Raw genomic sequence first — 56,604 nt, 5'->3', positions numbered from 1 at the left:
CACCGAACGCAGCAGGTCTTCGACATCGACGATCAACACCACCGAGCCATCGTCGAGCAAGGCCCCGGAAGAAATGTCCTGGACCTTGCCCAGGCGTTCGTCCAAGGGCAAGACCACCAGGGTCCGCTCACCGATGAAGCGCTCCACCGCCACGCCGTAGATCGTCTCGCGCTCGCGGATCACCACGACCTTGAGGGTCTGGCCGTTGTTCTGCGTGGCCGGGCGATTGAGCAACTGGCTGGCGGCGACCAGCCCCACGTGCCGGCCTTCATGCCAGAAGTGCTGGCGGCCTTCGACCTGCACGATGTCTTCCGGCGCCAGGTCGCACATGCGTTCGATGTGGGCCAGGGGAAAGGCATACGCTTCATCGCCGACTTCCACCACCAGGCTGCGCACCACCGATAGCGTCAGCGGCACCTCGAGATGGAAACGACTGCCCTCGCCTGCCGCCTGCTCCAGCACCACCGCGCCGCGCAACTGCCGGACCATGTGCTGGACGGCGTCCAGGCCGACGCCACGCCCGGACACTTCGGTGACGGTGTCGCGCAGGCTGAACCCGGGCAGGAACAGGAAGGTCAGCAGCTCCTCTTCGCTCAGGCTGGCGGCGGTTTGCTCAGGAGAAAGACCGCGCTCGACGATGCTGCGGCGCACCCGCTCCAGGTCCACCCCGGCGCCGTCGTCCGCCAGCTCTAACACCAGCAGACCGGCCTGATGAGAGGCGCGCAGGCGGATCAGGCCTTCGGCGGGCTTGCCGGCCAACAGCCGTTGCTCCGGGGTTTCGATGCCATGGTCCACGGCGTTGCGCAACAAGTGGGTCAGCGGTGCTTCGAGCTTTTCCAGCACATCACGGTCGACCTGGGTTTTCTCGCCTTCAATCTCCAGGCGCACCTGTTTGCCCAGGCTGCGGCCCAGGTCACGGACCATTCGTGCCTGACCCGAAAGCACGTCGGCGAACGGCCGCATGCGACAGGCCAGTGCGGTGTCGTAGAGCACCTGCGCCCGCTGACTGGCCTGCCAGGCGAATTCATCCAGCTCGGCGGTTTTCTGCGCCAACAACTGCTGGGTTTCGGCGAGCAAGCGGCGGGCATCACCAAGGGCTTCCTGGGCTTGCAGGCTCAGGGGGTGAGCCTTGAGGTGCACGTTCAGCTCTTCAAGGGCGCGCAAGCCACTGCCTTGCTGGCGCTTGAGCCGTTGCAGCGTCGCCAGCCAGGGCTTGAGGCGCTGCGTCTCCACCAAGGACTTGCTCGACAGGTCGAGCAGACTGTTGAGGCGCTCAGCCGTGACCCGCAGGACCCGCTCGCCGCCTTCGGTGACCCGCTTGCGTTTCGGCGCCGGTTCCATTGCCTCGGGCGATGGCGCTTGCGACAGCTCGACGCGTACCGGCTCGACTGGCGTCTCGATGATCGGTGGCGCCACCGCCGGGACCTGTGGCGCATTGGGATCGAGAAGACGCCCCATCAACGCCACGTAGGCATCGATGTCCGGGGCGCCGACGCTGTTGCCCGGGGTGGCGATGCGTGTCAGCAGGTCAGTGCCTTGCAGCAAGGCGTCGATATGTTCGGCGCCCAGCACCAGGCGCCGCTCCTGGGCGCTGACCAGGCAATCTTCCATCACATGGGCCACGCTGACCCCGGCGTCCACCCCGACAATACGCGCCGCGCCCTTGAGGGAATGCGCCGCACGCATGCACGATTCAAGATGATCGGCCTGGGTCGGATCGCGCTCCAGGGCCAGCAGGCCGGCGCTCAGCACCTGGACCTGGGCTTCGGCTTCCAGGCTGAACAGCTCCAGCAACGAGGTGTCGCGCATCTGATCGGGGGTCATGACAGGCTCCGGGCCACAGCGGACAGCAACTGTTCTTCATCCAGCCAGCGCAGACTGCGGCCCTTATAGGGCAGCACGCCCCGGGTGTACTTGGCCGCCGATTGCGAAGCGCCCGCCAGGATGCGCTCATCGATGGCGTGGATGCCGTCCACCTCATCCACCGGCACCACCACTGGCCCGCCCTTGGCCGCGACAATCAACATGCGTGGCATCACCCGTGCGCCGGAAACTGCCGCCACGCCGGGTTCCAGGTCCAACAGTTCCACCAGCGACAAGCAAGCCACCAGCGCCCCGCGCACGTTCGCCACGCCCAGCAAGGCCCGTGAACGCTGGTGAGGCAAGGAATGGATCGGCTGCAACGGCGCCACTTCCACCAGGCTGCGCGTCGTCAGGCCCAGCCATTCCTCGCCGAGGCGGAACATCAGCAGCGAACGCGTGACCACATCGCTGTCTACCGGGGCAAGGGACAAATCCCGCTGATCGTGCGGCAAGGCATAACGGTCGAGCAGCCGGGTGGCGGCCGCCGAATACACTGAACAATTACGGCAGTGGATATGCTCGGCCAACAACGGACAGGATTTGTCGCCATGCACACCGATGCGATTCCAGCAGTCGTCGATTGCCTGGGCATCGTCATGGGTGACGGTGTAAGAAGCCGAACCACTCATCGTTTGTGCTCACTGTCTGCCGTGCGCCCGCTGCGGGCGGCACGTTCCTGCAATCGACGGGCTCCGGCCGCGTCTCCCTGGGAAGCCAGCAGCGCCGCCAGATGCACCAGGGCCTCGGCGTGTTGCGGTTCAAGATAAAGCGCCTTGCGATAAAAACCCTGGGCTTCCAGCGCGCTGCCGGCCATGTCGCTGAGCAGGCCCAACCAATAGAACACCTGGGCGTTTGGCGCGTGGCTGCGCAAGTATTCTTCGCAAGTCGCACGGGCCTCGGCGCTTTTGCCGCCGTTGGCCAGGGCGGCGATATTGGCCAGCAAGGTCGCGGCATCGCTGCCTTTGGGCTCGGCAATCGGCGTCACGCTCGCCGCAAACGGTCGCGGCCGAATCACCGGCGGGACAACGCGCGACGGTGGCTGCCGAACCGGCAACGGGGTCGGCATCAACGCCGGCACTGGTTGTGGCTCGGGAGCCCCCTGGCGGCTGAAAGCGAACGATTGAGCAATCCCGATCGAGCGCATGCCCAGTCGTCCCAGCAAGCTGCCCTCGGCAGGGCCGATAAACAGCACGCCGTCCTGATGGGTCAGGCGCTTGAGTACCTCGAACACTTGCTGTTGGGTCGGCTGGTCGAAATAGATCAGCAGGTTGCGACAGAACACAAAATCGTAAGGTGCCTCGTTCACCAGCAGGGCCGGATCCAGCAGGTTGCCCACTTGCAAGCGCACCTGTTCACGCACCCGTTCGCTGAGGCGGTAGCCCTCGTCTTCGGCGTCGAAATACCGCTCGCGAAAACCCAGCTCCGCACCACGAAAGGAATTCCTGCCGTAACGTGCCTCCTTGGCCCGCGCCACCGACAGCGGGCTGACGTCCAGGCCGTCCACCTTGAACTGATGTGGCCCCAGGCCGGCGTCGAGCAAGGCCATGGCAATAGAGTAAGGCTCTTCACCGGTGGAGCACGGCAAGCTGAGAATGCGCAGCGCCCGCAGGTGCTTGATCTCGGCCAGGCGCTTGACGGCCAGCCTGGCGAGGGTCGCGAAGGATTCGGGATAGCGGAAGAACCAGGTCTCCGGAACGATCACTGCTTCGATCAGCGCCTGCTGCTCCTGGGCCGAATGCTGCAGGCCCTGCCAATATTCATCGGCGGTACGCCCGGGCACGGCAATGATGCGCTGGCGCACGGCCCGCTCAATGATCGCGGTGCCGACGGAGGTCACATCCAGGCCGATGCGCTCCTTGAGAAAATCGAAAAACCGCTGGTCGTTGTTCATGGCAGAGCCTCGAGGTCATCGAGGTTCAGCGGCGACGCAGGAAACAGCAGCCCACGCACTGACTCATCGAGCAGGTCATTGACCCGTACCCATTGCAACAACCCATGGGCATCTTCGCGGACCGGACCGAGGTACGGCGCCTGCCGATTGTCCAGGCCGTAGGGTTTGAAATCGGTCGGGTCACAGCGCACGGTGTCGGTCGCCTGTTCCAGGATCAGGCCCAACACCTGTTCCGTTTGTTGTGCGTCGCCCTGATAGCGCACCAGCACCAGTCGCGTGCTGGTCCTGGCCTCGGCACTCTGGCCAAAGGTCAGGGCGCACAGGTCGATCACCGGCACCACCGTCCCGCGCCAGGCAAACACCCCCGCCACCCAGGACGGCGCCCGGGCGATCGGCTTGAGGGGCAGGCGCGGCAGCACTTCCACCACATCGATGGCCTGCAGGGCATAACGCTCGCTGCCGATGCGGAACTCCAGGAACAACGTCTGGCGGGCCGTCGGTGCGGCACCACGCCGGGTCTCGAACTCGCCCATCAGACTTTGAAACGCGAGACGCCGCTGCGCAGCCCCACGGCGACCTGGCTCAGCTCGTCGATGGCGGAACTGGCCTGGCGCAGGGACTCCACGGTCTGGCTGCTGGCATCGCCCAGTTGCACCAGGGCGTGGTTGATCTGCTCAGCCCCCGTGGCCTGGGCCTGCATGCCCTCGTTGACCATCAACACCCGCGGCGCCAAGGCCTGGACCTGATGGATGATCTGCGACAGTTGCTCGCCGACCTGCTGCACTTCGGCCATGCCCCGGCGCACTTCTTCGGAGAACTTGTCCATGCCCATCACGCCGGCCGATACAGCGGACTGGATCTCGCGCACCATCTGCTCGATGTCATAGGTCGCCACGGCGGTCTGGTCGGCCAAGCGTCGGACTTCAGTCGCCACCACGGCGAAACCGCGACCGTACTCACCGGCCTTCTCGGCCTCGATGGCCGCGTTGAGGGACAGCAGGTTGGTCTGGTCGGCCACTTTGACGATGGTCACCACCACCTGGTTGATGTTGCCCGCCTTCTCGTTGAGGATCGCCAGTTTGGCGTTCACCAGGTCGGCGGCGCCCATCACCGAATGCATGGTTTCTTCCATGCGCGCCAAGCCTTGCTGGCCGGAACCGGCGGCCACCGAGGCCTGGTCGGCGGCGGTGGAGACTTCGGTCATGGTGCGCACCAGGTCGCGAGAGGTGGCGGCGATTTCTCGGGACGTCGCGCCGATCTCGGTGGTGGTCGCGGCGGTTTCGGTGGCCGTGGCCTGTTGCTGGCGCGAGGTGGCGGCGATCTCGGTGACCGAGGTGGTGACCTGCACCGACGAGCGTTGGGCCTGGGACACCAGTGAGGTCAGCTCGGCCATCATGTCGTTGAAGCCGGTTTCCACGGCACCGAACTCGTCTTTGCGCGCCAGGTTCAGGCGCCCGCTCAGGTCACCGCTGCGCATGATCTCGAGGATTTCGACGATACGGTTCATCGGCGCCATGATCGCGCGCATCAGCAACAGGCCACACAGTACAGCGATAATCAGCGCGACCAGGAACGACAGGCCCATGGCGACCTTGGCCGCCGTCACCGCATCACCGATGGTCTGGGTGGCGTCTTCCGCCAGTTCACGATTGCGCTCGATAATGTGATTCAGATGCCCGCGACCGCCGATCCATGCCGGCGTCAGCTCTTTATCCAGCGCCAGCCGGGCACCTTCGTAGTCCTTGCGCTGGTACAAGTCCAGGACCTTTGCCATGGCCTGGTTGAATGCCAGGTGATTGGCCTCGAACTCATCGAAAGAGGCCTGGTCGGCGGGGTTCTGGATCAGCTTTTGATAGTTCTGTATTTCTTCGCGCAGGTGCTGCTCGAAGCCCTGGTAGCGGGCCTTGTCCTCGGCGGTGATTTCCCGGTTCCCCGAGAGACCGACAATTTGCTGGGTCAAGACGTAGCTGTCGACCCAGCCACCGCGAATCATGGAACTGTAATACACCCCCGGCACCGCATCGGCCCGCACCTTTTCTTCACTGTCCTGGATCTTCAACAACCGTGAATAAGAGACCACCACCATCAGCAACATAATGGCGATGATCACCGCAAAACTCGCCAGGATGCGTTGGCGCAATGTCCAATTCTTCACAGTAAAACCTCGGGCACTTGAAAATGCTGGGGAGTATAGCCGAGGGCGGCGTCGCATCTGTATGGCGCTGTGGGGTGATTTTGGCGAGGCCGAAGTTCACCGTTTTCTCAAAATGAGCAATGCCCCCTTGTGGGAGCGAGCTTGCTCGCGATAGCGGTGTATCAGCCAATGATGCTGTGACTGACCGGGCGCCATCGCGAGCAAGCTCGCTCCCACAGGAAAATGCGTTGGATACAAGACTGTCAAACGACACTAAACCAGTGTGGGAGCGAGCCCGCTCGCGATAGCGGTGTATCAGCCAATGATGCTGTGACTGACCAGGCGCCATCGCGAGCAGGCTCGCTCCCACAGGGAATAGCGTTGGGGCTGTTCTATACGGTCGCCTGGCGCACCTGTTTCTCCAGTTCCACCTTCAACCCCGGTTCCAGCTTGAGTTGGCGCGCCAGTTCATCGAGGTAGGACTTCTCCATGAAGTTTTCCTCGTCCACCAGCATCACGCTGGCGATGTACATTTCCGCGGCCATTTCCGGGGTGCTGGCGGCGCGGGCGACGTCAGTGGGGTCCAGGGGCTTGTTGAGTTCGGCGTGCAGCCAGTGTTGCAGTTCCTGGTCGTTGTCGAGCTTGGTGAACTCACCTTCGATCAACTGCCGCTCACGTTCGTCCACATGGCCGTCGGCCTTGGCCGCCGCCACCAGCGCCTTGAGGATCGCCTGGCTGTGCTGTTCGACCTGCGCCGGCGGAACGCGGTCGAGGGTCTGCGGTTCGGTTTTCGGTGCGCTGCCCTGCTGGGCCTGCCAGTTGCCGTAAGCCTTGTAGGCGATCACGCCCAAGGCCGCCAGGCCACCATAGGCCAGGGCCTTGCCGCCGAAGTTGCGGGCTTTCTTGTTGCCCAGCAACAGGCCCATGGCCCCGGCGGCCAATGCCCCGCCGCCCGCACCGGAAAGCATTCCGCCCAGGTTGCCGGAGCCGCCGAGCAATCCGCCCAGGCCGCCGGACGATTTGCCCTGGGAGCCGCCCGCCTTGTTCTGCAACATTTCCTGGCCGGACTTGAGAAGCTGATCGAGCAATCCACGAGTGTTCATTTGCTGCCTCCACGCATTCGGAGTAACCGGATCATTAAGGCCATCAGCCTAGATCGAAAGTGCCCCGCCGCCTTCGGCGAGATTGCTTCGAGATGTTGCCTGTCGACTCGCTACCCATTGAAAAAAACGATATACACTGGAGCTCATCGATAAAACCGCTCAGCGGGTAATCCCCATGATGACGTTGCGTCAGATTCGCCATTTCATCGCCGTGGCCGAAACCGGCTCCATCTCTGCCGCTGCGCAAACGGCCTTCATTTCCCAGTCGACCTTGACCCTGGCCATCCAGCAATTGGAGCAGGAGATCGGCGTCAACCTGTTCAATCGCCACGCCAAGGGCATGACCCTGACGCACCAGGGCCACCAATTCCTGCGCCAGGCCCACTTGATCCTGGCCACCGTCGACAACGCCAAGCGCAGCCTGCAACAAAGCACCGACCAGGTTGCCGGCCAAGTCACCATCGGCGTCACCAGCCTGGTCGCCGGGTATTACCTGGCGGACCTGCTGACCCGTTTCCAGCGCGCCTATCCCAACGTGGAAATCCGCGTCATGGAGGACGAGCGGCCCTACATCGAGCATCTGCTGGTCAGCGGCGAAATCGATGTCGGGGTGCTGATCCTGTCCAACCTGGAAGACCGCCACGCCTTGCAGACCGAAGTCCTGACCCATTCGCCCCATCGCTTGTGGCTGCCGGCGCAGCATCCGCTGCTGGAACACGACAGCATCAACCTGGCCGACGTCGCCCGCGAACCGCTGATCCAGTTGAACGTCGATGAAATGGACCGCAACGCCCAGCGCCTGTGGCGCGGTGCCGGCCTGCAACCGAAGGTCACCCTGCGCACCGCCTCGACCGAAGCGGTGCGCAGCCTGGTGGCGGCGGGATTGGGCGTGTCGATCCAACCGGACATGACGTACCGCCCATGGTCGCTGGAAGGCGACATCATCGAAGCGCGACCGATTGCCGACCTCAACCAGACCCTCGACGTCGGCCTGGCCTGGCGCCGGGGCACGGCGCGACCGGCGTCGGTCGACCCGTTCCTGGCCGTCGCCCGGGAACAGCCCCATGGCGGACGCAAGCCATCTATTTAATCGAACGAAGCCTTGAGTATTTCGAATTTGTCGGCCTTGAGGCTGAGCACTAGTCTTGCTGCATCACCACATTCCATTGTGGGAGTGAGCAGGCTCGCCCCCACAGGTTCTTTGTTTCCACTGAGACCTATAAAAAATGGCAGGCACGCAAACCCCGTTATGCACCGCGTTGCTGATAGACGGGGAACTCGCTCCTGGTGAGGGCATTGTCGAGCCGATCCTCAACCCGGCCACCGGCGAAGTGTTGGCTCACATCGCCGAGGCCAGCACCGAGCAGGTCGAAGCCGCGATTCTCGCCGCCCATCACGCCTTCGATGGTTGGTCGCGCACCACGCCACAACAGCGTTCGAACCTGCTGCTGGAGATTGCCAGTGCCATCGAGAAAAACGCCGACGAGCTGGCCCGCCTCGAATCCCTGAACTGCGGCAAGCCACTGCACCTGGCGCGCCAGGATGACCTGAGCGCCACGGTGGATGTATTTCGTTTCTTCGCTGGTGCCGTGCGCTGCCAGACCGGCCAGCTCAGCGGCGAATACCTGCCCGGCTACACCAGCATGGTGCGCCGCGACCCAATCGGTGTAGTGGCGTCCATTGCGCCATGGAATTACCCGATCATGATGGCCGCGTGGAAAATCGCCCCGGCCCTGGCCGCTGGCAATACGCTGGTGTTCAAACCCTCGGAACACACGCCGCTGTCGATCCTGGCCTTGGCCCCAACGCTGGCCGAGATCCTGCCACGGGGCGTGATCAACATCGTCTGCGGGGGTGGCGAAGGTGTGGGCAGCCATCTGGTCAGCCATCCGAAAGTGCGCATGGTCTCGCTGACCGGCGATATCGTCACCGGGCAGAAGATCCTCCAGGCCGCAGCGAAAACCCTCAAGCGCACGCACCTGGAGCTCGGTGGCAAGGCGCCGGTGATCGTGTGCAACGACGCCGACCTCCAGGCGGTGATCGAAGGCGTGCGTACCTACGGTTATTACAACGCTGGGCAGGATTGCACCGCGGCGTGCCGGATTTACGCCCAAGGGGCGATTCATGACCGGCTGGTGGCCGAACTCGGCGCGGCAGTCAGCAGCCTGCGCTTTGCCGGCAAGCGCGATGCCGACAATGAAATCGGCCCGCTGATCAGCACCCGCCAGCGCGACCGGGTTGCCAGTTTTGTCGAGCGCGCCCTCGGCCAGCCGCACATCGAACGCATCACTGGCGCGGCGGTGCATTCCGGTGCCGGTTTCTATTACCAGCCCACGCTGCTGGCCGGCTGCAAGCAAAGCGATGAAATCGTCCAGCGCGAGGTGTTCGGCCCGGTGGTCACCGTGACCCGCTTCGACGAACTCAGCCAGGCGGTGGACTGGGCCAACGATTCCGAATACGGCCTGGCATCCTCGGTATGGACCCAGAACCTGGACAAGGCCATGCAGGTAGCGGCGCGGCTGCAATACGGCTGCACCTGGATCAACAGCCACTTCATGCTGGTCAGCGAAATGCCCCACGGCGGCCTGAAACGGTCCGGTTATGGCAAAGACCTGTCCAGCGATTCGCTCCAGGACTACAGCGTGGTGCGCCACATCATGGCCCGCCACGGCCAGCATCTGTAGATAACAGCACTACTCTAATAACAGGCCTTCAATGGCGCTTCACCCCGTTGAAACACTGCCCCGACCATAATTAAAGCAAGAGGGATTTCCATGTACGCGCACAAGACCGTATTGCTCAGTGCAATCACCACGGCGCTGCTGACCAGCGTCAGCCTCCAGGCCGCCGAACCGCTCAAGGCCATCGGCGCCGGCGAGGGCCAACTGGATATCGTCGCCTGGCCGGGTTACATCGAACGCGGCGAAAGCGACAAGGCCTACGACTGGGTGACCGGTTTCGAGAAGGAAACCGGCTGCAAGGTCAATGTGAAAACCGCCGCGACGTCCGACGAAATGGTCAGCCTGATGACCAAGGGCGGCTACGACCTGGTCACCGCGTCGGGCGACGCCTCGCTGCGGCTGATTGCCGGCAAGCGCGTGCAACCGATCAACACCGCGCTGATCGCCAACTGGAAAAACCTCGACCCGCGCCTCAAGGATGCGCCGTGGTACGTGGTCAACCAGCAGACCTACGGAACCCCGTATCAGTGGGGCCCGAACGTGTTGATGTACAACACCGAAGTATTCAAGCAGGCGCCCACCAGTTGGGGCGTGCTGTTCAACACCCAGAACCTGCCCGACGGCAAGCCGAACAAGGGACGCGTGCAAGCCTACGATGGCCCGATCTACATCGCCGACGCGGCGCTGTACCTCAAGACCGCCAAGCCTGAGCTGGGCATCAAGGACCCCTACCAACTCGACGAAGCGCAGTACAAGGCCGTGCTGGAATTGTTGCGGGCCCAGCAACCGTTGATCCATCGCTACTGGCACGACACCACCGTGCAGATGAGCGATTTCAAGAACGAAGGCGTGGTGGCGTCCGGCGCCTGGCCGTATCAGGTCAACGGCCTGATGAACGAAAAACAACCGATCGCCTCGACCATTCCAAAAGAAGGTGCCACCGGTTGGGCCGACACCACGATGCTGCACGCCGAGGCCAAGCACCCCAACTGCGCGTACAAATGGATGGACTGGTCGCTGCAACCGAAAGTCCAGGGTGACGTGGCCGCATGGTTCGGCTCGTTGCCAGCGGTACCGGCGGCGTGCAAGGACAGCGAACTGCTCGGTGCCGAAGGCTGCAAGACCAACGGCTTCGACCAGTTCGACAAGATCGCCTTCTGGAAAACCCCGCAGGCCGAGGGCGGCAAGTTCGTGCCGTACAGCCGCTGGACCCAGGACTACATTGCGATCATGGGTGGGCGGTAAGCCTCAGTCGGCTTAGGAAACTGAACACCGCTCTTGTGTGGGAGCAAGGCTTGCCCGCGATGAAGATGATGCGGTCTTTCGGGGAACCGAGGTGCCTGTATCGCGAGCAAGCTTTGCTCCCACAGCGCTGTTCCCACAGGTCCAGTGTCCGGCCCACCACCAACAATCCAACGGAAGTCGCGCTTTTTGGAGCCCCGCACCATGACGCTTGCAGTCCAATTCACCCAGGTATCCCGTCAGTTTGGCGAAGTGAAGGCCGTTGACCGGGTTTCCATCGACATTCAGGACGGCGAGTTCTTTTCCATGCTGGGCCCCTCCGGCTCGGGCAAGACCACCTGCCTGCGCTTGATCGCCGGGTTCGAACAACCCAGTGCCGGCTCGATCCGCATCCACGGCGAAGAAGCCGCCGGACTCCCGCCCTATCAACGGGACGTCAACACGGTGTTCCAGGATTACGCGCTTTTCCCGCACATGAATGTGCGCGACAACGTCGCCTACGGCTTGAAAGTCAAAGGCGTCGCCAAGGCCGAGCGCATCAAGCGCGCCGACGAAGCACTGGAGATGGTGGCCCTGGACGGTTATGGCGAACGCAAGCCCGTGCAACTCTCCGGCGGCCAGCGTCAACGCGTGGCCCTCGCCCGTGCACTGGTCAATCGCCCGCGGGTGTTGCTGCTGGACGAACCCTTGGGCGCCTTGGACCTGAAGCTGCGCGAGCAGATGCAAGGCGAGTTGAAGAAACTGCAACGCCAGCTGGGCATCACCTTCATTTTCGTCACCCACGACCAGACCGAAGCCTTGTCGATGTCCGATCGCGTGGCAGTGTTCAACAAGGGCCGGATCGAACAGGTCGACACGCCGCGCAACCTGTACATGAAACCGGCGACCACCTTCGTCGCCGAGTTCGTCGGTACTTCCAATGTGATTCGCGGCGAACTGGCCCGGGAACTGAGCGGTTATCCACAGCCGTTCTCGATCCGTCCGGAACACGTGCGCTTCGCCGAAGGTCCGTTGGCCGCCCATGAAATCGAAGTCCACGGCCTGCTGCACGACATCCAGTACCAGGGCAGCGCCACGCGCTACGAGTTGAAACTTGCCAACGGCCAGACCCTGAACCTCAGCCAGGCCAACACCCAGTGGCTCGACAACACCGCCCAGCACCAGACTGGCCAGCCCCTCAGCGTACGCTGGGCGCGGGAGGCGATGGTCGTGCTGCATGACACTGTCGGCGGTGAGGTGTGAGATGAACACCCTGACCATCAACCAAACGCCTGCGTCCGGTTCACCGTTGCGGCGTTTTTCCAACCTGCTGTATCGGCGGCCCAACCTGTACCTGTCGATGTTGCTGGTGCCGCCGCTGATCTGGTTCGGCGCGATCTACCTGGGCTCGCTGCTGACCTTGCTGTGGCAGGGCTTCTACACCTTCGATGACTTCACCATGGCGGTCACCCCCGACCTGACCCTGGCGAATTTCACCGCACTGTTCCAGCCCTCGAACTTCGACATCATCCTGCGCACCTTGAGCATGGCCATTGTCGTGTCCATCGCCAGCGCCATCGTCGCGTTCCCGATTGCCTACTACATGGCGCGCTACACCAGCGGCAAGACCAAGGCGTTTTTCTACATCGCAGTGATGTTGCCAATGTGGGCCAGCTACATCGTCAAGGCCTATGCCTGGACGCTGCTGCTGGCCAAGGGTGGCGTAGCGCAGTGGTTCGTCCAGCACCTGGGGCTGGAACCGCTGTTGCAGTTCGTACTGGGGATCCCCGGAGTGGGCGGCAGCACCTTGTCCACCTCACACCTGGGACGTTTCCTGGTGTTCGTCTACATCTGGCTGCCGTTCATGATCCTGCCGATCCAGGCCTCACTGGAGCGCCTGCCGCCATCGCTGCTGCAAGCCTCGGCGGACCTGGGCGCCAGACCACGCCAGACGTTCATGCAGGTGATCTTGCCGCTGTCGATCCCGGGCATTGCCGCCGGCTCGATCTTCACCTTCTCGCTGACCCTGGGGGATTTCATCGTGCCGCAACTGGTGGGCCCGCCGGGCTACTTCGTCGGCAGCATGGTCTACGCCCAGCAAGGCGCCATCGGCAACATGCCCATGGCTGCGGCGTTCACGCTGGTACCCATCGTGCTGATTGCCATCTACCTGTCTATCGTCAAGCGCCTGGGGGCTTTCGATGCACTCTGAAAAATCCTCCTGGGGCCTGAAGATCGCCGCGTGGGGCGGGCTGGTGTTCCTGCATTTCCCGATCCTGATCATCTTCCTCTACGCCTTCAACACCGAGGACGCAGCCTTCAGCTTTCCGCCCAAGGGCCTGACCCTGAAGTGGTTCAGCGTCGCCTTCGCGCGCCCGGATGTGCTCGAAGCTATCAAGCTGTCGTTGCAGATCGCGGCCATCGCCACGCTCATCGCCATGGTGCTCGGTACGCTGGCCTCGGCAGCGCTGTACCGCCGGGATTTCTTCGGCAAGCAGGGCATTTCGCTGATGCTGATCCTGCCGATTGCCCTGCCAGGGATCATCACCGGCATTGCCCTGTTGGCGACCTTCAAGACCCTGGGCATCGAACCGGGCATGTTCACCATCATCGTCGGCCACGCGACCTTTTGCGTGGTGATCGTCTACAACAACGTCATCGCCCGCCTGCGCCGCACCTCCCACAGCCTGATCGAAGCCTCGATGGACCTGGGCGCCGACGGTTGGCAAACCTTCCGCTACATCATCCTGCCCAACCTCGGCTCGGCACTGCTGGCCGGAGGGATGCTGGCGTTTGCGCTGTCGTTCGACGAAATCATCGTTACCACCTTCACCGCCGGCCACGAACGCACGCTGCCGCTGTGGCTGCTCAACCAGCTCAGCCGCCCCCGCGACGTGCCGGTGACCAACGTGGTGGCGATGCTGGTGATGATCGTGACGATGCTACCGATACTCGGCGCTTATTACCTGACCCGCGGGGGTGAGAGCGTGGCGGGGAGTGGCGGGAAATGAATCTGATACTAACGATGACCACCCAATGTGGGAGCGAGCCTGCTCGCGATGGCGTTTCTGATGGCGCCAAAAGCTTCGCGAGCAGGCTCGCTCCCACAGAAAAACGGCGACAGACGAGGATATGCACATGCAAACCAAACTGCTGATCAACGGCCACTTGGTAAACGGCGAAGGCCCCGGCCAGGCTGTGTTCAACCCCGCGCTGGGGCGGGTGCTGGTGGAAATCAACGAAGCCAGCGAAGCCCAGGTCGATGCCGCCGTGCGCGCCGCCGACACCGCCTTCGAGTCTTGGTCGCAAGTCTCGCCCAAGGACCGTTCCCTGCTCCTGCTAAAACTGGCCGATGCCATCGAAGCCCACGGCGAAGAACTGGCAAAGCTCGAATCGGACAATTGCGGTAAACCCTTGAGCGCCGCGCTGAACGACGAGATCCCGGCAATCGCCGACGTGTTCCGCTTCTTTGCCGGCGCCAGCCGCTGCATGAACGGCTCGGCGGGCGGCGAATACCTGCCGGGGCACACCTCGATGATCCGCCGCGACCCGGTGGGGGTCATCGCCTCCATCGCGCCATGGAACTACCCGTTGATGATGGTTGCCTGGAAAATCGCCCCGGCCCTGGCCGCTGGTAATACCGTGGTGCTCAAGCCATCGGAACAGACCCCGCTGACCGCGTTGCGCCTGGCGGAACTGGCGTCGGAAATTTTCCCAGCGGGTGTGCTCAACGTGGTGTTCGGTCGTGGGCAAACCGTCGGCCAGCCGCTGGTGACTCATCCGAAAGTGCGCATGGTGTCGCTGACCGGCTCCATCGCCACCGGTTCGAACATCATTTCCAGCACCGCCGACAGCGTCAAGCGCACGCACATGGAACTGGGCGGCAAGGCCCCGGTGATCATTTTCGACGACGCCGACATCGACGCGGCGGTGGAAGGCATCCGCACCTTCGGGTTCTACAACGCCGGCCAGGATTGCACGGCCGCATGCCGCATCTATGCCCAGCAAGGCATCTACGACCGCTTCGTCGAGAAGCTCGGCGCCGCGGTGGGCAGTATCAAGTACGGCCTGCAAACCGCGCCAGACACCGAGATGGGCCCGCTGATCACCGCCCAGCACCGCGACCGCGTCGCCGGCTTCGTCGAACGCGCCATCGCCCAGCCGCATATCCGCCTGGTCACCGGCGGCAAGGCCGTGGACGGCAACGGGTTCTTCTTCGAACCAACGGTGCTGGCCGACGCGCAGCAGGATGACGAAATCGTCCGCCGCGAAGTCTTCGGGCCGGTGGTGTCCGTCACGCCGTTCCTCGACGAAGCGCAAGTGCTGGCCTGGGCCAACGATTCGGACTACGGCCTGGCTTCATCGGTGTGGACCGCCGACGTCGGCCGCGCCCATCGCCTGTCGGCACGCCTGCAATACGGCTGCACCTGGGTCAACACGCACTTCATGCTCGTCAGCGAAATGCCCCATGGCGGTCAGAAACGTTCCGGCTATGGCAAGGACATGTCCATGTATGGGCTGGAGGATTACACGGTGGTGCGGCATGTGATGTTCAAGCATTGAAGCCAAGACAACGTTAGCAACACATGCTCGCGCCCGCCCTACTTGCACGCTGCTAAGGTTTTCGTCGACGGGCGCACGCTCGCCGGTTGACGGAAATCCTGGCAGGACCTAGGGTGTCTACAACGTATACAGCTTGGAGATTAGCCATGGCCTCGCCCGTTTTGTCCTTTCGTGTGGAAGAAGGTCTGGCCCAACAGCTGGATTTGCTGGCTGCCGCCACCGACCGCGACCGTCAATATCACCTCAAGCGTGCACTGGTTCGATATGTAGAGGCCGAGTCCTGGCATCTGCAAGCCATCAGCGAAGGCATAGCAGACGCCGATGCTGGAAATCTGACCGATCTGGATGCCGTGAAGGCTAAGTGGGCAAAACGTGCCGAGCATCGTACTGACCGATAAAGCACAGAGTGACCTCGACTCGATTCATGAACATTACCAAAGCGCTATCGGCACACAAGGCGCTGACGATGTCATCATCGCCATCCTGGAGACGCTGCGACAATTGCAGCGTTTTCCCGGTTCAGGCCGTCCTTCAGTCGTTCCCGATATTCGAGAGCTGGTGCTGACACGCTATCCATTCGTTGCGCCTTACCGACTCGTACAGGGGCAATTGCAAATCCTGCGGATATTGCACCAGCGCGGCGAACGGCCCCGGGACTGGTCGATGGAGTAACTTTGGCCGGTGCTCTCCTGGCCCGGCCATCATCACCGCGCTTGATCAGAATCTGGAAACACTGCGCATCGCATCCACCAGGTAACGCATGGCGATGCGGTCGTTTTCCGACAGTTCCCGATAGCGCTCCACCAGCCTTAACTCTTCCAGGCTGAGCCGTCGTGTCCTGCGTCCATTGGTCAGGCCTGGAAAGATCCCCAGCATTTCGGTAATGCCCTGTATTTTTGTCATGAACTGTCCTTCTTTACGTCGAGTTGACCTGATAGCGCCGTCTGAATCCGGGTTGAATCGTCTATCACGCTAAAGAATAGGGAGGATTCAAAGCGTGAAAAGGGAGTTTTAGAGTAATTAGTCAAAAAAAGTTGGAATCGACATAAAAAAAGAAATAACTGTAAGAAAATTTGACCAAGCCACGCTTTCCCTTTCTCTCCAAGCCTGCATTTCCCCTATGATTTTGCGCCTCGGTGAACCGATCCAGCTCTCAGGCATCTGTTCTAACGTTCGTCGCGTTTGGCCAAAGGCATGTCCGAACTCCTTTACCAATCTCTGTTGCCAGGATCGGCTCGGGATTGTTCGAGAAAGGTTGTATTTATGCACCGCAGGAATCTGCTCAAGGCCTCCATGGCTTTCGCCGCCTACACTGGGCTATCGGCCTCCGGGCTCATGGCCGCCCGTGCCTGGGCCGCCGATCAGACTGCCGACGGCGAAGCCCGTCCCTTCGATTTCAACGGTTTGAAGGATCAGGCCCGGCGGCTGGCCGAGAGCCGCTACGTCGACACCAAGCAAGTCCTGCCACCGACCCTGGCCCAAATGTCGCCGCTGCAGTTCAACGCCATCCGTTATGACGCCAATCATTCGCTGTGGAATGAGCTGGACGGGCAACTGGACGCACAATTCTTCCACGTCGGCATGGGTTTCAAGCAGCCGGTGCGCATGTACAGCGTCGACCCGAAGACGCGTATGGCCCGTGAGGTGCACTTTCGTCCGGAACTGTTCAACTATGAGAAAACCACGGTCAACACCTCGCAGTTGACGGGTGACCTGGGCTTCGCCGGCTTCCGTGTCTTCAAGGCGCCGGAACTGGACCGGCACGACATCGTTTCTTTCCTGGGGGCCAGCTATTTCCGCGCCGTGGACGCCAGCGGCCAGTACGGGCTGTCGGCACGCGGCCTGGCCATCGACACCTATGCCAAGAAGCGTGAGGAATTCCCGGACTTCACCAAGTTCTGGTTCGAAACCCCGGAGAAGAACAGCACCCGGTTCGTGGTCTACGCCCTGCTCGACTCCCCCAGCGCCACCGGTGCCTATCGGTTTGATATCGATTGCCAGCCGACCCGGGTGGTGATGGAGATCGACGCGCACATCAATGCCCGTACCGCCATCGAGCAACTGGGCATTGCGCCCATGACCAGCATGTTCAGCTGCGGCACCGTCGAGCGGCGCATGTGCGACACCATCCATCCGCAAATCCACGATTCCGACCGGCTGGCCATGTGGCGCGGCAACGGCGAGTGGGTCTGCCGCCCGTTGAACAACCCCGCCAACCTGCAGTTCAATGCCTACGCCGACAAGGACCCGAAAGGCTTCGGCCTGGTGCAGACCGACCATGACTTTGCCAGCTACCAGGACACCGTGGACTGGTACAGCAAGCGCCCGAGCCTGTGGGTCGAGCCTACGACGGCCTGGGGCGAAGGCTCGGTTGACCTGCTGGAGATCCCTACCACCGGCGAAACCCTGGATAACATCGTTGCGTTCTGGACACCGAAAAAACCGGTGGCTGCCGGCGACTCGCTGAACTATGGCTACAAGCTCTACTGGAGCGCGCTGCCACCCGTGAGCACGGACCTGGCCCACGTCGACGCCACCCGCTCAGGCATGGGCGGTTTCATCGAGGGCTGGGCGCCGGGCGAGCATTACCCGACCGTCTGGGCCCGTCGCTTTGCCGTGGACTTCAGCGGCGGCGGCCTCGACCAATTGCCGCCGGGCACCGGCATCGAACCGGTGGTGACCTGCTCCCACGGCGAGGTGAAGGACTTCAACGTGCTGGTGCTGGATGCGATCAAGGGCTACCGCATCACCTTCGACTGGTACCCGACCGACGACCGTGTGGACCCGGTGCAGATGCGCCTGTTCATTCGCACCAAGGACCGGACCTTGAGCGAGACCTGGTTGTACCAGTACTTCCCGCCGGCACCGGATAAGCGCAAGTATCCCTGAGCCCTGCTGCGTCAGGAATGACGCCTTCGCGAGCAAGCCCGCTCCCACATTGAGCCTTGTTGTGAACGCTATCCGCGCCACACAACAGATCCACTGAGGGAGCGAGCCTGCTCGCGATGAGGCCGGTACAAGCACCAATTTTTTTCAAACAAACAAAAAGCCCCGGCCAATAACGACCGGGGCTTTTGGTTTTACCAAGCACTCAATCGCGCAAATCCGACTCATGGATCGGCTGGTCCCGATGCGTGGCCCGCTGGTACTGCGCCGGCCATGTAGCCTTGCGTCCACCCAAGTCATCATCGGCATGCAGGGCCCAGTACGGATCACGCAACAATTCCCGGGCGAGGAAAATGATGTCGGCCTGGCAGGTGCGCAGGATGTGTTCGGCCTGGGCCGGTTCGGTAATCATGCCGACAGTGCCGGTGGCGATTTCCGACTCCTTGCGTACCCGTTCGGCAAAGCGTGTCTGGTAGCCCGGGCCGGTGGGAATTTCCGCATTCGCGGCGGTGCCGCCCGATGACACATCGATCAAGTCCACTCCCAGGGCCCTGAAGCGTCGCGCCAGCTCCACGGTTTCATCCGGGTTCCAACCGTCCTCGACCCAGTCGGTGGCGGAGACGCGCACGAACACCGGCAACTCTTCAGGCCATACGGCCCGCACCGCCTCGGTCACTTGCAACACCAGGCGGATGCGGTTCTCGAACGAGCCGCCGTATTGATCGCGTCGCTGATTGCTCAAGGGCGACAGGAATTGATGCAGCAGATAGCCATGGGCCGCGTGGACCTCGACCACCTTGAAGCCGGCCGCGAGCGCACGCTTGGCCGCATCGACGAAGGCCTGGATCACGCCGGCGATCTGCCCTTCGTCCAACTGCACCGGCTGGGTGTGTTGAGGGTCGAAGGCTATCGGCGACGGACCGACCGGCACCCAACCGCCGTCCGCTGGTTTGACGCTGCCATGCTTGCCCAGCCAGGGCCGCCAAGTGCTGGCCTTGCGCCCGGCATGGGCCAGCTGTATGCCCGGCACGGCCCCTTGGGCGGTGATGAACCGGGTGATGCGTTGCAAGGGTTCGATCTGTTCGTCGTTCCACAGCCCCAGGTCCTGGGCGGTGATGCGGCCGTCGGCGGTCACGGCGGTGGCTTCGGTGAACACCAGGCCGGCACCGCCCACGGCGCGGCTGCCCAAGTGCACCAGGTGCCAATCGTTGGCCAGGCCATCGGTGCTCGAATACTGGCACATCGGCGATACCGCGATGCGATTGGGCAGGGTCAATTGGCGAAGAGTATAGGGTTCCAGCAGCAGACTCATGGGGCACCTCTCGAATCAGTGGGCAGGCTCCAGGGTTCTGTTTGAAAAGTCGACGAGTGACAAAAGGTGCAACACCCGCCCCCGCGGGCAACGAAAATCGACAAGACGTCACAACGGCTATCAAGCAGTGCTTAGAGCCTAGTCGACAACCCGGGAGGCGGGAGGGTTCAGAACTTAAAAACCGACGGTGTGACGAGAGGGCTTGCTCCCGCTTGGGTCGGTCACTGTGTAGCGAGGGGATTTATCCCCGCTGGGCTGCGCAGCAGCCCCTAAATATTCCTGCACCGCATTTCCTCAGCCAAACGGCGCTGGCCGGTTCCACGACTGCTTCGCAGCCGAGCGGGGATAAATCCCCTCGCCACAAGTGCTATCACCTGATAGATAACACTTGTATCTACCGCGGCTCGATATGGGCAATCATCAACTGCACCGTTTCCTGGCCGCGGAACTCGTTGAGGTCGAGCTTATAGGCCAGTTCCACCCAGCGCACGGTGGGGTTCGGCCAGATCTCGCGGTCGATGCCGAAGGCGATGCCATCAAGCTTCACCGAACCGCATTCGCTCTTGAGCACCACCTTCAGGTGCCGCTCGCCCACCACCCGCTGTTCGACCAACTGGAACACGCCGTGGAACATCGGCTCCGGGAAATGCTGGCCCCAGGGCCCGGCGTGACGCAGCGCCCGGGCCAGTTCCAAGTGGAATTCCTCCACCGCCAGGGTGCCGTCCGACAACAGCCGACCGGTCAGGTCTTCTTCGCGCAATTGCCGGCGCACTTCCGCGTCGAACGCCTCGGCGAACAATGGGAAATTCGCTTCTGGCAAGGTCAGGCCCGCCGCCATGGCGTGACCGCCGTACTTGCTGATCAGGGTCGGATGCTGCGCCGCCACCACGCTCAGCGCATCGCGGATGTGAAAGCCCGGCACCGAGCGACCCGAGCCCTTGAGCAAACCGTCGCCGGCATCGGCAAAGGCGATGGTCGGGCGGAAATAGCGCTCTTTCATCCGCGAGGCAAGGATACCGATCACGCCCTGGTGCCACTGCGGATCGAACAGGCACAAGCCGAATGGCATCGACTCCACCGGCAGGTCCTTGAGCTGGGCCAGGGCTTCGCGCTGCATGCCCTGCTCGATGGATTTGCGGTCCTGGTTCATGCCGTCCAGTTGCGCCGCCATCTCCCGCGCCAGGGCGGCATCGTCGGTGAGCAGGCACTCGATACCCAGGCTCATGTCGTCCAGGCGCCCCGCCGCATTCAGACGCGGACCGAGGATAAACCCGAGGTCCGTGGAGGTAATGCGCGAATGGTCACGCTTGGCCACTTCGAGAATGGCCTTGATCCCGGGACGGGCACGCCCAGCACGAATCCGCTCCAGGCCCTGGTGCACCAGAATGCGATTATTGGCGTCCAGGGGCACCACGTCAGCCACGCTGCCCAGGGCCACCAGGTCCAACAGCTCACCAATGTTCGGCTGGGGTTTGCTGGTGTACCAACCCAGGCTGCGCAGACGGGCACGCAACGCCATCAGCACGTAAAAAATAACCCCGACACCCGCCAGCGCCTTGCTCGGGAATTCGCAGCCCGGCTGGTTCGGATTGACGATCGCATCGGCCAGCGGCAGTTCGAGGCCCGGCAAGTGGTGGTCGGTGACCAGCACCTTGAGCCCCGCCGCTTTCGCCGCCGCCACACCTTCCACGCTGGAGATGCCGTTGTCCACGGTGATCAGCAACTGCGGCTCGCGAGTCAGCGCGACTTCGACGATTTCCGGGGTCAGCCCGTAGCCGTATTCGAAGCGGTTGGGCACCAGATAGTCGACATGGGCCGCGCCGAGCAGACGCAGCCCCAGCATGCCGACGGTGCTGGCGGTCGCGCCATCGGCATCGAAGTCACCGACGATCAGGATGCGCTGGCGTTCTTCCAGCGCCGTCACCAGCAGATCCACCGCGGCGTCGATCCCCTTGAGCTGCTGATAAGGAATCAAGCGCGCCAGGCTCTTGTCCAGTTCAGCCTCGGACTGCACGCCACGCGCTGCGTACAGGCGGGTCAACAGCGGCGGCAGGTCACCGAGAAATGGCAGGGTGTCGGGTAACTGGCGGGGTTCTATGCGCATGGGGGAACGGACATTTCTCTATTTTTTGGAATCCTGGACTGTGGCGAGGGAGCTTGCTCCCGCTGGGCTGCGTAGCGGCCCCCTTTTGTGGGTGCTGCGCACCCAAGCGGGAGCAAGCTCCCTCGCCACAATGAGTTCACTCAATACCGGGTCAATGGCTCAACCACGCTCGCCCAGCAGCCATTGCAGTTGGACTTCATGCTGACCGCGGTCGTCGGTCACGAAAATCGTACCCTCGCTGATCATCACGTCCCACTTGATCACGCGAGGCATGTCCTGGGCCAGGGTTTCCAGCACTTCCTGAGGCACGGCGGCGATGTTGACGTTCTTCAGGTTTTTGACGGCCGGGATCACCTTGCCTTCCCACACTCGCAGGCTGCCGTAGGCCAGCAGGCTGGTACGCTCGGTGCGACGCGAACACCAGGTCAGGCGATCGGCGTCAGGCTGGCCGACTTCGATCCAGTGTAAAACACGGTCATCCAGGCTTTTTTCCCACAGCGCGGGTTCATCGACGTCTGACAGACCACGACCAAACGCCAGCAGCTCGTTGTACCAGAACGCGTAAGCCAACAGGCGCACGGTCATGCGCTCTTCGGTCTCAGAAGGATGGCGGGCGATGGTCTGCTTCACATTCTCATACACACTGCGGTCGAGGTCGGTGAGGTTCAGTTCAAACTTATAAGTCGTGGACGGCTGGGCCATGAACGGGCTTCTTGATACGAGGAAAGGCGGCAAGTCTAACCGATGACACGGGCAATCCACGAATTGCCGACCATCAACCTGCGGCGACCAGCCTTGGCCTATGATAAAACGCTCTATTCGTTCTGCCTTTGTCCTACAGGATCTGTCATGTCGCTTACTGCCAAACCCCTTGCCGGCGTCAAAGTCATCGAACTTGGCACCTTGATCGCCGGTCCCTTCGCCTCGCGCATCTGCGGCGAATTCGGCGCCGAGATCATCAAGGTCGAATCGCCCGACGGCGGTGATCCGCTGCGCAAGTGGCGCAAGCTGTACGAGGGCACCTCACTGTGGTGGTTCGTCCAGGCACGCAACAAGAAGTCCCTGACCTTGAACCTCAAACACCCCGAAGGCCTGGCGATCCTGAAAAAACTGCTCGGCGAAGCCGACATCCTGATCGAGAATTTCCGCCCAGGGGTGTTGGAAAAGCTCGGCCTGGGCTGGGATGTCCTGCATGCACTGAACCCGAAACTGGTGATGGTGCGGCTTTCGGGCTTCGGCCAGACCGGGCCGATGAAAGATCAGCCAGGATTTGGCGCGGTGGGCGAATCCATGGGCGGCCTGCGCTACATCACCGGCTTCGAGGATCGCCCGCCCGTGCGCACCGGGATTTCCATCGGCGACTCCATCGCCGCCCTCTGGGGCGTGATTGGCGCATTGATGGCCCTGCGTCACCGCGAGATCAACGGCGGAACCGGGCAAGTGGTGGACGTGGCCTTGTACGAGGCAATTTTCGCCATGATGGAAAGCATGGTGCCGGAATTCGACGTGTTCGGATTCATCCGCGAACGCACCGGCAACATCATGCCCGGCATCACCCCCTCGTCCATCCACACCAGCGCCGACGGCAAGCACGTGCAAATTGGCGCCAATGGCGACGCGATCTTCAAGCGTTTCATGCAAATCATCGGCCGCGACGACTTGGCCAACGACCCGCAACTGGCCAGCAATGATGGCCGTGACGAGCGCCGTGATGAGCTGTACGGGGTCATTGATCGCTGGGTCAACTCATTGCCGCTCGATACTGTCATCGACCAATTGAACCAGGCCGAGGTCCCGGCCAGCCGGATCTTCAGTGCCGAGGATATGTTCAGCGACCCGCAATTCCTGGCCCGTGAAATGTTCCTGCAGGCCAAGCTGCCGGACGGCAAGGCGTTCAAGATGCCGGGAATCGTACCGAAGCTTTCCGACACCCCGGGCACCTCCGAATGGGTCGGACCAGCGCTGGGGGAACACAACGCCCTGGTGCTCGGCGAGCTGGGCTACGACGCGCAGCAGATCGCCAAGCTGCGCAGCGACGGCGCCATTTGATGCACCATGCTGCGAGCGAAAACCGGCGGTCCACTGAAAATCAACTGTGGGAGGCGAGCTTGCTCGCGATAGCGTCGGTTCAGCCGACTTGATGTTGACTGGCACACCGCAATCGCGAGCAGGCTCGCTCCCACAATGGGATTGGTGTACGACCGGGAGAACCAGGCCGGCTGTCAGGCCGCCTTCGCGAGCAAGCTCGCTCCCACAAAGACTCCAGCACCTGCCCCAACACGCTAAAACGTAAACGCCAGGCAAAAAGAAACCCCGAGAAGTGGGGAGACAACTCGGGGTTAAACGTGACCATTCAAGGTCCGTACAACAAGCGACAAGCACCGGAGCACAATGCTCGCTCTTGTTGGTAAAGAGTCTGACTCATTAGGCAGTAGGAAGGTTCCCACAAAATCCCGGTCAATTCGCCGCGCCCATGACCTTGTCGCGCGCCAGATTACGCAGCGCCGCAATCACACAAGGCTCCAGGCGGCCCTCGGCAATCAGCACATCGCGATGCAGGCCATCGACCACATCCGTCAACTGACGCTTGTCGGTCAATTGGGCCTGATTGAACACTCGCTCGACCATAATGGCCCCGGAGGCATTCTTCAGCGTTACCAGGCATTCGCCCTTGGCGCCGGAGGGAGTCAGCGTGACCTGATACGGGCTCAAAGCCTCACCCAGCAATAGGCTGATACTTTCCATTCGCTCACCCTTCAATAGTCCGAAAACAACTGCATGTTCACAGTAAGTGACCGTGGGCCGCAGCAGAAAGTTCGTCAGCGCACCGAACCGGCACGCCTTCAACCTGTTCAACCGAGCATGCGCGTCCAATATGACAGGCAAACAACAGCTTTCTCTAGCAGCCTTTGCGTGGTGACGGTCGGCATCAAGCCATGAACCTGTCGCAACGGCGCAAACGCCGCCCGACATCGGACCAGCCCCCCAGGATGCCGCGCAATTGCCCATCGGCCCCATAGAAAGGCACCGACCAATGATAGATTTCCCGCAATTGGCCGCTGAACATCAATTGCCGGTCGAAGAACCGAGACTGGCCAGTGCGCAATTGCTCCATCACCTCCCCATGCAGCAACTGCGCGGTGGCTGGCGGGAATGCTGCCGAATCCGTCAGCCGCGTGCCCCGAAGCTTTTCGAAGCGGGTCGCAAACTGGTCCTCGTAGCTTTTGTTGCACATGATCAGGCGCCCCTCCAGATCACGGATGAAAATCGGGTCGGGAATGGCATCCATCAAGGCCCGCTGGAGCATCAACTGGTCCTTGAGAACCGCTTCGGCCTTGAGGCGTTGATCGATCTGAATCTGCAGGCGGCGGTTCCACAGCAGGGACAAGAGGCCAAAGACCACGACCACGGTCACACACCAGTAACCCCATCGAGACAGCCGCTCCCAGATCGATGGCGCCTGGACCGGCGTAATGCCGGCCATCCACTTGGTGCGCAGCGCGCGCATGTCCTCGGCCGGAAAAGCTTCCAAGGCTTTATTCAAGATGCTCAACAGCGCGGACAGGTCCTGGCGTACCGCCAGGTAGTCCGGTTCCCACTTGCCCTCGAGGCCGCTGCCTACCTGCAATTGCCCGGCTGGATAGAGATGCACCCCGGTTTCATTTTCGATGGTGGCATAGGCTTCCCGGCTCTCTACCAGCGCCCGCGCCTCACCATAGGTCTTGGTCGTACGCAATTTGATCGCCGGGTAATCGCGCCTGATTTCCGCTTCCAATGCATGCCGTGCCGGCAATGCCAGGACCTTCCCTTCAAGCTGCTCCAGCGAATGAAGAGACGATTCCCCGTCACGGCCGACGAATACCCAGCCGGAACCGCCGAATGCATGACTGAAACTCAGAAAATCCCTACGTTCTTCATTCATCGCCAGCAGGGTCGTCATGTCGGCCTCGCCATTCTCCAGCATCGTCAGCAACTCGCCGGGGGAGAACGACTCCCGATGCACGAACTCAAGGCCGGTCATTTGCGCGATGCGCTGGAGAATGTCGTGGTTCAGTCCGTTCCACTGCCCCTGTTCATTCTTGAACAGGTACAACGGAAACTGCATCGTCGCCACGATGACCCTGGGGTTCTCCTTGATCCACTTCAATTCCTGCGCATCCAGCATCAGGCGCTCGCCAGGATTGAACGGCGGCGTTTCGAAAGCCGCCAACTGCGCCGCGTTCCCCCCCTGCACCGAGTACATCAGCGCCAGGCCCATTACCCAGCCCAAGGCGGGCTTGCCTTTGATAAAAAACGACATCTGCATTTCCTTCGAGATGACTCGCCCGTTCCTCCAAGGGCGAAACCCGACCAGTTTGGCATGCAGAAACAAGAAAGCCCGTCAGGAGACGGGCTTCAAAATGTGACAGATTTACGCGGTCAGAGCGGCTTGCCGCGGTTGCCATGCTGGCTGACAAAGGCCTGCACGGCCTTCAAGTCGTTAGGCAACACGGTGCAACGCTCATCTCGTTCAAACAAATCAGAAAGATGCGCAGGTAGTTCGAGCGCTTTTCCTACACCTGCTTTCTCCACCGCTTCCGGGAACTTGACCGGGTGAGCCGTGCCCAGGATTACCATCGGGATGTCCAGGCTGCGACGGCACTCCCGGGCGGCCCTGACGCCGATGGCCGTGTGCGGATCGAGCAGTTCACCGCTCTGACCGAACACCTCGGCGATGGTTTCGCAGGTCTGTTCATCGTCCACGGCCAGGGAATCGAACAGCTTGCGGGCTTCGGTCCAGCGCTCAGGCTCGACGCTGAAACCACCACCCTGGCGGAAGCTGTCCATCAGGCCGGCAATGGCCGCACCATTGCGACCGTGCAGGTCGAACAGCAGGCGCTCGAAGTTCGACGACACCATGATGTCCATCGAAGGCGACAGCGTGGCGTGCAGGGTTTCCTTGACGTACTGGTTGCCGCTCATGAAGCGGTGCAGGATGTCGTTGCGGTTGGTGGCGACGATCAATTGATTGATCGGCAGGCCCATGTTGCGCGCCAGATAGCCGGCGAAGATATCGCCGAAGTTGCCGGTCGGCACCGAGAACGACACCGAGCGGGCCGGGCCGCCCAATTGCAGGGCCGCGTGGAAGTAATAAACGATCTGGGCCATGATCCGCGCCCAGTTGATCGAGTTCACCGCCACCAACCGCGTGCCCTTGAGGAAGCTCTGGTCGGCGAAACTGGCCTTGACCATTTCCTGGCAGTCATCGAAGTTGCCTTCGATGGCGATGTTGTGGATGTTATCGCCAAAAATCGTCGTCATCTGCCGACGCTGCACTTCCGAGACCCGGTTGTGCGGGTGCAGGATGAAAATGTCGACGTTCTCGCAATGCTTGCAGCCTTCGATGGCCGCCGAGCCGGTGTCGCCAGAGGTGGCACCGACGATCACCACACGCTCGCCACGCTTTTGCAGCACGTAGTCCAGCAGGCGACCGAGCAATTGCAGAGCGAAGTCCTTGAACGCCAGGGTCGGGCCGTGGAACAGCTCCATGACCCATTCGTTACCGTTGAGCTGACGCAGCGGCGCGATGGCGTTGTGGGAAAAGACGCCATAGGTCTCTTCCAGGATCTTTTTGAAATCGGCGTCCGGGATGCTGCCGGTGACGAACGGGCGCATGACCCGGAACGCCAGCTCGTGATACGGCAGGCCGGCCCAGGAAGCGATTTCTTCCTGGGTGAAACGCGGCAGGTTTTCCGGCACATAGAGGCCGCCGTCGGTAGCCAGGCCGGCCAACAGGACATCTTCGAAATTCAGGGCCGGTGCCTGGCCGCGGGTGCTGATATAGCGCATGGGGCAAACCTTCGGTTTGGGCTTCAAGCGTTAGAAGTTGCAAGCTACACATCAAAGGCACGTTTGCCTTCGTTCGCGGCCTGCAACTTATCCGCTTGCCGCTAAATTAATTCAAATGTTCAACGCGGATACGGACCACCGGGCCAACGACCCCCTGGAGCGCTTCCAGCGCCGCAATCGCATCGTTGATGCGCTGCTCGACCACACGGTGGGTCAGCAGGATCATCGGCACCAGGCCGTCGTGTTCCTCGACTTCCTTCTGCATGATCGACTCGATGTTGATACCGCGTTCCGAGAGGATACTCGCCACTTGGGCCAGCACGCCCGGATGGTCCTTGGCCTGGATACGCAGGTAGTAGGAGCTTTCGCACGCTTCGATCGGAAGAATCGGGTGAGCCGACAGCGAGTCTGGCTGGAAGGCCAGGTGCGGCACACGGTTTTCCGGGTCCGAAGTCATGGCGCGAACCACGTCCACCAGGTCGGCAATCACCGAAGAGGCCGTCGGTTCCATGCCCGCACCAGCGCCGTAGAACAACGTCGAGCCGGAGGCATCACCGTTGACCATCACCGCGTTCATCACGCCGTTGACGTTGGCGATCAGGCGATCGGCCGGGATCAAGGTCGGGTGCACACGCAGCTCGATGCCGTTGGCGGTGCTGCGCGCCACGCCCAAGTGCTTGATGCGATAGCCCAGGGCTTCGGCGTAGTTCACGTCAGCGGTGGTCAGCTTGGTAATGCCTTCGGTGTACGCCTTGTCGAACTGCAATGGAATGCCAAACGCAATGGAGGCCAGGATCGTCAGCTTGTGCGCTGCGTCGATGCCTTCCACGTCGAATGTCGGATCCGCCTCGGCGTAGCCCAAGGCCTGAGCTTCGGCTAGCACATCCTCGAAGGTGCGACCCTTTTCGCGCATCTCGGTGAGGATGAAGTTGCCGGTGCCGTTGATGATCCCCGCGACCCAGTTGATACGGTTGGCCGACAGGCCTTCGCGGATCGCCTTGATCACCGGGATGCCCCCGGCCACGGCGGCTTCGAAAGCCACGATCACGCCCTTCTCCCGGGCCTTGGCGAAAATTTCATTACCGTGAACAGCGATAAGCGCCTTGTTCGCGGTGACCACATGCTTGCCATTCTCGATGGCCTTGAGTACCAACTCGCGGGCAACGGTATAGCCGCCCACCAGCTCTATGACGATGTCGATCTCAGGGTTCGTGGCCACTTCGAAGACATCGTTGGTAATCGCAATACCGGTCGTCTGGAACTGAGGCTTTGGCGTGCGCATGGCAATTTGTGCCACTTCGATCCCACGCCCGGCACGACGAGCAATTTCCTCGGCGTTGCGCTGAAGTACGTTGAAGGTGCCGCCACCGACGGTACCTAACCCACAGATGCCTACTTTGACCGGATTCACTCTTGACTCCCCATGAAACGGCCGACGCAAGGTCGGCCGTGAAATACAGCCGCGCAGCAACGCGACTTTTTGTTTAACGGCCCGACGAAGGTTTTCGCCGAGCCGTGATCTTCAGAAGCGAATCGCCCATGATCATTTCGCGCCCAATGCCAGTTTGGCGACTTGTGGCGCCGGCTGGTAGCCCGGAATCACCTGGCCGTCGGCCAAAACGATGGCCGGCGTACCGTTCACGCCAATGGACTGGCCCAAGGCGAACTGCTTGGAGACCGGGTTCTCGCACTTGGCGGCCTTGATTTCCTTGCCATCGACCATCTTGTCCATGGCCGCTTTCTTGTCCTTGGAGCACCAGACCGCCTGCAACTGCTCATCGCCCGGCGAGCCCAGGCCCTGACGCGGGAACGCGACATAGCGCACTTCGATGCCGCGCTTGTTCAGCTCGGGCACTTCGGCGTGCAGTTTGTGGCAATACGGGCAGGTGGTGTCAGTGAACACCGTGATGTGGGACTTGGTTTCGCCAATCGCCGGATAAACCACGGTTTCTGCGACTGGAATGCCGTTGATCAACTTGGAAATGCCCTGGCGCTCGGTCATTTCGGTGAGATTGACCGGCTTGCCATCCTTGAGCTCGAACAGGTTGCCCTGGACGATGTACTGACCGTCGGCGCTGGCGTAAAGCACGCGGCTGCCCTTGAGCTTGACCTCATACAGGCCGGCCATGGGGCTGGCCGAAATGGTTTCGATCGGCACTTCGAGCTGAAGGTTTTCCAGGCTCTTGCGGATAGCCTTGTCGGCCGCGTCGTCGGCGATGGCAAAGGTACTGGCCAACGCAATGGCGGCGGCGGTGAACATCTGGATCAAACGCATGGGGACTCCTGAGGCGAACAAATGAGACGGGAAACGCCGACCCGCAGATTCGGGTTCCAACCGCCCACTGTGCAAACCGACAAAGCCTACCACATAAGGCTCGCGTGACCGAATGCCGCTGACGCAAGACATTGGTGGCGGCTTTTCCGTGGGAGCGGGCGTGTGGGAGCAAGGCTTGCCCACGATGGCCGCGCCGCGGTGTAACAACGGAGCCGCGTTATCGTTCATCGCGGACAAGCCTTGCTCCCACAGGGGATTTTATTCAGCCACGCGGGTGATGCCTGGCATGCAGATCCTGCAACCGCGCCCGGGCAACGTGAGTGTAGATCTGGGTAGTGGACAGGTCGCTATGGCCGAGCAACATCTGCACCACTCGCAGGTCGGCGCCGTGGTTGAGCAGGTGCGTGGCGAAGGCGTGGCGCAAGGTGTGGGGCGAGAGGGACTTGTTGATCCCGGCCACCTTGGCCTGGTGCTTGATACGGTGCCAGAAGGTCTGGCGGGTCATCTGCTCGCCGCGCAGGCTGGGAAACAGCACGTCGCTGGGACGCCCGCCCAGCAGTTCATGGCGGGCATCGCGCATGTAGCGCTCGACCCAGACAATCGCTTCCTCCCCCATCGGCACCAGGCGTTCCTTGCTACCTTTGCCCATCACCCGCAGCACACCCTGGCGCAAATTGACCTGCTCCAGCGTCAAGCTGATCAACTCGGTGACACGCAGGCCGCAGGCATACAGGACTTCCAACATGGCCCGGTCGCGCTGACCGATGGCTTCGCTGAGGTCGGGCGCCGCCAGCAACGCTTCCACATCGGCTTCCGACAGGGATTTGGGCAACGGGCGCCCCAATTGCGGCATTTCCACGCGCAAGGTCGGGTCCACCGCAATCAGCTTTTCCCGCAGCAAGTAGCGATAAAACCCACGCAAACCGGAGAGAAACCGCGCGGTCGAGCGTGGTTTGTAGTTCTGCTCCAGGCGCCAGGCCAAGTGATCGAGGATCAACTCCCGGCCGGCATTGACCAGCTCCAGGTGGTTTTCCTGCAACCAGCCGTTGAACAGCGCCAGGTCGCTGCGATAGGCATCGCGGGTGTTATCGGACAGCCCCTTCTCCAGCCACAGGGCGTCGAGAAACTGGTCTATCAGCGGATGATCGATGGCTGGCATAAAGACTCTTGAAGGATGCGGGCACACGGCATCGAAAGGGGAAATGAAGCCATGCAGGGTGCTCAAAGCGCAAATCGCAGGCAACAAAAAAGCAGCCCGCAGGCTGCTTTTTTTTGCATCGGAAGCTGGACTTAAGCCAGTTTTTCCTTGATGCGAGCTGCTTTACCGGACAGGTCACGCAGGTAGTACAGCTTGGCTTTACGCACGTCGCCGCGACGTTTCACAGCCATGCTGTCGATTTGCGGGCTGTAGGTCTGGAAAGTACGCTCTACGCCGACACCGTTGGAGATTTTACGAACGGTGAATGCACTGTTCACGCCACGGTTACGCTTGGCGATAACGACGCCTTCGAACGCTTGCAGACGGGAACGGTCGCCTTCCTTCACTTTCACCTGAACGACAATGGTGTCGCCCGGGGCAAAGGTAGGGATTTCTTTGGTCATCTGCTCTGCTTCGAGTGCAAGGATGATTTTGTTAGTCATGCTGTGCTCCTAAGGCAAGTCGTCGGACTCACCATCGATACGTTGTTAACTATCGTCCCGCTCGCGGATGTATTCCTCGAGCAGCTTCTTCTCTTCTCCAGAAAGCGAGCGGCTTTCCAGAAGATCGGCGCGTCGTTCATAGGTCCGACCAAGGGACTGCTGTAAACGCCAACGCCGGATGTGCGCGTGGTTGCCACTTAGCAACACGTCGGGAACACGCTGATCCGCATACACCTCCGGTCGGGTGTAGTGCGGGCAATCCAGCAGACCATCCGTAAAGGAATCTTCCTCAGCGGAATCTGCATGCCCTAAAGCTCCAGGCAGCAGTCGTGTAACCGCATCGATCAGGACCATCGCCGGCAGCTCGCCGCCAGACAGTACATAGTCGCCAATCGACCACTCTTCATCGACATGAGCTTCAATGAAACGCTCGTCAATGCCTTCGTAACGGCCGGCAATCAGGATCAATGCATCCGAATTCGCCAGCTCGCGTACCGCCGACTGAGTCAGCTGGCGGCCTTGGGGCGACAGGTAGATCACCTTCGCGCCCTCCCCGGCTGCGGTTCTGGCCTGAACCAGAGCGTCTTCCAGGGGCTTGATCTTCATCACCATGCCCGGACCACCGCCAAACGGGCGATCGTCCACAGTGTGATGTCGATCCGTGGTGTAGTCCCGCGGATTCCAACAAGTGAGCTGCAACAGCTCCTGTTTCACCGCGCGGCTGGTTATGCCGTACTCGCTGATGGCGGAAAACATCTCGGGAAACAATGTGATGACTTCAACGCGCAAATTAGCCACGTTTAGAAATCCGCATCCCATTCCACCTTCATCTCGCCTGCGGCAAGGTCGACGGCCAACACGCATTGCTCGGTATAGGGCAACAGGCGTTCGCGATCATCCAGGCTGCCGACGCAAGGCTTGACCACCATGACATCGTTCGAACCGGTCTCGAGCAGGTGATCGATTTTCCCGAGCAATTGCCCGAGGTGGTCGATGACCTTCAGACCCACCAGCTGGTACCAGTAGTACTCGCCGTCGGTCAGTTCAGGGAACAGGTTGCGCGGCACGCAGATCTCATAACCGGCCAGAAGACGCGCTTCTTCACGATCATCGAGACCCTTGAGCTTTGCGACCAGGAACTTGTCGTTCCCACGTCCGCTGACCAGCTCCACCTGTTTCACGCTACCTTCGCGCTTGAGCGTCCAGGTTTTGTAGTCCAACAGGTTCTTGATCGGATCAGTAAAGGAATACACCTTCACTTCGCCGCGAACGCCATGTACAGAATAGATCTTGCCGACAACGATCAAATCACCGGCATCTTTTGGCGTCGCGTTCATATTGCTCAGGCCGCAGCCTTAGCCGATTCCTTCAACAACTGAGCAACGCGCTCAGAAGGTTGTGCACCAACGCTCAGCCAGTAGGCTACGCGCTCTTGGTTCACGGACAGACGAACTTCCTGACCACGGGCAACAGGGTTGAAGAAACCAACCTGCTCCTTGTGGGAACCGTCACGCGGGTTGCGGCTGTCGGTTACGGTCAGGTGGTAAAACGGGCGCTTTTTGGAGCCGCCAAGGGCAAGACGGATTGTTAGCATGTGAACATCGTTCCTGTAGTCGGTGCTGCAAATCTAAATGCACAGCGGGCATAGGTGCCCGAAAGGCCGCATATTCTAAGGAATATCCGGCCTTTTGCAAATGTCTTTTTCCGGCGCCTGGGCCGTGCGATCAAGATTTGCCATGGAGCCGTCATGAAAAACGGCAGGTCAGCTCCCGTGCAGCACGGGTTTGCTGGAGATCCCCGCATCCGTGCGGGGCAACGCCGACATGACAGCCGGCGCAGATTCTTTACATTTTCGGCATGCCGCCGCCGGGCAACATACCGCCCATGCCGCGCATCATCTTGGCCATCCCGCCCTTGGCGGAGAATTTCTTCATCATCTTCTGCATCTGCTTGTGTTGCTTGATCAAGCGACCGATGTCCTGCACCTGGGTGCCGGAACCCATGGCGATACGACGCTTGCGCGAACCGCTGATCAGCTCAGGGTCGCGGCGCTCGGCCGGGGTCATGGAGTTGATGATGGCTTCCATCTGCTTGAACTGCTTTTCAGCCGCGCCCTGGGCATTGCCCATCTGCGCCAGGTTCACGCCACCGATGTTCGGCAGTTTGTCCATGAGCCCGCCAAGACCGCCCATGTTCTTCATTTGTTGCAGTTGGTCGCGGAAGTCCTCGAGATCGAAGCCCTTACCCTTCTTCAGCTTCTTGGCCAGTTTGTCGGCCTTGTCCTTGTCGAGGGTCTGCTCGGCCTGCTCGATCAGGCTGAGCACGTCGCCCATGCCCAGGATCCGCGAAGCGATACGCTCAGGGTGGAACGGCTCGAGCGCTTCGCTCTTCTCGCCCATACCGATGAACTTGATCGGCTTGCCGGTGATGGCGCGCACCGACAGCGCGGCACCGCCACGGGCATCGCCGTCGACCTTGGTCAGGATCACGCCGGTCAACGGCAGTGCGTCACCGAACGCCTTGGCGGTGTTGGCCGCGTCCTGGCCGGTCATGGCATCGACCACGAACAGGGTTTCCACCGGGTTGATCGCGGCATGCAACGCCTTGATCTCGCCCATCATCTCTTCATCGATGTGCAGGCGACCGGCGGTATCGACGATGACCACGTCGATGAATTTCAGTTTTGCTTCTTTAATAGCCGCCTGGGCGATGTCCACCGGCTTCTGGCTCAGGTCGGACGGGAAGAACGTCACGCCGATATCGTTGGCCAGGGTTTCCAGCTGCTTGATGGCCGCCGGACGATAGATGTCCGCGGACACCACCATCACCGACTTTTTCTTGCGCTCTTTAAGGAAGCGCGCCAGCTTGCCGGCCGTCGTGGTCTTGCCCGCGCCTTGCAGACCTGCCATCAGCACCACCGCTGGCGGTACGGCGGCGAGGTTCAGGTCTTCGTTGGCGGCGCCCATGAGGCTTTCGAGTTCGGCCTGGACGATCTTCACGAACGCCTGGCCCGGCGTCAGGCTGCGCGACACTTCGGTGCCGACGGCGCGTTCCTTGACCGAATTGACGAAGTCCTTGACCACCGGCAGGGCGACGTCGGCTTCGAGCAACGCCATGCGCACTTCGCGCAGGGTGTCTTTGATGTTGTCCTCGGTCAGTTTCGCCTTGCCGGTGACATGGCGCAGCGTCTGCGAGAGACGGTCGGTTAGGTTTTCAAACATGCGCGATCCTTTCAGGCCCAGATGAGACCGGGATAATGGCGGCCCAGACCGTGAAAAATGTGCTCGGCGAGCCTGCGGCGTGGGCAGGTCGCGGATTATAGCGAAGAAGCGGGCGACGTACACCTTACTGTCAGTTGCGGTGGTCTTTCGTGCGGAGGGGGTTCTATGCCAAACTCAGCGCCTTTCGGGCTTGCCTAACAGGATTTATGCTCCCCTTGTCACCCAGCTTGTTTGCCACGCTCGCCGCCGCTTGCCTTTATGCCGCTGCGACCCTCTATCAAGGCTCACGCCTGGCCACCGGTGCCAAGGCGAACAAACGCCTGCTGGTCACGCTTGGCGTGCTGGCGGTGCTCGGCCATGCGGCCAGCCTTTATACCCACCTGATGACGCCGATCGGCCTGGGCCTGGACTTTTTCAACGCCGCCAGCCTGATCGCCGTCGCCGTGATCGCCCTGACACTAGTGGCCTGCTCGCGCATCCCGGTGGAAAACCTGCTGGTGCTGCTGTTCCCACTGGGGCTGGCCACGGTGCTACTGGCGCAGTTCGCGCCGTCGGGTACAGTGCAGATCATTGATGAAGAGCCGGGCATCCTCGCCCACATCCTGCTGTCGATCCTGGCCTATGGCCTGTTCACCATCGCGGTGTTCCAGGCCCTGCTGCTACTGGTGCAGGACCATCAGCTCAAGAACAAGCACCCGTCCGGGCTGATCCGCAATTTCCCGCCGCTGCAAACCATGGAGAGCCTGCTGTTCGGCTTCCTCTGGGCCGGTTGGGGCTTGCTGTCACTGTCGCTGATCTCCGGCTGGTTGTTCGTCGAGAACCTGTTCGCCCAGCACCTGGTGCACAAGACCCTGCTCGCCTGCCTGGCATGGATAGTCTTCAGCGTGCTGCTGTGGGGCCGCAACCGCCTCGGCTGGCGCGGGCACAAGGCGATTCGCTGGACCCTGGCCGGTTTCTGCCTGCTGATGCTCGCGTACTTCGGCAGCAAGCTGGTCCGCGAATACATCCTGCATGTGTGACGGACGGCCCTGATGGATACGTTGCCCGTGGCGCCGCTGTTTGCCGTGCTGGTGGTGCTGATCCTCTGGTCGGCCCTGTTCACCGCGATCGAAGCCGCCCAGCAACACCTGCTGGCCCAGCGTACGGCCTCGCGCGCCACTGACAAACCGCTGGCGACGCTGACATTCCCGCTGGCCAGCCTGATCCTGTGCAACACCCTCTGCCGTACCCTGGCCGTGGTCATCGGCACCTTGCTGGCGATTTTTACCTGGCTGGAAAACGGCCCCTGGGTGGCCTGGCTCGGCACCAGCGCCGCCCTGCTGGTGTTTGCCGACTACCTGCCGCGCACCTTGGCCACTCGCCAGCCCGAAGCGGTGCTGGCACTGGGCAACACCTTGCTGGGCATACCGTTGAAGATCCTCTATCCGTTTGCCTGGCTGTTGAATGGCGCCAGCCAATTGCTGCTGCGCCCATTTGCCCGCAAGGCCAGCATGGTGCAACAGAGCGACGACGAAATGCCCGCGCCACCGCGTAGCGAGCATGAACCGGAGCACAACAGCGGCCGACTGCACCCGATTTCCGGCATCCACGCCCTGGACAACATCACCGTCAACGATATCCTCGTGCCCCGCAGCGAGGTCGATGGCATCAACCTCGACGACCCCATCGGCGAGATCATCGAACAGCTACGCCTGAACCGTCGTACCCGCCTGCCGGTGTTCCACAGCGACATCAACCAGGTCGAAGCGGTGCTCAACACCCGCCAGATCCGCCACCTGCTGGCGGACGCGAGCCTGACCAAGGAAGCGCTGCTGACCGCCTCTCACGAGCCCTACTTCGTGCCCGAGAGCACACCACTGCAGCTGCAATTGCTGAATTTCCACAAGCAGCAGCGGCGCCTGGGCATGGTGGTGGACGAATACGGCGAAGTGCTGGGCATCGTCACCCTGGAAGACATCCTCGAAGAAATCGTCGGCGAATTCGAAAGCGAGCACAGCCTCGACAATCCCCATGTCCATCCCCAGCCCGATGGCCGCCTGATGATCGATGGCGCGGCGTCGATTCGTGAGTTGAACAGGACCCTGGGCTGGCACCTGCCTTGCGACGGCCCCAAAACCCTCAACGGGCTGGTGACCGAAGCCCTGGAAACCATTCCCGAAAGCCCGGTATGCCTGAAGATCGGGCGGTATCGACTGGAAATCATCGAGACCGTGGACAACCGTGTGAGCCAGGTGCTGGCGTGGCATAACAGCTCGGTGCCGGTGGTGCTCTAAACACCGTCTTCGTGGCGAGGGAGCTTGCTCCCGCCGGGCTGCGCAGCAGCCCCAAAGCAGCAATCCAACCCGCCTGACACACCGAGCTGTCAGGTCTCAGGGCCGCTTCGCAGCCCAGCGGGAGCAAGCTCCCTCGCCACAAAAGCTCAGCGCACGCTTCAATATTGTGTGCGGGCTCTCTTGTTGATTCGTTAGCCCCCTTCCTATACTCAAGCCGCTTACCGAACCCTGCGTCTACCCTGCACTCAGCCGGTTCCGGCCCGACCATCGGCGAAATCCGCATCAGCCCTGCGACTGTTCCTACCCGAAACAGCGAAAGGGTACCCGCCCACATCCCTGGGCGTTCGACCATAATAATTCGCTCCAACGGAGCACATGACTGTCAGGGATAACCGCATGACGACCACTACCTGCAACGAGGCTGTGCCTGTCCAGCCGACAAATTCCGCCACCCGCGTGGCGACCGCAAGCTTCATCGGCACCGCCATCGAGTTCTACGATTTCTACGTCTATGCCACGGCGGCGGCCCTGGTGATCGGGCCGGTGTTCTTCCCGCAAACTTCTGGCACGGCACAGATGCTGTCGTCTTTCCTGACGTTCGGCATCGCCTTCCTCGCCCGGCCGCTGGGCTCGGCGCTGTTCGGCCACTTCGGCGACCGGATCGGGCGCAAGTCCACGCTGGTGGCGTCCCTGCTGCTGATGGGGGTGTGCACCACGCTCATCGGCGTGCTGCCCGGTTATGCCAGCATTGGCGCCTGGGCACCGGTCCTGCTGTGCCTGCTACGTTTCGGCCAGGGCCTGGGCTTGGGCGGTGAATGGGGCGGGGCGGCGCTGCTTGCCACCGAGAACGCACCCAAAGGCAAGCGTGCCTGGTTCGGCATGTTCCCCCAGTTGGGGCCGTCCATCGGCTTCCTGGCGGCCAACGGGCTGTTCCTGACCCTGGCCATGAGCCTGGACGATGAGCAATTCCGCTCCTGGGGCTGGCGGATTCCGTTCCTGCTCAGCGCCGTGCTGGTGATCGTCGGCCTCTATGTGCGGCTCAAGCTCCATGAAACCCCGGTATTCGCCAATGCCATGGCCCGCCAGGAGCGGGTCAAGGTGCCGTTGGTCGAGCTGTTCAGCCAATACTGGGCGCCGACGCTGCTGGGCGCGGCGGCGATGGTGGTGTGTTACGCGCTGTTCTATATCTCGACGGTGTTTTCCCTGAGCTACGGCGTGTCCACCCTCGGCTACAGCCGCGAGACCTTCCTGGGCCTGCTGTGCTTCGCCGTGCTGTTCATGGCCGCCGCTACCCCCCTGTCGGCCTGGGCCAGCGACCGCTACGGCCGCAAACCGATATTGATCCTCGGCGGTGTGCTGGCAATTGCCTCGGGTTTCCTCATGGAACCCTTGCTGACCCACGGGTCGACCGGGGGCGTGGCACTGTTCCTGTGCATCGAGCTGTTCCTGATGGGTGTGACCTTTGCCCCCATGGGCGCCTTGCTCCCGGAGCTGTTTCCGACCCACGTGCGTTACACCGGCGCCTCGGCAGCCTACAACCTGGGCGGTATCGTCGGTGCCTCGGCCGCGCCGTTCTTCGCCCAGAAACTGGTGGCGATGGGCGGTTTGAGCTATGTCGGAGGCTATGTTTCAGCAGCCGCGCTGCTCAGCGTGATCGCCGTGCTGTGCCTGAAGGAGACGCGCCACAACGACTTGAACCGGGTCGCCTAGGTTGAGGCCCGTGGCGAGCGCTGCATGCCTCGCCACGGGAAGCTGTCGCAAGCCTGAACACCCGCCAATGAAATAACCGCTAACAGTCGCTTACCATTGAAACCACCCCCCACCTGCCCCATCTAAGACCCATACCCCATTGCGCAGGTGCCCCATGAGCGACCAGCACTCTACTGAAGCCACTCACGATTACGACGCTGACTCCGAACACATCGAACACACCTCGTCCGGTACCGGCCTGGCCCTGCCTGGCCAGAACCTGCCGGACAAGGTCTATATCATCCCCATCCACAATCGCCCCTTCTTCCCGGCCCAGGTGTTGCCGGTCATCGTCAACGAAGAACCGTGGGCCGAGACCCTGGAGCTGGTGGCCAAGTCCGAACATCACTCCCTGGCACTGTTCTTCATGGACACGCCCCAGGAAGACCCGCGCCATTTCGACACCTCGAAACTGCCGCTGTACGGCACGCTGGTAAAGGTGCACCACGCCAGCCGGGAAGGCGGCAAACTGCAATTCGTCGCCCAGGGACTGACCCGCGTGCGTATCCGCACCTGGCTCAAGCACCATCGCCCACCGTATCTGGTGGAAGTCGAATACCCGCACCAGCCGAGCGAGCCGACCGACGAGGTCAAGGCCTACGGCATGGCGCTGATCAACGCGATCAAGGAACTGCTGCCACTCAACCCGCTGTATAGCGAAGAGCTGAAGAACTACCTCAACCGCTTCAGCCCCAACGACCCATCGCCACTGACCGACTTTGCCGCCGCGCTCACCTCCGCCACCGGCAGCGAACTGCAGGAAGTGCTCGACTGCGTGCCCATGCTCAAGCGCATGGAAAAAGTGCTGCCGATGCTGCGCAAGGAAGTCGAAGTGGCGCGGCTGCAGAAAGAGATTTCCGCCGAGGTCAACAACAAGATCGGCGAGCATCAGCGCGAGTTCTTCCTCAAGGAACAGCTCAAGGTCATCCAGCAGGAACTGGGGCTGACCAAGGACGACCGCAGCGCCGATATCGAACAGTTCGAGCAACGGCTGGAAGGCAAGGTGCTGTCGGCCCAGGCGCAGAAGCGCATCGAAGAGGAGATGAACAAACTCTCCATCCTGGAAACCGGCTCGCCGGAATACGCCGTTACCCGCAATTACCTGGATTGGGCAACCTCGGTGCCGTGGGGCGTGTACGGCCAGGACAAACTTGACCTCAAGCATGCCCGCAAGGTTCTCGACCAGCACCACGCCGGCCTGGACGACATCAAGGACCGTATCCTGGAATTCCTCGCCGTCGGTGCCTACAAAGGCGAGATCAGCGGCTCTATCGTGTTGCTGGTGGGCCCGCCGGGCGTGGGCAAGACCAGCGTCGGCAAGTCCATCGCCGAGTCCCTGGGGCGGCCGTTCTACCGTTTCAGCGTTGGCGGCATGCGCGACGAAGCCGAGATCAAGGGCCATCGGCGCACCTACATCGGAGCCCAGCCGGGCAAGCTGGTACAGGCGCTAAAAGACGTCGAGGTGATGAACCCGGTGATCATGCTCGATGAGATCGACAAGATGGGCCAGAGCTACCAGGGCGACCCGGCGTCGGCCCTGCTCGAGACCCTCGACCCGGAACAGAACGTCGAATTTCTCGATCACTACCTGGACCTGCGCCTGGATCTGTCGAAAGTGCTCTTCATCTGCACCGCCAACACCCTGGACTCGATCCCCGGCCCCTTGCTGGACCGGATGGAAGTGATCCGCCTGTCGGGTTACATCACCGAAGAAAAAGTCGCCATCGCCAAGCGCCACTTGTGGCCCAAGCAGTTGGCCAAGGCCGGCGTGTCCAAGGGCAGCCTGAGCATCAACGACAGCGCCCTCAAAGCCCTGATCGACGGCTACGCCCGTGAAGCCGGGGTGCGGCAGTTGGAGAAACAACTGGGCAAACTGGTGCGCAAGGCGGTGATGAAGCTGATCGACGACCCCAAAGCGGTGATCAAGCTCGGGCCGAAAGACTTGGAGGCCTCCCTGGGCAAACCGGTGTTCCGCAACGAGCAGGTGTTGTCCGGCGTCGGAGTGATTACCGGCCTGGCCTGGACCAGCATGGGCGGCGCGACCTTACCCATCGAGGCAACGCGCATCCACACCCTCAATCGCGGTTTCAAGCTGACCGGGCAACTGGGGGACGTGATGAAAGAGTCGGCGGAAATCGCCCACAGCTACGTCAGTTCGCACCTGAAGCAATTCGGCGGCGATCCGAAATTCTTCGACGAGGCCTTCGTTCACCTGCACGTACCGGAAGGCGCCACGCCCAAGGACGGCCCGAGCGCCGGGGTCACCATGGCCAGCGCCCTACTGTCCCTGGCCCGTAACCAGCCACCGAAAAAAGGCGTGGCCATGACCGGCGAACTGACCCTTACCGGGCATGTACTGCCGATCGGCGGCGTGCGCGAAAAAGTGATCGCGGCGCGGCGGCAGAAAATCAATGAACTGATCCTGCCGGAAGCCAACCGGGGCAATTTCGAAGAATTGCCGGACTACCTCAAGGAAGGCGTCACGGTGCACTTTGCCAAGCGGTTTGCGGATGTGGCCAAGGTGCTGTTCTGATAGAACTGTAGCGCTTATGCGGGCCCCATCGCGGGCAAGCCTTGCTCCCACAGGGTTTAATGCCGCTCACAGAGTCAGTGTGCGACAAAGATCCATTGTGGGAGCAAGGCTTGCCCGCGATAGCATCATCAGCGACAGCACTTCCTCAGCTGACACACCTAGTAGCATCTTCGGTTATGCTCGCCGTTCGTCGTGAATGCCGGAGTCATCACCCTTATGTCCATCACCCGCCTGCTCATCCCCTTGAGCCTCGCCCTGCTGAGCGCCTGCGCCACGCAAAGTGGACGCAACGTGACCGTGGAAAAACTGAGCCAGTGCCCGGTGCGGCTCAATAACGGGCAGAACCTGATTTTGAGCTTGCCGAGCAACCCCACCACCGGTTATCGCTGGGCGATCCAGGATTCGGCCGGCGGCGTGCTCAAAGGCCTGGGCCCCGAGGTTTATCGCAACCCGGAAGACGCCGGCATCGTCGGCGCCGCCGGGGTCTCGACCTGGCGCTTCCAGGCGTTCAACGCCGGCACTGGGCGTCTGCGCCTGACTTATCAACAGCCCTGGGCTCCGGAAGTACCGCCCGTGGAAACCTTCGACTGCGCCATTGCGGTGAATTGACCGTGGGTTGGCTGATCCTTGCACTGATGGGCGCAGCCACTTACCTGTACGGCCTGGCCATGCACGCCACGCTGCTGTGTCTGCTGGTCAAGCCTATGCCGGTGCTGGCCCTGCTCGGTTGGCTGCACGATGCGCCGCCAGGCGAGTATCGGCGCTGGATCAGCCTCGGGCTGATTTTTTCGCTGGTGGGCGATGTGCTGCTGGCCTGGCCGGGGGATCTGTTCGTGTTCGGCCTTGGCGCGTTTCTGCTGGCGCACCTGGCTTACCTGAAAGCTTACCTGAGCGACTGTCACCGCCCGGCGCTGCTGCCATTGGCCCTGGCCTTGGGCATCGGCGCAGTGCTGTTGGGGATACTGCTGTCGAGCGGTCTCGGGCCGTTGCTGGTGCCGGTGATTGTCTACGGCCTGGCTATCAGCGCCATGCTCTGGCGAGCCCTGGCACGGTTGGGTACCGAGGTGCCGAAACGCTCGGCCTGGCTGGCCGCCGCCGGGGCGCTGGCCTTTGTGTTTTCCGACAGCCTGATCGGCATCAACCGGTTCATACAGCCCTTCCATGCCGCGCCTTATCTGATCATCATCAGTTATTGGCTGGGCCAATGGGGCATCACGGCGTCAGCGTTCCCGCAAAAGCAGCGCTGAACAAAGATCAATGTGGGAGCGAGCAAGCTCGCTCCCACCGGTTTTTTGGTTAAAATGCCGGCCTTTTCACCACCCATGCCGCTGGAACCGCCGTGAGCAAAGAACCCGATCGCCTATTCGCCCAACCCCTGGCCCAAGTGCCGGACTTCGCCTTCAACGAGGACGTGGTGCGGGTGTTTCCGGACATGATCAAGCGTTCGGTGCCGGGTTACCCGACCATCGTCGAAAACCTCGGCGTGCTCGCCGCGCAATTCGCCCAACCCAATAGCGTGCTCTATGACCTGGGTTCGTCCCTGGGTGCGGTGACCCAGGCCCTGCGCCGCCACGTGCGCACCGAAGGTTGCCGTGTCATCGCTGTGGATAACTCGGCGGCCATGGTCGAGCGTTGCCGCGAATACCTCAACGGCCAGGACTCGATGTTCCAGGAGTTGCTGCCCGTTGAGGTGATCGAAGGCGACATCCTCGCCCTGACGTTCCAGCCTGCCTCGGTGGTGGCGCTGAACTTCACTCTGCAATTCATCGCGCCGGACCAGCGCACCGCGCTGTTGAGCCGCATTCGCCAGTCGCTGCTGCCCGGCGGCGCCCTGATCCTGTCGGAAAAACTGCGCTTCAATGATGTCGAGGAACACGCCCTGCTCACCGACCTGCACGTGGCGTTCAAGCGCGCCAACGGCTACAGCGAGCTGGAGATTGCCCAGAAACGCAGCGCCATCGAAAACGTCATGAAGCCCGATAGCCTCGAAGAACACCGCGAACGCCTGTTGGCGGCCGGGTTCTCGAAAGTCGTGCCGTGGTTCCAGTGTCTTAACTTCGCCTCGTTGATTGCCCTGCCATGATCGATCTGTCTCCCCTCGCCCGCCGCCTGGCCGGCACCCCCTTGGCCGATTGGGCCGCGACCCTGCAGACGCAACTCGACAGCAAAATGGAAAAAGGCCATGGCGACCTGGAGCGCTGGCAGAACGCTCTCGACGCCTTGCCAATGCTGCAACCGACTGAAATCGACCTGCTGAACGGGCTGACCCTCGACACCGATTGCTCCGACGAAACCCGGGCACGAATGCGCACGGCGTTGATGGGCCTGTCGCCGTGGCGCAAAGGGCCGTTCGACCTGTTTGGCGTGCACGTGGACACCGAATGGCGCTCGGACTGGAAGTGGTCGCGGGTCGCACCGCACCTGGATCTCAAAGGCAAGCGCATCCTCGACGTGGGCTGCGGCAATGGTTACTACATGTGGCGCATGCTCGGCGCCGGGGCCGACACGGTGATCGGCGTCGACCCCAACTGGCTGTTCTTCTGCCAGTTCCAGGCCGTGCAGCGTTACCTGTCACAGCCCAATGCCTGGCACTTGCCATTCCCCTTCGAAGCGTTGCCCGCAGAGCTGGAAGGCTTCGACACGGTGTTCTCCATGGGCGTGTTCTACCATCGCCGCTCGCCGATCGAACACCTGCTGGCCCTCAAGGACTGCCTGGTCAAAGGCGGCGAACTGGTGCTGGAAACCCTGGTAATCGAAGGCGACGAACATCAGGTGCTGGTGCCCGAGGACCGCTACGCGCAGATGCGCAATGTGTGGTTCCTGCCCTCGGTCCCGGCCCTGGAACGCTGGCTGCGCCGCGCCGGGTTCAGCGATGTGCGTTGCGTGGACGTGAGCCTGACCACCGTGGAAGAACAGCGCAGCACCGAGTGGATGAAGTATCAGTCGCTGAGCGACTTCCTCGATCCCGCCGACCACAGCAAAACCATCGAAGGACTGCCGGCACCAATACGGGCAGTGATTGTGGCGCGGAAATAAATCGCCCCGCTGTGTGCAAACTTCTGTGGGAATGAACCTGTGGGAGCAAGGCTTGCCCGCGATGGCGGCACCGCGGTCTATAGCAAGACCGCGTTATCGTTCATCGCGGGCAAGCCTTGCTCCCACAGAGATTCACTCCCACATTAGGGGGAAAGGTGTCAGTCTGAGGATTTGGCTCTACGGGCCTTGAAGAACTCACTCAACACCGTGCTGCATTCTTCAGCCAGCACCCCGCCTTCGAACATCACCCGATGGTTCAGGAAACCCTGGCTGAAAAACTGCCCCTGGCTCTGCACGATCCCGGCCTTGGGCTCCAGGGCGCCGTAGACGACCCGGGCGATACGCGAATGGACGATGAGGCCGGCGCACATGCTGCAGGGCTCCAGCGTCACATAAAGGGTACTGCCGGGCAGGCGATAGTTGCTCACCGCCTGGGCGGCGGCGCGGATGGCGACCATTTCCGCATGGGCGCTGGGGTCGTGGCCGCTGATCGGGCAGTTGAAGCCACGGCCGATGATCTCGCCATCCTGCACCAGAACCGCGCCCACCGGCACTTCGCCCAGGGCTGCGCCTTGTGCGGCGAGGGCCAGGGCTTCGCGCATGAAGTCCTGGTCACGGCTGCGGTCGATGATTCTGGCGGGGCGAATCTGGCGCATCAAGCCACCTCGATGGCGGCCATCAGGCCGGTTTCCATGTGGTCGATGACATGGCAGTGGAACATCCACACCCCCGGATTATCCGCCACCAGCGCCACCTGCGCCCGCTCGTTCTTGCCCAGCAGGTAAGTGTCGGTGAAGTACGGCACGACCTTGTGCCGGTTGGATGCAATCACCTTGAAGCTCATGCCGTGCAAATGGATCGGATGCTGGTACTGGGTCATGTTCTTCAATTCGAAAATGTAGCTCTGGCCTTTTTTCAGCGTGGCGATTGGCCGGTCGGCGCAGGTCTTGTCGGTGATGTCCCAGGCTTTGCCGTTGATCTGCCACAGACTCGGCGGCTTGCCATTGTCGACGTTGACCGACACCGAGCCGACCCATTCGAAATTGAAGTTGAGTTTCTCGGCATTGGCCAGGTCCGGCTCGGACACCGGGTTGGGTGGCAGCGCCGGCGGCCACTGGGTCGGTGCGTCACTGTTAGGCACCGAACGCAAAGTCCCCAGGCGCACCGGGCCATTGCGCAACGACAGCTCTTCCCCGGCCGGCGGCGCCTTGATCGCCAGGCAAATGCGCATGCCCGGGCCAAGCCAGTATTCCTTGCCCAGCGGGCGCGGTTCGACGGGGTTGCCGTCCAGCGCATAGATCTGCGCTTCGACGCCTGGAATATTGATCCGGTAGGTCAGGGTGTTATCCAGGTTGAGCAAACGCACCCGAGTGATCTGCCCGGCCGGCAGCTCAATCACCGCCTCCGGCACACCATTGATGGTCGCCAGGCGCCCGGCCGTGCCACCTCGCGCGGCTTCGCGAGGAATGCTGAACGCCACGAACTGGCCTTGCTCGTCCACATGCCAGCTCTTGAGGCTCAGGGTTTGTTCGTACTTGAACCCGGTAGGCTCGCGCTCTTCGATGATCAGCGGCCCCACCAGCCCACGCCCGAGCTCCTCGCTGCTGTTGACGTGGGGGTGATACCAATAGCTGCCGGCATCCGGCACGCGGAACTTGTAATCGAAATACTCGCCCGGCAACACCGGCAGTTGCGAGACATACGGCACGCCGTCCATCTCCAGCGGCAAACGGATCCCGTGCCAATGAATGGTGGTGGCGACCGGCAGGTGGTTGATGAAACGTACCCGCAGCCATTCACCCTGGCGCACCCGCAATTCGGTGCCCGGCGCCGACGGACCGAAGGCCCAGGCCTGGGTCTTGTGCCCGGCCACCAACTCGACGTCCAGGGGCGCCGCGATCAATTCATAGTCGTGGCCAGCCTCGGCATCCGCCATCTTGCCCAGCCAATACCGCGAAGCACCTCCCGCCCCCACACCAACGACAACAAGACCGGCCAGGCCACCGAGTATTTGGCGACGGGTAAAGGACATGAACGCAAGCACCTCTTGAATCCGCGGCGAACCGTTGGGCCCGCAAAAGGCGAATACGATACACCCGCAGATGAGAAACAGTAAGGGTGGCGAAAATGAAAAAAGCCTCATGGAAGTTATCCACAAGGCCTTGGATTACCGCCGCACTGAGGGTCAATCAGGCAGCAAATGCGCTTTCTCGCCCCGCGGTGTTAAGAATGCCAGCACCACTGCGACAATGAGCAACGCAGGCACATCGCCCAATAGATGGCCGTACTGGCTTGCCCCGTCCATCCCGATGCCAAACGACTGCACAGCCATGATCGCGCCATGCACGACGCTCGACCACACCGTGAACCAGATCAAGCTCAGGTGTTTCAGCGGATCGCGGGATGCCAGCAGCAGGAACACACCGAGCGTCGCATAGATGCCGACCATCATCAGCGGATAATCGGAATGGCCGCTGTGCCACGCCCAACCGGACGGCCACAGAACCATCAACGGCCAGAACGCGAAGACGGCGATCAGACCGACTACGATCAAGACGATGCGCAAGGCGGCAAGTTTTTGAGTGTCATTCATGGCAGGCTCCTTATTGCGACCTGTTCATCGCCGCAATGGGTGCCGAGAGTATAGAACTCATCTGGGACGCATACCTTGCTATCCCCCCCGACTAAATCAGGCGCAACCTCGATCAGTCTGGCCGATGGCACTGCGCGGCGAACGTCGCTCAGCGCACTAAGCACGGCTTCAACCGCGTCAGGCGCATCGCGCGTGAACTCAAGCGCAAGCCGCCCCGGCTGCCCGATGCCTACCAAGGCATCATCGCAGCCCGCTTCACCCAGCCGCTCGACCAGTTCATCCGGAGCGCAGCCATCGTCAGCAAGCTGATATTTCAAGGTATTCTGGCCGTCGGGTACTGCCGGAAGGCGCGATTGGCAGTCGCGAAGCATAGACAACGTATTTGTACATGGCTGGTTTACCGAAAGACCGCTTCCGTAAGCCCTTGCGATTCAATCCACAGCCTCGCAGCGACGCTCGCATCCAGTGCTTGCGCAGGAATCTTGGCAACGGCCGGATAGCCGCGTATTTCGCCGAGCCTGTCCGGGCCGTAATAGACACCGCCTTGAGCCTGCGGTGAAGTCGCAGCGAAGATGGTCGGCAACGCCCCCTGCGCTGCCGGCTGGAACAGGAACCACATGTAACGACGAGCCATACCCGGAACGCTCCATGCGCCGGCGCCATTGGGCAACAGATCGGTGCGCGAAATGCCAGGATGGGCAGCGATGCTCTGGATGCCCCAGCCCGCAGCATCGCTGCGGCGTTGCAATTCAAGGGCGAACATCAGGCAAGCGAGTTTCGATTGGCTGTAAACCGGCATCGGCCTGTAGCTGCGCTGAGCTTGCAGATCATCGAAGTTGATCGTGCCGCTTCGAGCGGCGACGCTTGAAAGGCTGACCACGCGTGGCTTGTTGCCCTTGCGCAACAGCGGCAGCAGTTGGGCAGTCAAGGCGAAGTGACCCAGGTAGTTCGTGCCGAACTGCAACTCGAATCCGTCGCAAGTCACCTGACGCTTCGGCGGCGCCATCACTGCCGCGTTGTTGATCAGCAAGTCCAGGCTGTCGCGCGAACTCCGCAGACGCTCACCAAACGACTCGATGGATTCGAGGCTGGCGAGGTCCAGTGCCCCGAAAGTCACATTCGCGCCGGGAACACTTTGGCGAATCTGATCGACTGCCGCCGCCCCTTTCGACGGATTTCGACCTGCGATGATGACATTCGCACCGGCGCGGGCCAGTGCCAGCGCGTCTTGGAATCCAAGGCCGCCAGTACCGGTGACGACCGCCGTACGGCCGCGTTGGGAAGGGATGTCGGAAACTGTCCAGTGGGTCATGATCCTTGCCTGTCGAGAAGTTGAAATATACACTAGGTGCATATAAATATGCACTCAGTGCCAACTCTGCTGCACTTAGTGCAGAAATGCAACAGGCCATTGGAATGTCAGAATCCTTCCCCCCCGCAGATGCAGCCCCCACAGAAGGCTTGCGCGAAAGCAAGCGCCGCGAAACACGCCAGCGCATCGCCGAGGCCGGCCAGCGCCTGTTCCTCGCCAACGGGTACGAAGGCACAACGCTGGACACCATCGCGGCAGCGGCTGGCATCTCGCGCCGCACGTTTTTCTCGTACTTCAAATCGAAGGACGACATCATCTTGTTCTGGCAGGACGCCGATTCGGCCAGGCTGATTGCCGATCTGCTGAAGACATCGCCCGACGTACCGCCACTCGATGCTGTTCGCGATGTGATGGTCAAGCACATCGCGCGCTATACGACCGAGCAGATGACAGCCGTGGACAATCTCATGCGTTCGAGCGAGTCGCTTCTTGCGCGCAAGCAGGCGTACTACGCGGAACAGGAGCAAGCGCTGTTCAACGCGCTGTGTGAGGTCTGGCGGCAGCCTGAGCGGCGGTTGGCCCTTCGGATGGTGGCTGTGGTGTCCGTCGGTGCGATGAGACTCGCGCTTCAGGCGTGGCGGGATCAGACCGGCCAGCGAAAACCGGTGGCCAAATTCCTGGAGGACGCCTTTGACAGTTTGAGAGCAGAGCTTTGACTGTAGCGACGGGGCGTTTGCGGGTGGACATTGATACCGGACGCGGCAGACCTGCCACGTCCGGTTCGGGAAAGCCTCGGCGCCTGCCGGGGCCATGCTGCGAGGTCACGCGCCCCGTGTTCAGCCAGTCGCGGCTGTGGGCTAAAGAGTCGGAACGGTGCCGCCGTCGATCCGATACTCGGACCCTGCGATCGAAGCGGACCGAGGGGACGCCAGGAAGGCGATCAAATCGGCCACCTCTTGTGGTGTGGCCGGTCGGCCCACTGGAATTCCTCCCAGCCAATCCATGACGATTTTCTTGCCGCCCTCGTAATCCGTTCCGGCGTCTGCCGCCATCCGCTGCGCAAACGCTACGGAAGCCTCAGTCTCAATCCAGCCCGGCGCAACACTCAGCACGCGAACGCCCTTCGGCGTCACCTCTCTCGCCAGAGACTTGCTGTAGGTCGTGAGGGCCCCCTTGGCTGCGGCGTAGGCGGTGGTGGACTCGGGCAAAGGCAGCACGCGCTGGATGGAGCTGACGTGGATGATGACGCCGGAGCCCTGAGCCAGCATCGCAGGCAGCAACGCACGATCCAGGCGCACGGCAGGCATCAAGTTCAGGTTCAGCTCGGCGAACCAGTGCTCATCACTGATCGCGGCGAAACCGCCACCGGGGGTCTTCGAACCGCCGAGCACGTTGATCAGGATATCGACGCCGCCCCAGTCCTGCAGGACGGTCTGAGCAAGGTGATTCGTACCTTGCGCCGTCGACAGATCGGCAGCCACGTAGGTGACGCCCTCCACCGGCTCCGCTGGCACGGTGCGCGCGGATGTCGCCACCCGAGCGCCGGCCTCCACAAGGGTTTTCACGACTGCAGCGCCAAGGCCCAGCGTGCCGCCGGTGACCAATGTCCGCAGGCCATTCAGATGAAGGTCGAAGCTCATGCCGTGATCTCCAGCGATGCGATCAGGCCGCGTTCAAGGCGAAAGCGGTAGGACAGGACGATCGGGCTGCCAGGGAAGTTGCCGGTGACGTTGGCGCGGACAAGTTGAAAGCCGTCCTCTCCCTCAATGGCGAATGGCACGCTCGTCGCGCTGTACTTGGCCGATGCCTCGGCCATAAAGGCCTTGATGGCGTTGATGCCCGTGTAGGTACGGCCGTCGTCCTTCATGACGGCTTGCGCGGTAAAGCAACGCGCCAAGGCGTCAGGGTTGTGTTCGGCCGCGAAGTACGCGGCAATAGGCTCAGGAAGGGTCAAGGTGTTCAATTTTTGGCTCCATGGGGTCAGCGAAGGCCTCAGGATGCGCGTCTACTTGAATTCAGTGAATACGCTAGAATCTTTATATGTTGCTTAGGAAACGATACATAATGCGCGGATCCGACTTCGCTGAACTGAAGGCCTTCGTAGCCGTCGTGGAACGCCAGAGCTTTGCCCGAGCGGCAGAGCATTTGGGCCTATCGCCGTCGGCACTCAGCCAGACCATCCGGCAACTCGAAGGCCGCATCGGCGCTCGCCTTCTGAATCGCACAACTCGAAGCGTCGCGCCATCGCGCCAGTGGCGAACTGCTCTACAGGCGCATAGCGCCATTGTTTCGGGAGATGGCTGCTGCAGTCGCCCAAGCCAGTGAGGCGACAGGACAGATGAGCGGCACGCTTCGCATCAACACGCTGGGGATCGCAGCGCGGACCATCATCGCGCCCCGGCTTTCACGCTTCCATCAAGCACACCCTGACGTGGTTCTCGACATCGTGGTCGACGACGCGCTCGCCGATATCGTCGCGGGCCGCTTTGATGCGGGCATCCGCGTGGGTGGGCAGCTCGAGAAAGACATGGTTGCCGTCCGCCTCACGCCGGACCTGAACATGGTGGCCGTGGCCTCCCCGGACTATATCGCCCGTAGAGGAACCCCCAAGTCGCCCGCTGATTTGCATAACCATACATGCATCAACTGGCGGCTCCAGATGGACGGCAGGCAATATCGCTGGGAGTTCAAGAAACGAGGGCAACGACTCGAAGTGGCGGTGGACGGCCCCGTCGTCACCAATCATGCTGACATCGGCATTGCTGCTGCGCTGAACGGGCTCGGCATTGCCTATCACTTTGAGCGAGATGGCGTGGGCGAGCTCTTGACCCAGGGGCGGCTGGTCCAGGTCCTGCCGGACTGGTCGATTTCGCGCCCGGGGCTGTTCCTCTACTATCCGAGCCGCCAGCATCGACCAGCCCTCCTAGGGGCGTTCATCGACTGTCTCCTGGATCGAAAACCGTTCGATCAGCTCTAGGCCCCCAGGAAGGGTCACCCTAGCGTCGGCAAACAGCATGGAGTGGGCTATGGAAAACACGGTCTCGGCGACGCACAAAGCGGCCAGAACTGGCCAGCCCAAAAAAGCCAAAAGCCCGCAACTACGCGGGCTTCAGGGCATTTTCTGCTAATGGGTGCCGGACAATGCCGGGCGCCCCATCATTCCCACTCAATCGTCGCCGGCGGCTTGCTCGACACGTCATACGTGACGCGGGAGATGCCTTCGATTTCGTTGATGATGCGTCCGGAAACGGTTTCCAGCAGCTCGTACGGCAGGTGTGCCCAGCGAGCGGTCATGAAGTCGATGGTTTCCACGGCACGCAGGGCCACGACCCAGGCGTAACGACGGCCATCGCCAACCACGCCCACCGATTTCACCGGTTGGAACACCACGAAGGCCTGGCTGACCTTGTGGTACCAGTCGGCCTTGCGCAGTTCTTCGATGAAGATGTGGTCGGCGCGACGCAGCAGGTCGGCGTATTCCTTCTTCACTTCACCAAGGATCCGCACGCCCAGGCCCGGGCCCGGGAATGGGTGGCGGTAGACCATGTCGTAGGGCAGGCCCAGTTCCAGGCCGAGGCGACGTACTTCGTCCTTGAACAGTTCGCGCAGCGGCTCGACCAGCTTGAGGTTCATCTCTTCCGGCAGGCCACCGACGTTGTGGTGGGACTTGATCACGTGGGCCTTGCCGCTCTTGGCGCCGGCCGACTCGATCACGTCTGGGTAGATGGTGCCCTGGGCCAGGTACTTGATGTTGTCCAGCTTGCAGGATTCGGCATCGAACACGTCGATGAAGGTACGGCCGATGATCTTGCGCTTCTTCTCCGGGTCGGACTCGCCGGCCAGGTTGTTCAGGAACTGCTCTTCGGCGTTGGCGCGGATCACCTTGACGCCCATGTTCTCGGCGAACATGGCCATCACTTGCTCGCCTTCGTGCAGGCGCAGCAGGCCGTTGTCGACGAAGACGCAGGTCAGTTGGTCGCCAATGGCCTTGTGCAACAGCGCCGCGACCACAGAGGAGTCCACACCGCCGGACAGGCCCAGCAGCACGTTGTCGGTGCCGACTTGAGCACGGACCTGAGCGATGGCGTCTTCCGCGATTTTCGACGGGGTCCACAGGGCTTCGCACCCGCAGATGTCGAGGATGAAGCGCGACAGGATGCGGCCGCCCTGCTTGGTGTGGGTCACCTCAGGGTGGAACTGCACACCATAGTAACGGCGATCATCGTTGAACATGCCGGCAATCGGGCAGCTCGGGGTGCTGGCCAGGATGTGGAAGTCTTCCGGCATCTTGGTGACCTTGTCACCGTGGCTCATCCACACGTCCAGGCCGAACAGGCCGTCGGCGTCGATATGGTCTTCGATGCCGTCCAGCAGACGGCTCTTGCCGACCACGTCAACGCGGGCGTAACCGAACTCACGCAGGTCAGAACCTTCGACCTTGCCGCCCAGCTGTTCAGCCATGGTCTGCATGCCGTAGCAGATACCGAAGACCGGCACGCCTAGGTCGAACACCGCTTGCGGGCAGCGCGGGCTGTCGGCTTCGTGTACGGACTCGGGGCCGCCGGCGAGGATGACGCCTTTAGGCGCGAATTCGCGAATCGCTTCGTCATCCATGTCGAACGGATGCAATTCGCAGTACACGCCGATTTCACGCACGCGGCGGGCGATCAGCTGGGTGTACTGGGAACCGAAGTCGAGGATCAGGATGCGGTGAGCGTGAATGTCGAGGGCCATGACTCATTCTCATGTAGTGAATCAGAAACAACTCGGGGCTGAATGAACAGCCCCGGTGATTAACGTTTTGCTGGAAGCCTTAACCTACGCGGTAGTTCGGCGCTTCCTTGGTGATCTGCACGTCGTGGACATGGGACTCGGCCATACCGGCACCGGTGATGCGCACGAATTCCGGCTTGGTGCGCATCTCTTCGATGTCCGCGCTGCCGGTGTAGCCCATGGAAGAACGCAGGCCGCCCATCAGTTGATGGATGATGGCGCTCAGGGTGCCTTTGTACGGCACGCGACCTTCGATGCCTTCCGGCACCAGCTTCTCGGCACCCGCGGAGGAGTCCTGGAAGTAACGGTCGGAAGAGCCCTGGGCCTGGGACATGGCGCCCAGCGAACCCATGCCGCGGTAGGCCTTGTAGCTACGGCCCTGGAACAGTTCGATCTCGCCCGGTGCTTCTTCGGTACCGGCGAACATCGACCCCATCATCACACAGGAGGCACCGGCGACGATGGCCTTGGACAGGTCACCGGAGAACCGGATGCCGCCGTCGGCGATCAACGGTACGCCAGTGCCTTCAAGGGCAGCGGCGACGTTGGCGATGGCGCTGATCTGTGGCACGCCGACACCGGCGACGATGCGGGTGGTGCAGATCGAGCCTGGGCCGATACCGACCTTGACCGCGTCGGCGCCGGCTTCGGCCAGGGCCTTGGCCGCAGCGCCGGTGGCAATGTTGCCGCCGATCACCTGCACTTCCGGGAAGTTCTGCTTGACCCAGCGAACGCGGTCGATCACGCCTTTGGAGTGACCGTGGGCGGTGTCGACCACCACCACGTCGACGCCGGCATTGACCAGGGCGGCGACACGATCACCGGTGTCCTTGCCGGTGCCGACCGCAGCGCCGACGCGCAGACGACCCTGGTCGTCCTTGCTCGCCAGCGGGTAGGCCTTGGCTTTTTCGATGTCGTTGACGGTCATCATGCCCTTGAGGACGAATTTGTCGTCGACGATCAGCACGCGCTCGATGCGGTGCTTGTGCAGCAATTCACGAACTTCGTCCTTGCTGGTGCCTTCCTTGACCGTGACCAGGCGCTCTTTAGGCGTCATCACTTGGCGGACGGTGGCATCCAGGCGGTTCTCGAAACGCACGTCGCGGGAGGTGACGATGCCGACCAGGTCGCCATCGTGCAGCACCGGCACGCCGGAGATGTTGTGCATGCGAGTCAGTTCGAACAGATCCCGGACCGTGGCATCAGCCTCGATGGTGATCGGATCCTTGACCACGCCAGCCTCGAACCGCTTGACCTTGCGCACTTCGGCGGCCTGCTGTTCGATGGTCATGTTCTTGTGGATGATACCGATACCGCCTTCCTGGGCCATGGCAATGGCCAGACGGGCTTCGGTCACGGTGTCCATGGCGGCGGAAACCAGGGGGATATTCAGTTCGATGCCACGGGTGAGACGGGTTTTGAGACTGACTTCGTTAGGCAGTACCTCGGAATAACCGGGCACTAGGAGAATGTCGTCGAAGGTCAGAGCTTCTTGGCTGATACGCAGCATCGCGGGGGCTCCCGAGCGGGAAAATGGAAGCGCGCCATTATACTCATGGACCCCGTCTGGCTCAATGTAAAACTCTGTCTATTATTGGCGGGGTGATTGACGGGCTAAATCACTGCACTCCGACCATACGCCGAACCCGTGGCGAGGGAGCTTGCTCCCGCTCGGTTGCGCAGCGACCGCAAACATCTCAGGGCCGCTTCGCAGCCCAGCGGGAGCAAGCTCCCTCGCCACAGGGGTTGTGTATTCATCGCCCCAGTGTGTGTTGCTCGCTACAACTCCACCTTCACCCAACTCACCGGCTGATCCAGCCAATCGGCGAATTCATCGAGAAAGTCCTGCTTGAACCCCGCCTCCAGCCAGTTGTTGAAGATGAACCCCAGGTTGGAAAAGCCACAGGGCTGCAGAAACAGAAATCCATTGATGTCATCTTCATGGCCACATTCGGGACAAGTGAAGTTGTCGGTGCGCGCCGGCATCCAGTCTTCCAGGCTCTCGAACAGCGCTTCGCCGATTTCCTTGCGGCACTCGGCGCAGCCGGCCTCTTTGAGAAAGCCCTTGGCCGGCGTATAGATGCAACGCTTGGTGATGATCTCCAGGCCATTGATCGACTCACCGAACGGCAAGGCTTCGGGGTGCATGACCACTTCGCGGGCACCAGGGGCGATGGCGTGGGCCATGCGATTGCCGGTGCGCCCGCAGGTGGTCAGCTGTTCTTCGACGATATTCTTGCGCACCAGCCAGCGCACGATCGCCCGGGCCCGTGGCTCGTGGACCGGCAGGGTGGAAATTTTCGGAACGATGATGCTTTGCGAGTTCATGGCGAGGCCTGGCTGTTTCCCTGGCAGGGTCTGATCGAAGGCCGGCAGCTTAATCCCTGGCGGGGCCAGGTCAAGCACTCAGGTAGCGCACGATCAACGCAAGGCCGCTGGCAAGCACCAACCAGGTGACCAACTGCACGAACGCCTCTCGCGACATCTTCATGGTCAAGCGCCGCCCTACCCACAACCCCAGCGCCATGGCCGGCAACAAACACAGCGCCAGTACCAACAAGGGTAGCTCGGCATACACCCCGGCCACGATAAACAGGCTCAAGCGCACCACCGTGCTGCAACTGATCAAGGCACTTTGCGTGGCGCGGGCCGCGTCCTTCGGCAGACGGCTGTTCAGGTAGATCGCATATAAAAAGCCGCCGCTGCCAAACAACGCCCCGAACATCCCGCCCACCGTGCCCATCGGGAACGCCCACAGCGATGACAGCTGCTTCGGCCGGGTTTTTATCGACAGGCTATAGATCGCATAACTGCTGATGAACAGCCCCATCAACAGCAACAACAGGTCGGACTTGAGGTTGAGCAGGAAAATCACCCCCAGGGTGCAGCCCACCGCCATGCACGGCAGCAACCGCAACAGTTCAGGCCGAGACACGTCCCGGCGCGATGGCAACAGGTTGCCGAAGGCCGCGACAAAATCGAGCAAGACCAGCAACGGGATGATTTTCGACAGTGGCATGAACAGCAGCAGGACGGGGGCGGCCACCAACGCCGTGCCGAACCCGGCGATGCCGAACACGATGTAGGCCAGGGTGATGGCCAGGCCGATCACCAGCCATTGCGTTGGCGCGAATGCCCATTGGCCTAACCATGACAGAAGATCCATTGTCGACTTCCTTGGTGACGAAGGGGGCGACTTTAGCCAGATCCAGGGCGACACATCCAGCGTTTGTGGTGACTGACCCATTGCAATCGCGAGCAGGCTCGCTCCCACAGGGGATCTGTGTCGCAGCGAAGATCCAGTGTGGGAGCGAGCCTGCTCGCGATGCAGACGACTCGGTCTAATTGTCTGCACGCATGGAGATTCATCGGCGAATGCCCTTATCATGCCGCCCATGATTAAAGATCCCTTTGCCCGACTGGGCCTGGACCGCGAGGTCCTGACTGTCAGCCAGCTCAACGGCCGCGCGCGGGTGTTGCTCGAAGACGTGTTCAGCAACATCTGGGTCGAGGGCGAGATCTCCAACCTTGCCCGCCCGGCGTCCGGCCATGTGTATTTCACCCTCAAGGACAGCGGCGCCCAGGTGCGCTGCGCGCTGTTCCGGCAGAAC

54 protein-coding genes and 1 pseudogene (2 of these 55 running past the window's edge) are annotated in these 56,604 nt (G+C 61.7%); 23 read left to right on the top strand and 32 right to left on the bottom strand.

Features of this window, described 5'->3' with window-relative positions; translation table 11 throughout:
• The 6 genes from PSH86_RS05465 to PSH86_RS05440 all read right to left on the bottom strand — a co-directional run.
• Positions 1-1,824 carry the 5' portion of a hybrid sensor histidine kinase/response regulator gene (locus PSH86_RS05465; protein WP_109753672.1) on the bottom strand. 441 nt of this gene lie to the left of the window's left edge, so 1,824 of the gene's 2,265 nt are visible here — the first part of the coding sequence; its start codon is at positions 1,822-1,824; the stop codon falls past the left edge of the window.
• Positions 1,821-2,492 carry a chemotaxis protein CheW gene (locus tag PSH86_RS05460; RefSeq protein ID WP_109753671.1) on the bottom strand — a complete coding sequence of 224 codons (672 nt, stop codon included), beginning with the start codon at positions 2,490-2,492 and terminating at the stop codon, positions 1,821-1,823. The genes PSH86_RS05465 and PSH86_RS05460 overlap by 4 nt, the downstream gene beginning before the upstream one ends.
• Positions 2,489-3,754, bottom strand: a complete 1,266-nt coding sequence (locus PSH86_RS05455; protein WP_163855200.1) for a CheR family methyltransferase — start codon at positions 3,752-3,754, stop codon at positions 2,489-2,491. Before PSH86_RS05455 ends, PSH86_RS05460 begins: the two co-directional genes overlap by 4 nt.
• Positions 3,751-4,287, bottom strand: a complete 537-nt coding sequence (locus tag PSH86_RS05450; RefSeq protein ID WP_109753669.1) for a chemotaxis protein CheW — start codon at positions 4,285-4,287, stop codon at positions 3,751-3,753. The genes PSH86_RS05455 and PSH86_RS05450 overlap by 4 nt, the downstream gene beginning before the upstream one ends.
• Complete coding sequence (locus PSH86_RS05445; RefSeq protein ID WP_109753668.1) at positions 4,287-5,909, bottom strand: methyl-accepting chemotaxis protein; 1,623 nt, start codon at positions 5,907-5,909, stop codon at positions 4,287-4,289. The genes PSH86_RS05450 and PSH86_RS05445 overlap by 1 nt, the downstream gene beginning before the upstream one ends.
• A gap of 371 nt (positions 5,910-6,280) precedes the next feature.
• Positions 6,281-6,991: a tellurite resistance TerB family protein gene (locus PSH86_RS05440; protein ID WP_109753667.1), complete on the bottom strand. Its 711-nt coding sequence runs from the start codon at positions 6,989-6,991 to the stop codon at positions 6,281-6,283.
• 175 nt (positions 6,992-7,166) lie between these two features.
• Here PSH86_RS05440 and PSH86_RS05435 point away from each other — a divergent pair, with 175 nt between their 5' ends.
• The 9 genes from PSH86_RS05435 (at position 7,167) to PSH86_RS05395 (ending at position 16,128) form a co-directional block, all read left to right on the top strand.
• Positions 7,167-8,081: a LysR family transcriptional regulator gene (locus tag PSH86_RS05435; protein WP_109753666.1), complete on the top strand. Its 915-nt coding sequence runs from the start codon at positions 7,167-7,169 to the stop codon at positions 8,079-8,081.
• 136 nt (positions 8,082-8,217) lie between these two features.
• Positions 8,218-9,675: a gamma-aminobutyraldehyde dehydrogenase gene (locus tag PSH86_RS05430; RefSeq protein WP_163855208.1), complete on the top strand. Its 1,458-nt coding sequence runs from the start codon at positions 8,218-8,220 to the stop codon at positions 9,673-9,675.
• A 90-nt stretch (positions 9,676-9,765) separates the two neighbouring features.
• Positions 9,766-10,917 carry a putative ABC transporter substrate-binding protein YdcS gene (gene ydcS / locus PSH86_RS05425; protein WP_305488374.1) on the top strand — a complete coding sequence of 384 codons (1,152 nt, stop codon included), beginning with the start codon at positions 9,766-9,768 and terminating at the stop codon, positions 10,915-10,917.
• 201 nt (positions 10,918-11,118) lie between these two features.
• Positions 11,119-12,156 (top strand): ABC transporter ATP-binding protein, encoded by a 1,038-nt coding sequence (locus tag PSH86_RS05420; RefSeq protein WP_176688570.1) that lies wholly within the window; start codon positions 11,119-11,121, stop codon positions 12,154-12,156.
• Between the two features lies 1 nt (position 12,157).
• Positions 12,158-13,105, top strand: coding sequence for an ABC transporter permease (locus PSH86_RS05415; protein ID WP_109753662.1), 948 nt, complete (start codon positions 12,158-12,160; stop codon positions 13,103-13,105).
• A complete protein-coding gene (locus PSH86_RS05410; protein WP_116831540.1) occupies positions 13,095-13,904 on the top strand; it encodes an ABC transporter permease in 810 nt (269 codons plus the stop codon). Before PSH86_RS05415 ends, PSH86_RS05410 begins: the two co-directional genes overlap by 11 nt.
• Before the next feature lie 127 nt (positions 13,905-14,031).
• Entirely contained in the window at positions 14,032-15,456 is a 1,425-nt protein-coding gene (locus PSH86_RS05405) for a gamma-aminobutyraldehyde dehydrogenase (RefSeq protein ID WP_116831539.1), read from the top strand.
• Positions 15,457-15,602: 146 nt separating this feature from the next.
• Positions 15,603-15,854, top strand: coding sequence for a CopG family ribbon-helix-helix protein (locus tag PSH86_RS05400; protein WP_109753659.1), 252 nt, complete (start codon positions 15,603-15,605; stop codon positions 15,852-15,854).
• On the top strand, positions 15,829-16,128 hold the full coding sequence (locus tag PSH86_RS05395) for a type II toxin-antitoxin system RelE/ParE family toxin (RefSeq protein WP_305488368.1): 300 nt from the start codon (positions 15,829-15,831) through the stop codon (positions 16,126-16,128). Before PSH86_RS05400 ends, PSH86_RS05395 begins: the two co-directional genes overlap by 26 nt.
• Positions 16,129-16,173: 45 nt before the next feature.
• Here PSH86_RS05395 and PSH86_RS05390 read toward each other — a convergent pair whose 3' ends face one another.
• Positions 16,174-16,359: a hypothetical protein gene (locus tag PSH86_RS05390; protein ID WP_109753657.1), complete on the bottom strand. Its 186-nt coding sequence runs from the start codon at positions 16,357-16,359 to the stop codon at positions 16,174-16,176.
• A gap of 360 nt (positions 16,360-16,719) precedes the next feature.
• On the opposite strand from PSH86_RS05390, the gene PSH86_RS05385 reads away from it, so the two are divergent.
• On the top strand, positions 16,720-18,345 hold the full coding sequence (locus PSH86_RS05385) for a glucan biosynthesis protein D (protein ID WP_176688572.1): 1,626 nt from the start codon (positions 16,720-16,722) through the stop codon (positions 18,343-18,345).
• A 202-nt stretch (positions 18,346-18,547) separates the two neighbouring features.
• On the opposite strand, the gene PSH86_RS05380 is transcribed toward PSH86_RS05385, so the two are convergent.
• From PSH86_RS05380 to PSH86_RS05370, 3 genes are all read right to left on the bottom strand, one after another.
• Positions 18,548-19,654, bottom strand: a complete 1,107-nt coding sequence (locus tag PSH86_RS05380) for an NADH:flavin oxidoreductase/NADH oxidase (protein ID WP_116831536.1) — start codon at positions 19,652-19,654, stop codon at positions 18,548-18,550.
• A 394-nt stretch (positions 19,655-20,048) separates the two neighbouring features.
• Entirely contained in the window at positions 20,049-21,758 is a 1,710-nt protein-coding gene (recJ, locus tag PSH86_RS05375) for a single-stranded-DNA-specific exonuclease RecJ (protein WP_109753654.1), read from the bottom strand.
• 159 nt (positions 21,759-21,917) lie between these two features.
• Complete coding sequence (locus tag PSH86_RS05370; RefSeq protein ID WP_109753653.1) at positions 21,918-22,460, bottom strand: YaeQ family protein; 543 nt, start codon at positions 22,458-22,460, stop codon at positions 21,918-21,920.
• A gap of 147 nt (positions 22,461-22,607) precedes the next feature.
• Between PSH86_RS05370 and PSH86_RS05365 the strand changes: the two genes are divergently transcribed.
• Entirely contained in the window at positions 22,608-23,807 is a 1,200-nt protein-coding gene (locus PSH86_RS05365) for a CaiB/BaiF CoA-transferase family protein (protein ID WP_232200675.1), read from the top strand.
• Between the two features lie 408 nt (positions 23,808-24,215).
• On the opposite strand, the gene PSH86_RS05360 is transcribed toward PSH86_RS05365, so the two are convergent.
• From PSH86_RS05360 to ffh, 11 genes are all read right to left on the bottom strand, one after another.
• Positions 24,216-24,503, bottom strand: coding sequence for a DUF3509 domain-containing protein (locus tag PSH86_RS05360; RefSeq protein ID WP_109753651.1), 288 nt, complete (start codon positions 24,501-24,503; stop codon positions 24,216-24,218).
• Positions 24,504-24,687: 184 nt separating this feature from the next.
• Positions 24,688-26,058, bottom strand: coding sequence for a transporter substrate-binding domain-containing protein (locus PSH86_RS05355; RefSeq protein WP_116831532.1), 1,371 nt, complete (start codon positions 26,056-26,058; stop codon positions 24,688-24,690).
• 119 nt (positions 26,059-26,177) lie between these two features.
• Positions 26,178-27,587 carry a threonine synthase gene (thrC, locus tag PSH86_RS05350; RefSeq protein ID WP_109753649.1) on the bottom strand — a complete coding sequence of 470 codons (1,410 nt, stop codon included), beginning with the start codon at positions 27,585-27,587 and terminating at the stop codon, positions 26,178-26,180.
• A gap of 106 nt (positions 27,588-27,693) precedes the next feature.
• Positions 27,694-28,998, bottom strand: coding sequence for a homoserine dehydrogenase (locus PSH86_RS05345; RefSeq protein ID WP_003198098.1), 1,305 nt, complete (start codon positions 28,996-28,998; stop codon positions 27,694-27,696).
• A 132-nt stretch (positions 28,999-29,130) separates the two neighbouring features.
• The gene (locus PSH86_RS05340; RefSeq protein ID WP_063322825.1) at positions 29,131-29,862 is read right to left on the bottom strand and encodes a DsbC family protein; all 732 of its coding nucleotides are present in this window, start codon (positions 29,860-29,862) and stop codon (positions 29,131-29,133) included.
• A 262-nt stretch (positions 29,863-30,124) separates the two neighbouring features.
• Positions 30,125-31,021 carry a site-specific tyrosine recombinase XerD gene (gene xerD, locus PSH86_RS05335; RefSeq protein ID WP_116831531.1) on the bottom strand — a complete coding sequence of 299 codons (897 nt, stop codon included), beginning with the start codon at positions 31,019-31,021 and terminating at the stop codon, positions 30,125-30,127.
• A gap of 131 nt (positions 31,022-31,152) precedes the next feature.
• Positions 31,153-31,503, bottom strand: a complete 351-nt coding sequence (rplS, locus tag PSH86_RS05330; protein WP_003175895.1) for a 50S ribosomal protein L19 — start codon at positions 31,501-31,503, stop codon at positions 31,153-31,155.
• A 45-nt stretch (positions 31,504-31,548) separates the two neighbouring features.
• Complete coding sequence (gene trmD, locus PSH86_RS05325) at positions 31,549-32,322, bottom strand: tRNA (guanosine(37)-N1)-methyltransferase TrmD (RefSeq protein WP_170845966.1); 774 nt, start codon at positions 32,320-32,322, stop codon at positions 31,549-31,551.
• Positions 32,304-32,840 (bottom strand): ribosome maturation factor RimM, encoded by a 537-nt coding sequence (gene rimM / locus PSH86_RS05320; RefSeq protein WP_053182269.1) that lies wholly within the window; start codon positions 32,838-32,840, stop codon positions 32,304-32,306. Before rimM ends, trmD begins: the two co-directional genes overlap by 19 nt.
• Positions 32,841-32,845: 5 nt before the next feature.
• Positions 32,846-33,097 (bottom strand): 30S ribosomal protein S16, encoded by a 252-nt coding sequence (gene rpsP, locus PSH86_RS05315; RefSeq protein ID WP_003198088.1) that lies wholly within the window; start codon positions 33,095-33,097, stop codon positions 32,846-32,848.
• A 250-nt stretch (positions 33,098-33,347) separates the two neighbouring features.
• Positions 33,348-34,724, bottom strand: coding sequence for a signal recognition particle protein (gene ffh, locus PSH86_RS05310; RefSeq protein ID WP_060739058.1), 1,377 nt, complete (start codon positions 34,722-34,724; stop codon positions 33,348-33,350).
• 206 nt (positions 34,725-34,930) lie between these two features.
• Between ffh and PSH86_RS05305 the strand changes: the two genes are divergently transcribed.
• From PSH86_RS05305 to cmoB, 8 genes are all read left to right on the top strand, one after another.
• Positions 34,931-35,743 carry an inner membrane protein YpjD gene (locus tag PSH86_RS05305; protein WP_109753647.1) on the top strand — a complete coding sequence of 271 codons (813 nt, stop codon included), beginning with the start codon at positions 34,931-34,933 and terminating at the stop codon, positions 35,741-35,743.
• 12 nt (positions 35,744-35,755) lie between these two features.
• Positions 35,756-36,997 carry an HlyC/CorC family transporter gene (locus PSH86_RS05300; RefSeq protein WP_305488351.1) on the top strand — a complete coding sequence of 414 codons (1,242 nt, stop codon included), beginning with the start codon at positions 35,756-35,758 and terminating at the stop codon, positions 36,995-36,997.
• Positions 36,998-37,393: 396 nt separating this feature from the next.
• On the top strand, positions 37,394-38,707 hold the full coding sequence (locus PSH86_RS05295) for an MFS transporter (RefSeq protein ID WP_109753644.1): 1,314 nt from the start codon (positions 37,394-37,396) through the stop codon (positions 38,705-38,707).
• A gap of 154 nt (positions 38,708-38,861) precedes the next feature.
• Complete coding sequence (lon, locus tag PSH86_RS05290; protein ID WP_109753643.1) at positions 38,862-41,279, top strand: endopeptidase La; 2,418 nt, start codon at positions 38,862-38,864, stop codon at positions 41,277-41,279.
• Positions 41,280-41,495: 216 nt separating this feature from the next.
• Positions 41,496-41,888, top strand: coding sequence for a protease inhibitor I42 family protein (locus PSH86_RS05285; protein ID WP_116831528.1), 393 nt, complete (start codon positions 41,496-41,498; stop codon positions 41,886-41,888).
• Between the two features lie 2 nt (positions 41,889-41,890).
• On the top strand, positions 41,891-42,526 hold the full coding sequence (locus PSH86_RS05280; protein ID WP_109753641.1) for a lysoplasmalogenase: 636 nt from the start codon (positions 41,891-41,893) through the stop codon (positions 42,524-42,526).
• Between the two features lie 92 nt (positions 42,527-42,618).
• Positions 42,619-43,362 (top strand): carboxy-S-adenosyl-L-methionine synthase CmoA, encoded by a 744-nt coding sequence (cmoA, locus tag PSH86_RS05275; protein ID WP_305488343.1) that lies wholly within the window; start codon positions 42,619-42,621, stop codon positions 43,360-43,362.
• Positions 43,359-44,315 (top strand): tRNA 5-methoxyuridine(34)/uridine 5-oxyacetic acid(34) synthase CmoB, encoded by a 957-nt coding sequence (cmoB, locus tag PSH86_RS05270; RefSeq protein WP_305488341.1) that lies wholly within the window; start codon positions 43,359-43,361, stop codon positions 44,313-44,315. The genes cmoA and cmoB overlap by 4 nt, the downstream gene beginning before the upstream one ends.
• Before the next feature lie 158 nt (positions 44,316-44,473).
• Here the strand turns inward: cmoB and tadA are convergent, their stop codons facing one another.
• The 5 genes and pseudogenes from tadA to PSH86_RS05245 all read right to left on the bottom strand — a co-directional run bounded on the left by tadA (position 44,474) and on the right by PSH86_RS05245 (position 48,220).
• On the bottom strand, positions 44,474-44,971 hold the full coding sequence (gene tadA, locus PSH86_RS05265; protein ID WP_060739067.1) for a tRNA adenosine(34) deaminase TadA: 498 nt from the start codon (positions 44,969-44,971) through the stop codon (positions 44,474-44,476).
• Complete coding sequence (locus PSH86_RS05260) at positions 44,971-46,347, bottom strand: multicopper oxidase family protein (RefSeq protein ID WP_109753638.1); 1,377 nt, start codon at positions 46,345-46,347, stop codon at positions 44,971-44,973. The genes tadA and PSH86_RS05260 overlap by 1 nt, the downstream gene beginning before the upstream one ends.
• Positions 46,348-46,500: 153 nt before the next feature.
• Positions 46,501-46,908 carry a DUF6632 domain-containing protein gene (locus tag PSH86_RS05255; RefSeq protein WP_116831525.1) on the bottom strand — a complete coding sequence of 136 codons (408 nt, stop codon included), beginning with the start codon at positions 46,906-46,908 and terminating at the stop codon, positions 46,501-46,503.
• Positions 46,909-46,994: 86 nt separating this feature from the next.
• A pseudogene (locus tag PSH86_RS05250) lies at positions 46,995-47,279 on the bottom strand (hypothetical protein); the annotation flags it as partial.
• Positions 47,280-47,305: 26 nt separating this feature from the next.
• Entirely contained in the window at positions 47,306-48,220 is a 915-nt protein-coding gene (locus tag PSH86_RS05245; RefSeq protein ID WP_249016009.1) for an SDR family oxidoreductase, read from the bottom strand.
• Positions 48,221-48,324: 104 nt separating this feature from the next.
• Between PSH86_RS05245 and PSH86_RS05240 the strand changes: the two genes are divergently transcribed.
• Entirely contained in the window at positions 48,325-48,936 is a 612-nt protein-coding gene (locus tag PSH86_RS05240) for a TetR/AcrR family transcriptional regulator (RefSeq protein WP_109753635.1), read from the top strand.
• Between the two features lie 141 nt (positions 48,937-49,077).
• Here PSH86_RS05240 and PSH86_RS05235 read toward each other — a convergent pair whose 3' ends face one another.
• Both PSH86_RS05235 and PSH86_RS05230 read right to left on the bottom strand, forming a co-directional pair.
• Positions 49,078-49,860 (bottom strand): SDR family oxidoreductase, encoded by a 783-nt coding sequence (locus PSH86_RS05235; RefSeq protein ID WP_176688579.1) that lies wholly within the window; start codon positions 49,858-49,860, stop codon positions 49,078-49,080.
• A complete protein-coding gene (locus tag PSH86_RS05230) occupies positions 49,857-50,183 on the bottom strand; it encodes a nuclear transport factor 2 family protein (RefSeq protein ID WP_212801921.1) in 327 nt (108 codons plus the stop codon). Before PSH86_RS05230 ends, PSH86_RS05235 begins: the two co-directional genes overlap by 4 nt.
• A gap of 77 nt (positions 50,184-50,260) precedes the next feature.
• Here PSH86_RS05230 and PSH86_RS05225 point away from each other — a divergent pair, with 77 nt between their 5' ends.
• Both PSH86_RS05225 and PSH86_RS05220 read left to right on the top strand, forming a co-directional pair.
• A complete protein-coding gene (locus PSH86_RS05225) occupies positions 50,261-50,545 on the top strand; it encodes a LysR family transcriptional regulator (RefSeq protein WP_370873739.1) in 285 nt (94 codons plus the stop codon).
• Positions 50,546-50,558: 13 nt separating this feature from the next.
• Positions 50,559-51,197, top strand: a complete 639-nt coding sequence (locus PSH86_RS05220) for a LysR substrate-binding domain-containing protein (RefSeq protein ID WP_305488329.1) — start codon at positions 50,559-50,561, stop codon at positions 51,195-51,197.
• Positions 51,198-51,376: 179 nt separating this feature from the next.
• On the opposite strand, the gene guaA is transcribed toward PSH86_RS05220, so the two are convergent.
• From guaA to PSH86_RS05200, 4 genes are all read right to left on the bottom strand, one after another.
• Positions 51,377-52,954 (bottom strand): glutamine-hydrolyzing GMP synthase, encoded by a 1,578-nt coding sequence (gene guaA / locus PSH86_RS05215; RefSeq protein WP_072408106.1) that lies wholly within the window; start codon positions 52,952-52,954, stop codon positions 51,377-51,379.
• A gap of 79 nt (positions 52,955-53,033) precedes the next feature.
• Positions 53,034-54,503, bottom strand: coding sequence for an IMP dehydrogenase (gene guaB, locus PSH86_RS05210; protein ID WP_305488326.1), 1,470 nt, complete (start codon positions 54,501-54,503; stop codon positions 53,034-53,036).
• A 269-nt stretch (positions 54,504-54,772) separates the two neighbouring features.
• Positions 54,773-55,321 (bottom strand): sugar ABC transporter ATPase, encoded by a 549-nt coding sequence (locus PSH86_RS05205; RefSeq protein ID WP_305488323.1) that lies wholly within the window; start codon positions 55,319-55,321, stop codon positions 54,773-54,775.
• Positions 55,322-55,391: 70 nt separating this feature from the next.
• Entirely contained in the window at positions 55,392-56,159 is a 768-nt protein-coding gene (locus PSH86_RS05200; protein ID WP_109753630.1) for a sulfite exporter TauE/SafE family protein, read from the bottom strand.
• Between the two features lie 229 nt (positions 56,160-56,388).
• Here PSH86_RS05200 and xseA point away from each other — a divergent pair, with 229 nt between their 5' ends.
• Positions 56,389-56,604 carry the beginning of an exodeoxyribonuclease VII large subunit gene (gene xseA, locus PSH86_RS05195; protein ID WP_116834181.1) on the top strand. The gene runs 1,164 nt beyond the window's last position, so the window shows 216 of its 1,380 coding nt (coding positions 1-216); its start codon is at positions 56,389-56,391; the stop codon falls past the right edge of the window.

This window comes from Pseudomonas sp. FP2300 (assembly GCF_030687595.1).
Lineage (GTDB): Bacteria > Pseudomonadota > Gammaproteobacteria > Pseudomonadales > Pseudomonadaceae > Aquipseudomonas > Aquipseudomonas bijieensis.
Note: the sequence above shows the minus strand (reverse complement) of the source record. Positions and strands in the feature narration are given on the sequence as shown.

Coding starts and splice junctions, on each gene's coding strand:
- PSH86_RS05405 (WP_116831539.1), top strand. CDS start 14,032: ATGCAAACCAAACTGCTGATCAACGGCCACTTGGTAAACGGCGAAGGC.
- PSH86_RS05435 (WP_109753666.1), top strand. CDS start 7,167: ATGATGACGTTGCGTCAGATTCGCCATTTCATCGCCGTGGCCGAAACC.
- PSH86_RS05460 (WP_109753671.1), bottom strand. CDS start 2,492: ATGAGTGGTTCGGCTTCTTACACCGTCACCCATGACGATGCCCAGGCA.
- PSH86_RS05440 (WP_109753667.1), bottom strand. CDS start 6,991: ATGAACACTCGTGGATTGCTCGATCAGCTTCTCAAGTCCGGCCAGGAA.
- PSH86_RS05305 (WP_109753647.1), top strand. CDS start 34,931: ATGCTCCCCTTGTCACCCAGCTTGTTTGCCACGCTCGCCGCCGCTTGC.
- ydcS (WP_305488374.1), top strand. CDS start 9,766: ATGTACGCGCACAAGACCGTATTGCTCAGTGCAATCACCACGGCGCTG.
- rpsP (WP_003198088.1), bottom strand. CDS start 33,097: ATGCTAACAATCCGTCTTGCCCTTGGCGGCTCCAAAAAGCGCCCGTTT.
- PSH86_RS05235 (WP_176688579.1), bottom strand. CDS start 49,860: ATGAGCTTCGACCTTCATCTGAATGGCCTGCGGACATTGGTCACCGGC.
- PSH86_RS05430 (WP_163855208.1), top strand. CDS start 8,218: ATGGCAGGCACGCAAACCCCGTTATGCACCGCGTTGCTGATAGACGGG.
- PSH86_RS05370 (WP_109753653.1), bottom strand. CDS start 22,460: ATGGCCCAGCCGTCCACGACTTATAAGTTTGAACTGAACCTCACCGAC.
- guaB (WP_305488326.1), bottom strand. CDS start 54,503: ATGCTGCGTATCAGCCAAGAAGCTCTGACCTTCGACGACATTCTCCTA.
- PSH86_RS05285 (WP_116831528.1), top strand. CDS start 41,496: ATGTCCATCACCCGCCTGCTCATCCCCTTGAGCCTCGCCCTGCTGAGC.
- PSH86_RS05450 (WP_109753669.1), bottom strand. CDS start 4,287: ATGGGCGAGTTCGAGACCCGGCGTGGTGCCGCACCGACGGCCCGCCAG.
- PSH86_RS05300 (WP_305488351.1), top strand. CDS start 35,756: ATGGATACGTTGCCCGTGGCGCCGCTGTTTGCCGTGCTGGTGGTGCTG.
- PSH86_RS05415 (WP_109753662.1), top strand. CDS start 12,158: ATGAACACCCTGACCATCAACCAAACGCCTGCGTCCGGTTCACCGTTG.
- rimM (WP_053182269.1), bottom strand. CDS start 32,840: ATGAACGCGACGCCAAAAGATGCCGGTGATTTGATCGTTGTCGGCAAG.
- PSH86_RS05380 (WP_116831536.1), bottom strand. CDS start 19,654: ATGAGTCTGCTGCTGGAACCCTATACTCTTCGCCAATTGACCCTGCCC.
- recJ (WP_109753654.1), bottom strand. CDS start 21,758: ATGCGCATAGAACCCCGCCAGTTACCCGACACCCTGCCATTTCTCGGT.
- PSH86_RS05390 (WP_109753657.1), bottom strand. CDS start 16,359: ATGACAAAAATACAGGGCATTACCGAAATGCTGGGGATCTTTCCAGGC.
- guaA (WP_072408106.1), bottom strand. CDS start 52,954: ATGGCCCTCGACATTCACGCTCACCGCATCCTGATCCTCGACTTCGGT.
- PSH86_RS05410 (WP_116831540.1), top strand. CDS start 13,095: ATGCACTCTGAAAAATCCTCCTGGGGCCTGAAGATCGCCGCGTGGGGC.
- PSH86_RS05225 (WP_370873739.1), top strand. CDS start 50,261: ATGTTGCTTAGGAAACGATACATAATGCGCGGATCCGACTTCGCTGAA.
- PSH86_RS05400 (WP_109753659.1), top strand. CDS start 15,603: ATGGCCTCGCCCGTTTTGTCCTTTCGTGTGGAAGAAGGTCTGGCCCAA.
- PSH86_RS05385 (WP_176688572.1), top strand. CDS start 16,720: ATGCACCGCAGGAATCTGCTCAAGGCCTCCATGGCTTTCGCCGCCTAC.
- PSH86_RS05455 (WP_163855200.1), bottom strand. CDS start 3,754: ATGAACAACGACCAGCGGTTTTTCGATTTTCTCAAGGAGCGCATCGGC.
- thrC (WP_109753649.1), bottom strand. CDS start 27,587: ATGCGCTATATCAGCACCCGCGGCCAGGCACCGGCCCTGAATTTCGAA.
- xerD (WP_116831531.1), bottom strand. CDS start 31,021: ATGCCAGCCATCGATCATCCGCTGATAGACCAGTTTCTCGACGCCCTG.
- PSH86_RS05340 (WP_063322825.1), bottom strand. CDS start 29,862: ATGCGTTTGATCCAGATGTTCACCGCCGCCGCCATTGCGTTGGCCAGT.
- PSH86_RS05220 (WP_305488329.1), top strand. CDS start 50,559: ATGAGCGGCACGCTTCGCATCAACACGCTGGGGATCGCAGCGCGGACC.
- tadA (WP_060739067.1), bottom strand. CDS start 44,971: ATGCGCCAGATTCGCCCCGCCAGAATCATCGACCGCAGCCGTGACCAG.
- PSH86_RS05240 (WP_109753635.1), top strand. CDS start 48,325: ATGTCAGAATCCTTCCCCCCCGCAGATGCAGCCCCCACAGAAGGCTTG.
- PSH86_RS05420 (WP_176688570.1), top strand. CDS start 11,119: ATGACGCTTGCAGTCCAATTCACCCAGGTATCCCGTCAGTTTGGCGAA.
- lon (WP_109753643.1), top strand. CDS start 38,862: ATGAGCGACCAGCACTCTACTGAAGCCACTCACGATTACGACGCTGAC.
- PSH86_RS05295 (WP_109753644.1), top strand. CDS start 37,394: ATGACGACCACTACCTGCAACGAGGCTGTGCCTGTCCAGCCGACAAAT.
- PSH86_RS05355 (WP_116831532.1), bottom strand. CDS start 26,058: ATGTCGTTTTTTATCAAAGGCAAGCCCGCCTTGGGCTGGGTAATGGGC.
- PSH86_RS05360 (WP_109753651.1), bottom strand. CDS start 24,503: ATGGAAAGTATCAGCCTATTGCTGGGTGAGGCTTTGAGCCCGTATCAG.
- PSH86_RS05200 (WP_109753630.1), bottom strand. CDS start 56,159: ATGGATCTTCTGTCATGGTTAGGCCAATGGGCATTCGCGCCAACGCAA.
- PSH86_RS05255 (WP_116831525.1), bottom strand. CDS start 46,908: ATGAATGACACTCAAAAACTTGCCGCCTTGCGCATCGTCTTGATCGTA.
- PSH86_RS05260 (WP_109753638.1), bottom strand. CDS start 46,347: ATGTCCTTTACCCGTCGCCAAATACTCGGTGGCCTGGCCGGTCTTGTT.
- PSH86_RS05365 (WP_232200675.1), top strand. CDS start 22,608: ATGTCGCTTACTGCCAAACCCCTTGCCGGCGTCAAAGTCATCGAACTT.
- trmD (WP_170845966.1), bottom strand. CDS start 32,322: ATGGGATGCGGATTTCTAAACGTGGCTAATTTGCGCGTTGAAGTCATC.
- PSH86_RS05205 (WP_305488323.1), bottom strand. CDS start 55,321: ATGAACTCGCAAAGCATCATCGTTCCGAAAATTTCCACCCTGCCGGTC.
- PSH86_RS05245 (WP_249016009.1), bottom strand. CDS start 48,220: ATGACCCACTGGACAGTTTCCGACATCCCTTCCCAACGCGGCCGTACG.
- ffh (WP_060739058.1), bottom strand. CDS start 34,724: ATGTTTGAAAACCTAACCGACCGTCTCTCGCAGACGCTGCGCCATGTC.
- rplS (WP_003175895.1), bottom strand. CDS start 31,503: ATGACTAACAAAATCATCCTTGCACTCGAAGCAGAGCAGATGACCAAA.
- cmoB (WP_305488341.1), top strand. CDS start 43,359: ATGATCGATCTGTCTCCCCTCGCCCGCCGCCTGGCCGGCACCCCCTTG.